This window comes from Mycobacterium sp. 4858, assembly GCF_900240975.1.
Taxonomy (GTDB): Bacteria; Actinomycetota; Actinomycetes; order Mycobacteriales; family Mycobacteriaceae; genus Mycobacterium.
Genome location: NZ_LT968775.1, coordinates 1,264,151 through 1,321,821, shown reverse-complemented (window position 1 = coordinate 1,321,821; position 57,671 = coordinate 1,264,151). Strand labels below are relative to the sequence as shown.

Annotated in this window: 50 protein-coding genes, 1 pseudogene and 2 riboswitches (2 of these 53 running past the window's edge); of the genes and pseudogenes, 39 read left to right on the top strand and 12 right to left on the bottom strand. The window is 68.4% G+C overall.

The features are described from left to right. The 19 genes and pseudogenes from C1737_RS06210 to C1737_RS06120 form a co-directional block, all read left to right on the top strand. Positions 1 to 1,180, top strand: partial view of a PPE family protein gene (locus C1737_RS06210; RefSeq protein ID WP_068094554.1) — the 3' portion only. 41 nt of this gene lie to the left of the window's left edge; only the last 1,180 of its 1,221 coding nucleotides appear in the window; its start codon lies off the left edge, out of view; it ends in the stop codon at positions 1,178 to 1,180. A gap of 461 nt (positions 1,181 to 1,641) precedes the next feature. After that, positions 1,642 to 2,883, top strand: coding sequence for a PPE family protein (locus tag C1737_RS06205; RefSeq protein WP_068094550.1), 1,242 nt, complete (start codon positions 1,642 to 1,644; stop codon positions 2,881 to 2,883). A gap of 108 nt (positions 2,884 to 2,991) precedes the next feature. Beyond that, the gene (locus C1737_RS06200) at positions 2,992 to 4,224 is read left to right on the top strand and encodes a PPE family protein (RefSeq protein ID WP_068094548.1); all 1,233 of its coding nucleotides are present in this window, start codon (positions 2,992 to 2,994) and stop codon (positions 4,222 to 4,224) included. A 420-nt stretch (positions 4,225 to 4,644) separates the two neighbouring features. After that, positions 4,645 to 4,944: a PE family protein gene (locus C1737_RS06195; protein ID WP_007172607.1), complete on the top strand. Its 300-nt coding sequence runs from the start codon at positions 4,645 to 4,647 to the stop codon at positions 4,942 to 4,944. 292 nt (positions 4,945 to 5,236) lie between these two features. Then, positions 5,237 to 5,533, top strand: coding sequence for a WXG100 family type VII secretion target (locus C1737_RS06190; protein ID WP_007168951.1), 297 nt, complete (start codon positions 5,237 to 5,239; stop codon positions 5,531 to 5,533). 47 nt (positions 5,534 to 5,580) lie between these two features. Continuing rightward, entirely contained in the window at positions 5,581 to 5,865 is a 285-nt protein-coding gene (locus tag C1737_RS06185; protein WP_046182844.1) for a WXG100 family type VII secretion target, read from the top strand. 87 nt (positions 5,866 to 5,952) lie between these two features. Next, a complete protein-coding gene (locus C1737_RS06180; RefSeq protein WP_068051748.1) occupies positions 5,953 to 6,855 on the top strand; it encodes an ESX secretion-associated protein EspG in 903 nt (300 codons plus the stop codon). Between the two features lie 266 nt (positions 6,856 to 7,121). Then, a complete protein-coding gene (gene eccD / locus C1737_RS06175; RefSeq protein WP_068098560.1) occupies positions 7,122 to 8,633 on the top strand; it encodes a type VII secretion integral membrane protein EccD in 1,512 nt (503 codons plus the stop codon). Beyond that, positions 8,611 to 10,527, top strand: a complete 1,917-nt coding sequence (locus C1737_RS06170) for a S8 family serine peptidase (protein ID WP_068098561.1) — start codon at positions 8,611 to 8,613, stop codon at positions 10,525 to 10,527. Before eccD ends, C1737_RS06170 begins: the two co-directional genes overlap by 23 nt. 19 nt (positions 10,528 to 10,546) lie before the next feature. Continuing rightward, positions 10,547 to 11,746, top strand: a complete 1,200-nt coding sequence (gene eccE / locus C1737_RS06165) for a type VII secretion protein EccE (protein WP_068098562.1) — start codon at positions 10,547 to 10,549, stop codon at positions 11,744 to 11,746. After that, complete coding sequence (gene eccA / locus C1737_RS06160; protein WP_102417515.1) at positions 11,743 to 13,575, top strand: type VII secretion AAA-ATPase EccA; 1,833 nt, start codon at positions 11,743 to 11,745, stop codon at positions 13,573 to 13,575. Before eccE ends, eccA begins: the two co-directional genes overlap by 4 nt. 310 nt (positions 13,576 to 13,885) lie before the next feature. After that, positions 13,886 to 14,158: pseudogene (locus C1737_RS27075) on the top strand (type VII secretion protein EsxI). A 639-nt stretch (positions 14,159 to 14,797) separates the two neighbouring features. After that, positions 14,798 to 16,054, top strand: coding sequence for a PPE family protein (locus C1737_RS06150; protein ID WP_102417514.1), 1,257 nt, complete (start codon positions 14,798 to 14,800; stop codon positions 16,052 to 16,054). Positions 16,055 to 16,121: 67 nt separating this feature from the next. Then, a complete protein-coding gene (locus tag C1737_RS06145) occupies positions 16,122 to 17,534 on the top strand; it encodes a PPE family protein (RefSeq protein ID WP_102417513.1) in 1,413 nt (470 codons plus the stop codon). A 79-nt stretch (positions 17,535 to 17,613) separates the two neighbouring features. After that, entirely contained in the window at positions 17,614 to 17,937 is a 324-nt protein-coding gene (locus C1737_RS06140; protein ID WP_068098566.1) for a DUF732 domain-containing protein, read from the top strand. 100 nt (positions 17,938 to 18,037) lie between these two features. Beyond that, complete coding sequence (locus C1737_RS06135) at positions 18,038 to 18,358, top strand: DUF732 domain-containing protein (RefSeq protein WP_067918767.1); 321 nt, start codon at positions 18,038 to 18,040, stop codon at positions 18,356 to 18,358. Between the two features lie 159 nt (positions 18,359 to 18,517). Next, on the top strand, positions 18,518 to 19,234 hold the full coding sequence (locus C1737_RS06130) for an MgtC/SapB family protein (protein WP_067918765.1): 717 nt from the start codon (positions 18,518 to 18,520) through the stop codon (positions 19,232 to 19,234). Positions 19,235 to 19,334: 100 nt separating this feature from the next. After that, positions 19,335 to 20,267: a sterol desaturase family protein gene (locus tag C1737_RS06125; protein WP_068098567.1), complete on the top strand. Its 933-nt coding sequence runs from the start codon at positions 19,335 to 19,337 to the stop codon at positions 20,265 to 20,267. Between the two features lie 94 nt (positions 20,268 to 20,361). Next, positions 20,362 to 21,045, top strand: coding sequence for a hypothetical protein (locus C1737_RS06120; protein WP_068098568.1), 684 nt, complete (start codon positions 20,362 to 20,364; stop codon positions 21,043 to 21,045). A gap of 5 nt (positions 21,046 to 21,050) precedes the next feature. Here C1737_RS06120 and C1737_RS06115 read toward each other — a convergent pair whose 3' ends face one another. Then, a complete protein-coding gene (locus tag C1737_RS06115) occupies positions 21,051 to 21,506 on the bottom strand; it encodes a nitroreductase/quinone reductase family protein (RefSeq protein ID WP_102417512.1) in 456 nt (151 codons plus the stop codon). A 112-nt stretch (positions 21,507 to 21,618) separates the two neighbouring features. On the opposite strand from C1737_RS06115, the gene C1737_RS06110 reads away from it, so the two are divergent. The 3 genes from C1737_RS06110 (at position 21,619) to C1737_RS06100 (ending at position 24,439) form a co-directional block, all read left to right on the top strand. Further along, a complete protein-coding gene (locus C1737_RS06110) occupies positions 21,619 to 22,302 on the top strand; it encodes a TetR/AcrR family transcriptional regulator (RefSeq protein WP_197509067.1) in 684 nt (227 codons plus the stop codon). A gap of 123 nt (positions 22,303 to 22,425) precedes the next feature. Beyond that, on the top strand, positions 22,426 to 22,926 hold the full coding sequence (locus tag C1737_RS06105) for a VOC family protein (protein WP_102417511.1): 501 nt from the start codon (positions 22,426 to 22,428) through the stop codon (positions 22,924 to 22,926). A 49-nt stretch (positions 22,927 to 22,975) separates the two neighbouring features. Next, positions 22,976 to 24,439, top strand: a complete 1,464-nt coding sequence (locus tag C1737_RS06100; protein ID WP_102417510.1) for an FAD-binding protein — start codon at positions 22,976 to 22,978, stop codon at positions 24,437 to 24,439. 99 nt (positions 24,440 to 24,538) lie between these two features. Here C1737_RS06100 and C1737_RS06095 read toward each other — a convergent pair whose 3' ends face one another. Then, the gene (locus C1737_RS06095) at positions 24,539 to 26,464 is read right to left on the bottom strand and encodes an ABC transporter ATP-binding protein/permease (protein WP_068098573.1); all 1,926 of its coding nucleotides are present in this window, start codon (positions 26,462 to 26,464) and stop codon (positions 24,539 to 24,541) included. Between the two features lie 93 nt (positions 26,465 to 26,557). Here C1737_RS06095 and C1737_RS06090 point away from each other — a divergent pair, with 93 nt between their 5' ends. The 12 genes from C1737_RS06090 (at position 26,558) to gcvP (ending at position 40,115) form a co-directional block, all read left to right on the top strand. Further along, positions 26,558 to 28,201, top strand: coding sequence for an acetolactate synthase (locus C1737_RS06090; RefSeq protein ID WP_068098574.1), 1,644 nt, complete (start codon positions 26,558 to 26,560; stop codon positions 28,199 to 28,201). 52 nt (positions 28,202 to 28,253) lie between these two features. Next, a complete protein-coding gene (gene secA2 / locus C1737_RS06085; protein WP_102417509.1) occupies positions 28,254 to 30,578 on the top strand; it encodes an accessory Sec system translocase SecA2 in 2,325 nt (774 codons plus the stop codon). Positions 30,579 to 30,648: 70 nt separating this feature from the next. Next, positions 30,649 to 31,278 carry a CDP-alcohol phosphatidyltransferase family protein gene (locus C1737_RS06080; RefSeq protein WP_102417508.1) on the top strand — a complete coding sequence of 210 codons (630 nt, stop codon included), beginning with the start codon at positions 30,649 to 30,651 and terminating at the stop codon, positions 31,276 to 31,278. Further along, positions 31,271 to 32,197, top strand: coding sequence for a DUF881 domain-containing protein (locus tag C1737_RS06075; RefSeq protein ID WP_102417507.1), 927 nt, complete (start codon positions 31,271 to 31,273; stop codon positions 32,195 to 32,197). Before C1737_RS06080 ends, C1737_RS06075 begins: the two co-directional genes overlap by 8 nt. Before the next feature lie 55 nt (positions 32,198 to 32,252). Beyond that, positions 32,253 to 32,585, top strand: coding sequence for a small basic family protein (locus C1737_RS06070; RefSeq protein WP_007170008.1), 333 nt, complete (start codon positions 32,253 to 32,255; stop codon positions 32,583 to 32,585). Between the two features lie 112 nt (positions 32,586 to 32,697). Then, entirely contained in the window at positions 32,698 to 33,537 is an 840-nt protein-coding gene (locus C1737_RS06065) for a DUF881 domain-containing protein (RefSeq protein ID WP_067921504.1), read from the top strand. Between the two features lie 28 nt (positions 33,538 to 33,565). Next, entirely contained in the window at positions 33,566 to 33,964 is a 399-nt protein-coding gene (gene gcvH, locus C1737_RS06060) for a glycine cleavage system protein GcvH (RefSeq protein WP_067921506.1), read from the top strand. Positions 33,965 to 34,226: 262 nt separating this feature from the next. Beyond that, positions 34,227 to 34,688 (top strand): glycogen accumulation regulator GarA, encoded by a 462-nt coding sequence (gene garA / locus C1737_RS06055; protein WP_276038948.1) that lies wholly within the window; start codon positions 34,227 to 34,229, stop codon positions 34,686 to 34,688. Next, positions 34,688 to 35,449, top strand: coding sequence for a MerR family transcriptional regulator (locus tag C1737_RS06050; RefSeq protein WP_102417506.1), 762 nt, complete (start codon positions 34,688 to 34,690; stop codon positions 35,447 to 35,449). Before garA ends, C1737_RS06050 begins: the two co-directional genes overlap by 1 nt. A 105-nt stretch (positions 35,450 to 35,554) precedes the next feature. Further along, positions 35,555 to 36,049 (top strand): bifunctional nuclease family protein, encoded by a 495-nt coding sequence (locus tag C1737_RS06045; protein ID WP_046184273.1) that lies wholly within the window; start codon positions 35,555 to 35,557, stop codon positions 36,047 to 36,049. Positions 36,050 to 36,364: 315 nt separating this feature from the next. Continuing rightward, positions 36,365 to 36,970, top strand: a complete 606-nt coding sequence (locus C1737_RS06040; RefSeq protein WP_067921510.1) for a MerR family transcriptional regulator — start codon at positions 36,365 to 36,367, stop codon at positions 36,968 to 36,970. A gap of 41 nt (positions 36,971 to 37,011) precedes the next feature. Then, a riboswitch (glycine riboswitch) is annotated at positions 37,012 to 37,109 on the top strand. Positions 37,110 to 37,111: 2 nt separating this feature from the next. Further along, positions 37,112 to 37,238: riboswitch (glycine riboswitch) on the top strand. A 42-nt stretch (positions 37,239 to 37,280) separates the two neighbouring features. Continuing rightward, positions 37,281 to 40,115, top strand: a complete 2,835-nt coding sequence (gene gcvP, locus C1737_RS06035) for an aminomethyl-transferring glycine dehydrogenase (RefSeq protein ID WP_067921512.1) — start codon at positions 37,281 to 37,283, stop codon at positions 40,113 to 40,115. 16 nt (positions 40,116 to 40,131) lie between these two features. Here the strand turns inward: gcvP and C1737_RS06030 are convergent, their stop codons facing one another. The 6 genes from C1737_RS06030 to C1737_RS06005 all read right to left on the bottom strand — a co-directional run bounded on the left by C1737_RS06030 (position 40,132) and on the right by C1737_RS06005 (position 49,582). Beyond that, positions 40,132 to 40,992: a haloalkane dehalogenase gene (locus C1737_RS06030; protein ID WP_102417504.1), complete on the bottom strand. Its 861-nt coding sequence runs from the start codon at positions 40,990 to 40,992 to the stop codon at positions 40,132 to 40,134. 65 nt (positions 40,993 to 41,057) lie between these two features. Next, a complete protein-coding gene (gene kasB / locus C1737_RS06025; RefSeq protein WP_102417503.1) occupies positions 41,058 to 42,311 on the bottom strand; it encodes a 3-oxoacyl-ACP synthase KasB in 1,254 nt (417 codons plus the stop codon). 238 nt (positions 42,312 to 42,549) lie between these two features. Beyond that, positions 42,550 to 44,592, bottom strand: coding sequence for a substrate-binding domain-containing protein (locus tag C1737_RS06020; RefSeq protein ID WP_102417502.1), 2,043 nt, complete (start codon positions 44,590 to 44,592; stop codon positions 42,550 to 42,552). Positions 44,593 to 44,700: 108 nt separating this feature from the next. After that, positions 44,701 to 46,896, bottom strand: coding sequence for a malate synthase G (locus C1737_RS06015; protein WP_102417501.1), 2,196 nt, complete (start codon positions 46,894 to 46,896; stop codon positions 44,701 to 44,703). Between the two features lie 281 nt (positions 46,897 to 47,177). Continuing rightward, the gene (locus C1737_RS06010; RefSeq protein WP_102417500.1) at positions 47,178 to 48,218 is read right to left on the bottom strand and encodes a hemolysin family protein; all 1,041 of its coding nucleotides are present in this window, start codon (positions 48,216 to 48,218) and stop codon (positions 47,178 to 47,180) included. Beyond that, entirely contained in the window at positions 48,215 to 49,582 is a 1,368-nt protein-coding gene (locus tag C1737_RS06005) for a hemolysin family protein (protein WP_102417499.1), read from the bottom strand. The genes C1737_RS06010 and C1737_RS06005 overlap by 4 nt, the downstream gene beginning before the upstream one ends. Before the next feature lie 289 nt (positions 49,583 to 49,871). Between C1737_RS06005 and C1737_RS06000 the strand changes: the two genes are divergently transcribed. After that, positions 49,872 to 50,498, top strand: a complete 627-nt coding sequence (locus C1737_RS06000) for a GNAT family N-acetyltransferase (RefSeq protein WP_067921549.1) — start codon at positions 49,872 to 49,874, stop codon at positions 50,496 to 50,498. Positions 50,499 to 50,520: 22 nt separating this feature from the next. Here the strand turns inward: C1737_RS06000 and C1737_RS05995 are convergent, their stop codons facing one another. From C1737_RS05995 to C1737_RS05980, 4 genes are all read right to left on the bottom strand, one after another. After that, complete coding sequence (locus C1737_RS05995; RefSeq protein WP_102417498.1) at positions 50,521 to 51,957, bottom strand: GuaB1 family IMP dehydrogenase-related protein; 1,437 nt, start codon at positions 51,955 to 51,957, stop codon at positions 50,521 to 50,523. Positions 51,958 to 51,981: 24 nt separating this feature from the next. Continuing rightward, positions 51,982 to 53,442, bottom strand: coding sequence for an NADP-dependent phosphogluconate dehydrogenase (gndA, locus tag C1737_RS05990; RefSeq protein WP_102417497.1), 1,461 nt, complete (start codon positions 53,440 to 53,442; stop codon positions 51,982 to 51,984). Between the two features lie 100 nt (positions 53,443 to 53,542). Next, positions 53,543 to 54,493, bottom strand: coding sequence for a M56 family metallopeptidase (locus C1737_RS05985; RefSeq protein WP_102417496.1), 951 nt, complete (start codon positions 54,491 to 54,493; stop codon positions 53,543 to 53,545). 14 nt (positions 54,494 to 54,507) lie between these two features. Beyond that, positions 54,508 to 54,927, bottom strand: coding sequence for a BlaI/MecI/CopY family transcriptional regulator (locus C1737_RS05980; protein WP_067921560.1), 420 nt, complete (start codon positions 54,925 to 54,927; stop codon positions 54,508 to 54,510). Positions 54,928 to 55,185: 258 nt separating this feature from the next. Between C1737_RS05980 and C1737_RS05975 the strand changes: the two genes are divergently transcribed. The 4 genes from C1737_RS05975 to C1737_RS05960 form a co-directional block, all read left to right on the top strand. Continuing rightward, the gene (locus C1737_RS05975; protein WP_067921562.1) at positions 55,186 to 55,599 is read left to right on the top strand and encodes a PaaI family thioesterase; all 414 of its coding nucleotides are present in this window, start codon (positions 55,186 to 55,188) and stop codon (positions 55,597 to 55,599) included. A gap of 64 nt (positions 55,600 to 55,663) precedes the next feature. Beyond that, positions 55,664 to 55,966 carry an urease subunit gamma gene (locus tag C1737_RS05970; RefSeq protein ID WP_067921573.1) on the top strand — a complete coding sequence of 101 codons (303 nt, stop codon included), beginning with the start codon at positions 55,664 to 55,666 and terminating at the stop codon, positions 55,964 to 55,966. Beyond that, positions 55,963 to 56,274 carry an urease subunit beta gene (locus C1737_RS05965; RefSeq protein ID WP_102417495.1) on the top strand — a complete coding sequence of 104 codons (312 nt, stop codon included), beginning with the start codon at positions 55,963 to 55,965 and terminating at the stop codon, positions 56,272 to 56,274. Before C1737_RS05970 ends, C1737_RS05965 begins: the two co-directional genes overlap by 4 nt. Continuing rightward, a protein-coding gene (locus C1737_RS05960) for an urease subunit alpha (protein WP_102417494.1) crosses the window boundary here: on the top strand, positions 56,274 to 57,671 show its 5' portion. It continues 324 nt past the right edge of the window; the window shows 1,398 of its 1,722 coding nt (coding positions 1-1,398); its start codon is at positions 56,274 to 56,276; its stop codon lies beyond the right edge, outside the window. The genes C1737_RS05965 and C1737_RS05960 overlap by 1 nt, the downstream gene beginning before the upstream one ends.

Sequence of the window (57,671 nt, the reverse complement as noted above, 5' to 3'; positions counted from 1 at the left end):
GGCGCGGATTTATGCCGGTCCGGGGTCGGGGTCGTTGATGACCGCGGCGTCGGCGTGGAATGCGCTGGCGGCGGAGCTCAATGCGGCGGCGTTGAGCTACGACAAGATCATCACGGCGCTCAGCAGCGAGGAGTGGATGGGCCCGGCGTCGGCGACGATGGCCGCCGCGGTCCAGCCGTATGTGACGTGGATGACCACCACCGCGGCCCAGGCCGAGCAGGCGGCCACCCAAGCGCAGGCCGCCGCGGCTGCTTATGAGGCGGCGCTGGCCGCCACGGTGCCCCCGCCGCTGGTCGCGGCCAACCGAGCGCAAACCATGCAGTTGATCCAGACCAACGTGCTGGGCCAAAACACCCCGGCCATCACGCAGCTGGAAGCCCTGTACGGCCAGATGTGGGCCCAAGACGCCAGCGCGATGTACAGCTACGCGGGGCAGTCGGCGACGGCGACCAAGGTGACACCGTTCAGCGCGTCACCTCAGATCGCCAGCCCGTCGGCCCAGGCCACCCAGGGCGCGGCCGTCACCAGCGCGACGACCAACAGCACGGCCAGCAACACGGCCTCGGCGCTGTCCAAGGTGGTCACGTCGACGCCTACCACGTTGCAGGCCGCGGCGGCGCCGGCTGCTTCCGGGCCGCCCACGCCAACGTACAGCGAAATCTGGTATCTGCTGACGGGGCAGACCGCCTTCCCGACCAGCCTGGGGGCGCTCACGAACGGCTACAGCCCGTTCGCCAGCTTGTTCTACAACACCGAGGGTCTGCCGTACTTCAGTGTCGGTATGGGTAACTTCGGTGTGCAGATGGCCAAGACCCTGGGCATGATCGGCGGCGCGGCCCCGGCGGCGGCCAAGGCCCTGCCCGGCCTGGGCGGGCTGGGTGGTCTGCTCGGCGGTGGCGCCGGCGCGGTGCACCCGGCGGCGGCCATCGGCGGTGCGGCCTCCATCGGCGGCAAGCTGTCGGTGCCGGTGGCCTGGACGGGCGGCCCGGCGATCCCCGCGATGACCCACTCGGCCATCCCGGTCAGCGCCATCAGCGCCGCCCCCGAGGGCGCCGGGGGACCGGGCAACCTGCTCGGTGGCATGCCCCTGGCCGGCATCGGCAGTGGCACCCACGCCGGGGCCGGACCCCGATACGGGTTCCGCCCCACCGTCATGGCCCGACCCCCCTTCGCCGGATAACCGTCCGCAGCACGCGAAAGACGCTTTAGCGCGCGAAAAGTGCAGCGCTAAAGCGTCTTTCGGCGTTCGGCCGCCGACGGCAACGGCCGTGGCTGGCCTTGCCGTCCCGCACCGGGCGGCCCCCTTTCGTCGCAAGGTTTTCTGCGGCCGGATTTTTAACAGATACTCCGCGTTAGTCCCGGCCGGCTTGCCCAGGCCCAACCCCTATAGGGCGATCGAACCAATGCGGCGTTCATGCAGGTAGTGCCCGTGAACCCATGACATGAGCGCGAACCGCCGGGGCCCGTGCGGCTGGCCAGAAACTGCGGTCGACGAGTTGGCTTTCCTCCGGCCGACCGAGGTCGCCGCGAGCGACGAGGCCTCGCGGCGATCTAGCCTTCGCAACCAAGCAAATTGCTTGAAGCCATCCACGAAGGCCAATTGCGGGGGAATAGATGTCGTTCGAGTCGGGCGGTCCGTAAGTGTTCGACTTCGGGGCGCTACCGCCGGAGGTCAACTCCGGTCGCATTTATGCGGGTCCGGGCTCGGGGCCGATGATGGCTGCGGCGGCGGCGTGGGACGAGGTCGCCGCGGAGGTCGCGACCGCCGCCAGCGGCTACGGCTCGGTGATTTCGGAACTGACCGACGGCCCGTGGGCGGGGCCGGCGTCCTCGTCGATGTTGTCGGCGGTGCTGCCGTACGCGAGTTGGTTGAGTGCGGTAGCAGCGCTGGCGGAGGACACGGCTGGTCAGGGCCGGGCCGCGGCGGCCGCTTTCGAGGCAGCGTTTGCGATGACGGTGCCGCCTCCGGTGATCACGGCGAATCGAACTCTGTTGGCGACGTTGATCGCGACGAACTTCTTCGGGCAGAACAGCGCGGCGATCGCGGCCACGGAGGCTGAATACGCGGAGATGTGGGCTCAGGACGCGGCGGCGATGTATGGCTATGCGGCGGCCTCGGTGACGGTCACGACGCTGGCTCCCTTTGACCCCCCGCCGAGTACCACCAACCCGGATGGACTGGCCAACCAGGGATCAGCGGTGGCCCAGGCCGTCGAGCAGCCGGCGGGCGACGCCGCTCAGACCGCCGCCAACGCGTCGTCGCAGCTTTCCATCCCGCAGGTGCTGTCGGCCACCACCACCTCGCAAGCGACGCAGCAAGTCACGGCCGCCGCTACCGCACCGACCACAACCGGCGCCAGTCTGCAAGACGTCCTTCCGAGTCCGACGAACTGGTGGTCGCTCACGCCCGCTAACTACACCACGGTTCTGAAACAGACCTCGTCCCTCTTGTATCAGTCGAACGGTCTGGCCAACTTCGGCTGGTCGATGGGCCAGCAACTGACGTTCGGTCCCGGCGGTGCGACGGCGGGTGCCGGTGGTGCGTGGTTCCCGACGCCGCAGTTCGCCCAACTGGGGCTGGGCAACCTGGGCAGCATCGGCGGCGGAGCGGTATCGGCAGGGGCCGGAACGGCCTCTCACGTCGGGGCGCTGTCCGTGCCCCAGCAGTGGGCCACGCTGACCTCCGCGGTCGGCCCGGCCGATGCCGCCGGCGCCGAGGCCATCCCGGCGCAGGCGGCCGTTTCGGCGACCACCCCACCCGGCAACGCCCTGCTGCGCGGTGTGCCGACCGGCGCCATCGGCCGGCGCACCGCCGCCGCGGGCTACTCGCACAAGTACGGCTTCCGCTACAGCGTGCTCACACGCCCACCATCGGCCGGGTAGGGGGCCGGGAATGAACGCAGCTGGGATTGGGTGCCGGGCGGCTCGCCGCAACCGCATTTTCGTCAAATCAAGACCCGAGCCACGCCGCACAACCAGTTAAAGGAGTCAATGATGTTGGATTTCGGGGCGTTACCGCCGGAGGTCAATTCGGCGCGGATCTATGCCGGTCCGGGGTCGGGGTCGTTGATGACCGCGGCGTCGGCGTGGAATGCGCTGGCGGCGGAGCTGAACTCGGCGGCATTGGGCTATGAGAAGCTGATCACCGCGCTCAACAGTGAGGACTGGCTGGGGCCGGCGTCGGCGTCGATGGCCGCCGCGGTCCAGCCGTATGTGACGTGGATGACGACGACGGCCGCGCAGGCCGAGGAGGCGGCCACCCAGGCTCAGGCGGCGGCGGCGGCTTACGAGACCGCGCTGGCTGCGTCGGTGCCACCGCCGCTGATCGCGGCCAACCGCGCCGAGACGATGCAGCTGATCTCGACCAATGTGTTGGGGCAGAACACCCCCGCGATCACCCAGCTGGAAGCCCAGTACGGCCAGATGTGGGCGCAGGATGCCAGCGCGATGTACAGCTATGCGGGTCAGTCGGCGACGGCGACCAAGGTGACGCAGTTCAGCGCCCCCCCGAAGATCTCCAACGACACCGCCCCGGCCACTCAGAGCGCCGCGGTCACCAGCGCGACGACCAACTCGACGGCGACCAACACGTCGAAGGTCTTGCAGTCGTTGGCTCAGCCCACTACGCAGGCGACGACCAACGCGACGACCAATGCGACGACCACCGCCGCCACGCAGGCGACCCAGGATCCGTTCAGCTACATCTGGTACCTGTTGACCGGCCAGACCAGTTTGCCCACCAGCCTGGGCAGCGCGATCAATGGCTACAGCCCGTTCGCCAGCTTGTTCTATAACACCGAGGGTCTGCCGTATTTCAGTGTCGGTATGGGTAACTTCGGTGTGCAGATGGCCAAGACTCTGGGCGTGATCGGCGGCGCGGCCCCGGCGGCGGCCAAGGCCCTGCCCGGCCTGGGCGGGCTGGGTGGTCTGCTCGGCGGTGGCGCCGGCGCGGTGCACCCGGCGGCGGCCATCGGCGGTGCGGCCTCCATCGGCGGCAAGCTGTCGGTGCCGGTGGCCTGGACGGGCGGCCCGGCGATCCCCGCGATGACCCACTCGGCCATCCCGGTCAGCGCCATCAGCGCCGCCCCCGAGGGGGCTGCGGGACCGGGCAACCTGCTCGGTGGCATGCCCCTGGCCGGCATCGGCAGCGGCACCCACGCCGGGGCCGGACCCCGATACGGGTTCCGCCCCACCGTCATGGCCCGACCCCCCTTCGCCGGATAACCAGTGCCGGTCGCTCGCCAACATGACCTACGGGTTAACAGAGGGGGTCGGCTACGGGTGGAGACTCCGCGGCCGCAGGCCGGTTGCGGTGTACCCGGGACCACCGCAGGCGGGCGGTCCACCGGTTGCTAGCGGATCGTAGGGAAATAATGACAATCGGATTTTTAAGGGGCCTGCCCTGCGGCAGCACCCCGGCAGACGTCGACCAGGGTCTTTCTCCAACGACTCCGTCACAGTTTGCTGTGACGAAGCTGAAAGGGAGGCGAGCCGGGCCGGACGCTGTTACTGTGGCGTTACCAAAAATGAATTCGTCGTACCGTCACGTGAACAGTTGCAAACAGGCGGCTTCCGAAAGAGCTTGAAGGGCCGCCGTCATCTACTCTCTGCAGAGTCGGGGATTGAACTTAGGAGGGATCAAGCATGTCTTTCGTGACCACACAGCCTGAGGCTTTGGCTGCGGCGGCCGGAAACCTGCAGGCCATCGGCTCAACGCTGAGCGCTCAGAACGCGGCTGCAGCCGCCCCCACGACCGGAGTGGTTCCGGCGGCGGCGGACGAGGTGTCGGCGCTGACGGCGGCGCAGTTCGCAGCGCACGCGCAGATGTACCAGGCGGTCAGCGCTCAGGCGGCCGCCATTCACGAGGCGTTCGTGAACACTCTGTCGATGAGCTCGGGCTCTTACGCTGCAACCGAGGCGGCCAACGCAGCTGCTGCGGGCTGATCGGACCGGCGGTTGGATGGTTGGGACCGGACGTCATCGACGTGGTCTTCCGCCGCCTGACCGCCCAGCTACCGATGATCTCGGGGGCTGACGGCCGGACAACTCAAACGCCGGAGTTCGGGTTTGACGTCCGTCTCACCGTGTTACAGCGACCGGTGGCCGCCGGCTGACGGGAAGGGGGGATCATCCTTTTGTATTCGGCTCGGCGGTTCGCCAGCGCGTAACCGGTCCGGCCATCGTCGTAATCACCGCAAGTATCTGAGTACTCACGCAATAAAAGGAGACAGCCAACATGGCAACACGTTTCATGACCGACCCGCACGAAATGCGGGCGATGGCGGGCCGCTTCGAGGTCCACGCCCAGACCGTCGAGGACGAGGCCCGCAAGATGTGGGCGTCGTCGATGAACATCGCCGGCTCGGGCTGGAGCGGTCAGGCGCAGGCCACCTCGTACGACACCATGGGTCAGGTCAACCAGGCCTTCCGCAACATCGTCAACATGCTCCACGGGGTGCGCGACGGGCTGATCCGCGACGCGAACAACTACGAGCAGCAAGAGCAGGCTTCGCAGCAAATCCTCAGCAGCTAGCGCTAAAAACCGCGGCTGCGTACCATTCCAGACATTAGGAGACCGTTATGACAATCAATTACCAGTTCGGCGATGTCGACGCCCACGGTGCCTTGATCCGGGCCCAGGCCGCGTCTCTGGAGGCTGAGCACCAGGCCATCGTTCGCGATGTGCTTGCTGCGGGTGACTTCTGGGGCGGTGCCGGTTCGGTGGCCTGCCAGGAGTTCATCACCCAGTTGGGTCGCAACTTCCAGGTGATCTACGAGCAGGCCAACGCCCACGGCCAGAAGGTGCAGAGCGCCGGCAGCAACATGGCCAGCACCGACAGCGCCGTTGGGTCCAGCTGGGCCTAACCCCAACTTCAGGCGCGGCAGCACACCACACGTCGGTGTGCTGCCGCGTCCTGCGGTTATCGTGCACTTTGAACCCTCGAGGTATTGATGGACCAACAGACCGCCCGCACTGACATCACCGTTAACGTCGACGGTTTCTGGATGCTCCAGGCCCTTCTGGACATTCGGCACGTCGCCCCGGAGCTGCGGTGCCGGCCATATGTTTCGACCGATTCGAGCGACTGGCTCAACGAGCATCCCGGCATGGCGGTGATGCGCGAGCAGGGCATCGTCGAGAACGATCAGGTGAACGAGCAGGTGGCCGCCCGGATGAGGGTGCTCGCCGCGCCGGACCTCGAGGTCATCGCCCTGCTGTCCCGGGGCAAGCTGCTCTACGGCGTGGTGGACGACGAGAACCAGCCGCCCGGGTCACGTGACATCCCCGACAATGAGTTCCGGGTGGTGCTGGCGCGTCGCGGCCAGCACTGGGTGTCCGCGGTACGGGTGGGCAGCGACATCACCGTCGACGACGTCGCCATCGCCGACAGCTCCTCGATCGCGTCACTGGTCCTGGACGCGCTGGAGTCGATACACCACGCAGAACCGGCGGCGATCAACGCGGTGAACGTGCCGCTGGAAGAGATGCTGGAAGCGACGAAGTCGTGGCAGGAGTCGGGCTTCAACGTGTTCTCCGGCGGTGACCTGCGGCGGATGGGCATCAGCGCCGCCACTGTGGCCGCGCTGGGCCAGGCGCTCTCCGACCCGGCGGCCGAGGTCGCGGTGTATGCGCGTCAATACCGGGACGACGCGAAGGGCCCCAGCGCCTCGGTGCTGTCGCTCAAAGACGGTTCCGGTGGCCGCATCGCGCTCTACCAGCAGGCGCGGACGGCCGGGTCGGGGGAGGCCTGGCTGGCCATCTGCCCGGCGACCCCGCAATTGGTACAGGTGGGCGTCAAGACCGTGCTCGACACACTTCCCTACGGCGAGTGGAAAACCCACAGCAGGGTCTGACATTCGACGAAACACAAAGTTCACCAATGTCTTTGCACTCAACATGCGGTTGAGATGCCAACACGGCATACTTCTCTAAGAGATTTCAGCAAATCTCAAACCGGCGTCACCAAAGCTATTAATCGCAAGGCGGGGTAGATGGAATTCGGAATAGTCGAGCTGCACTTTCCTGGGGGCCGCAGCGCCCCGGAAAGCGGGCCGGCGCAGACCCCCGCCCGGCTGGCGGCGCGGGGCAACACGTTCACGACGGTAAGGGGTTCAGGGCGATGACTGCGGTAGTTGAAGCGCTACAGCCTGACGTTGAGGGAGTTTCGCAGCCTCGGGCGGTCGTGGTCGGCGTTATGGCCGGCGCGGGCGTACAGATCGGCGTCCTGCTGGACGCCAACGCCCCGGTGTCGGTGATGACCGAGCCGCTGCTGAAGGTGGTCAACAGCCGGCTCAGGGAGCTCGGCGAGGCGCCGTTGGAGGCCATGGGTCGCGGCAGGTGGGCGCTCTGCCTGGTCGACGGCACGCCCCTGCGGGCCACCCAGTCCCTGACCGAACAGGACGTCTACGACGGTGACCGGCTGTGGATCCGGTTCATCCAGGACACCGAGCATCGCTCGCAGGTCATCGAGCACATCTCCACCGCGGTGGCGGCGGACCTGAGCAAACGGTTCGCCGCGATCGACCCGGTCGTTGCGGTCCAGGTCGGCGCGTCGATGGTGGCGGCCGGCGTCACCGCCGCCTCGGGCTTGCTGCTCTGGTACCGGTGGCACCACAACTCCTGGCTTCCGACGGCGTACTCCGCGGTGATCGCCGCGGTGGTGCTCGGCGTCGCGTTGATGCTGCTGATGCGGGCGCGCACCGACCAGGATCGCCGCGTCGGCGACATCCTGTTGCTGAGCGGCCTGGCGCCCCTCACGGTCGCCGCGGCGGCGGCTCCCCCCGGCGGGGTGGGTTCCCCGCACGCGGTGTTGGGCTTCGGCGTGCTGACCATCGCCGCGATGCTGGCCGTGCGTTTCACCGGGCGCCGGCTGGCGCTGTACACCGCGCTCATCACCATCAGCCTGGTCACGGCGATCGCGGCCCTGGCGCGAATGGTCGCCATGACCAGCGCGGTGACACTGCTGACGAGCGTCGTCCTCGTGTGCGTGCTGGTTTACCACACCGCGCCGGCGCTCTCGCGCCGGTTGGCCGGCATCCGGCTGCCGGTGTTCCCCTCCGCGACCAGCCGGTGGGTGTTCGAGGCCCGGCCGGACCTGCCCACCACTGTGGTTCGCTCCGACGGTGGCCCCCCGGTTCTCGAGGGACCCGCGTCCGTCCGTGACGTCCTGGTGCAGGCCGAACGCGCCCGCTCCTTCCTGTCGGGTCTGCTGATCGGTCTGGGCGTGCTGATGGTCGTCTCGCTGGCGGCGTTGTCGGACCCGCACACCGGTCAACGCTGGTTGCCGCTGCTGCTGGCCGGCTTCAGCGCCGGGTTCCTGATGCTGCGCGGACGCTCCTACGTCGACCGCTGGCAGGCGATCACCCTGGCCGTCACCGCCGTCCTCATCGTCGGTGCGGTCGTGGCGCGGTACGCGCTCGTGTTGCAGTCGCCCCTGGCCGTGTCGATCAGCGCGGCGATTCTGGTGCTGCTGCCGGCGGCGGGGCTTACCTCCGCGGCCGTGGTGCCCAACACCATCTACAGCCCGCTGTTCCGCAAGTTCGTGGAATGGATCGAATACCTCTGCCTGATGCCGATCTTCCCGCTGGCATTGTGGTTGATGAATGTCTATGCAGCAATCCGCTACCGGTAGTAGCAAGGTGTGGCGAGGGCGCGCATCCGCTGCCGCCCTCGCCGCAATCTTGCTCGCCTCAGGAGCATTGGCCGGCTTGCCGCCCGCTTATGCGATTTCGCCGCCGACGATCGATCCGGGGGCGGTGCCGCCCGACGGTCCGCCCGGGCCGCCGGCGCCGATGAAGCAGAACTCCTACTGCACCGAGGTCGGGGTGCTGCCCGGCACGGACTTCCGGCTGCAGCCCAAGTACATGGACATGCTGAACCTGCAGGAGGCATGGCAGTTCGGCCGCGGTGCCGGCGTGAAGGTGGCCGTCATCGACACCGGCGTGAGCCCGCACCCGCGGTTTCCGCATCTGATCCCCGGCGGTGACTACGTCATGGGCGGTGACGGGTTGTCGGACTGCGACGCGCACGGCACCATCGTGGCCTCGATGATCGGCGCCGCCCCGGCCAACGGCGCGGGGGTGCCGCCGGCTGCGCCGCGCCGGCCGGTCACCATCCCCACCACCGAACCGCCGCCGAAAGCGCCGCCGCCCCAGACGGTGACGTTGTCGCCGCTGCCGCAGACCGTGACGATGGTTCCCCCCACTCCTCAGGAGGAGCCGCCCGCTCCCGGACCGTTCGGGGCGCCTCCACCGCAGCCGCCCGCGCCGGCCGGTCCGCCGCCAGGACCGCCGCAGGGTGGGCAGGCACCGCAAGGCGGGCAGGCACCGCAAGGCGGGCAGGCACCGCAGGGTGGGCAGGCACCGCAGGGCGGCGCTCAACCGGCGCAACCCGGCGGGCAGGCTCCCGCGGGCAACCGCACGGACGGCACGGTGACGATCCCGAGCTACTCCCATGGCGGGCACGTGGTCCGCGTTGACAACCCACGCCCGCTCGACCCACCGCCACCGCCGCCACCTCCACCGCCTGCGCCGTCGGCCGGTCCCGACGCGTTCAGCGGTGTCGCCCCGGATGTGGACATCATCGCGATCCGCCAGTCCAGCCAGGCGTTCGGTCTCAAGGACGCCTACACCGGCGACGAGGACCCGCAGACCCGGGCGAAGATCGATGACGTGCAGACGATGGCACGGGCGATCGTGCACGCCGCCAACATGGGCGCGCAGGTGATCAACATCTCGGACGTGACCTGCATGAGCGCCCGCAACATCATCGACCAGCGCGCGCTGGGCGCCGCGGTGCGCTACGCGGCGGTCGACAAGAACGCCGTCATCGTGGCGGCGGCAGGCGACACCAGCAAGAAGGACTGCAAGCAGAACCCGCCGCATGATCCCTTGCAGCCCAACGATCCTCGCAACTGGAACGCCGTCACCACGGTCGTGACACCGTCCTGGTTCAGCGACTACGTGCTGACGGCCGGGGCGGTCGACGAAGACGGCCGCCCGTTGACCCAGGGCGGTCAGGGGCAGGGATCGACGAGCGTGGCAGGTCCATGGGTGGGTATCGCCGCACCCGGCACCGACGTTGTCGGCCTATCGCCCCGGGACGACGGCGTCATCAACGCGATCGACGGACCCGACAACACGCTGCTGGTTCCGTCCGGCACCAGTTTCTCGGCCGCGATCGTGTCCGGCGTCGCCGCGCTCGTTCGCGCCAAGTTCCCCCAGCTGTCGGCTTACCAGGTCATCAACCGGTTGACCCGCACCGCCCGCGCACCGGCACGCGGCGTGGACAACCAGATCGGCCACGGCATCGTCGACCCGGTGGCGGCGCTGACGTGGGACGTGCCCGAGGGGCCGTTGAAGCCGCCGCAGCAACTTTCGGCGCCTCTGAACATCCCCAAGCCCACCCCGGCCCGCGATATGGTGCCGGTGTGGGTGGCCGCCGGAGGCCTGCTCGGGGCGTTACTGATCGGCGGGGGCGTGTTTGGTACGGCGATGCTGATGAAGCGATCGCGGAAGCAGCAATGAGGGCGGAGCAGTAACAGTCATGAAAGCTCAGCGCAGGTTCGGGTTGTCTTTGTCGTGGCCACGGGTCACGGCGGTGTTCCTGGTGGACATCGCCATCCTGGTGGTGGCGAGCCATTGCCCAGAGTCCTGGCAGGGCACCTACCGCATCGCGTTCTGGGTGGGTGTCGGCCTCGCTGCGTTGATCGCGCTGTTGTCGTTGGTGACCTATCACGGCATCACGGTGACATCGGGATTGGCGACCTGGCTGTGGGATTGGTCCGCCGATCCGGGCACCGCGTTGGGTGCGGGCTGCACTCCGCCGCACGACTTCCAGCGCCGGTTCGGGCGCGACAAGGTCGGCGTGCGCGAGTACGAGGGCCAGCTGGTGACGGTGATCGCGCTCAACGGGGGTGACGGCGACCCGTCGTCGCGACACCGGCACCGGACGTCGCCGCCCACCCTGTTAGTGCAGGCCGTCGCTGATGGCTTGCGCCAGTTCGATATTCACCTCGACGACATCGACATCGTGTCGGTGAAGGTGCGCCGCGGTGGTAACGCCGCGGAGTTGTCGAAGCTCGACGACTGGGGCCCCGAGGAGTGGGAGGTGGCCAACGGCGAGCCCAGCTCGTATGTCCGCCGGACCTGGCTGGTGCTGCGGATGAACCCACAGCGCAACATCGCCGCGGTGGCGGTCCGTGATTCGCTGGCTTCGACGTTCGTGGCGGCCACCGAGCGGCTTGCGCAGGATCTCGACGGGCTCACCTGCGCCGCAAGGCCGTTGACCGCCGAGGAGATCACCGAGGTGGACCGTGCGGTGCTGGCCGACCTGGAGCCGACCTGGAGCCGGCCCGGCTGGCGCCACCTCAAGCACTTCAACGGCTTCACCACCAGCTTCTGGGTGACGCCCGCCGACCTGTCCACCGACACGCTCGACGAGCTGTGGCAGGCGGACACCGTGGCCACCGTGCTGACCGTCCGGCTCACCGCTCGAGCGGGCCGGCCGCAGATTTCGGCGTGGGTCCGCTACCACAGCGAGAAGCGGCTGCCCCGAGACGTGTCCGCCGGCCTCAACCGCCTCACCGGACGTCAGCTGGCGGCCGTCCGCGCCAGCCTGCCCGCACCGGCCACCCGCGACCTGCTTGTCGTGCCGAGCCGCGGCCTGCGTGACGACGACGATGACCTAGTGCTGTCGGTCGACCAGCTGCGAGGGAGCCCGGCGGGCGTGCCTGTAGCCCAATGACGCGGCCGCAATCGACGGCTGAAGGCGCCCGCAACGCGATGGTCGCCGGCCTGTTGGCATCCGGGATATCGGTCAACGGGCTACAACCGAGTCACAACCCCCAGGTGGCATCGCAGATGTTCACCACGGCAAGCAATTTGGACCCCGGGATGTGCGACGCCTGGCTGGCGCGGCTACTGGCGGGGGAGCGCAGCATCGAGGTGCTCGCCGGCGCGTGGGCGTCGATCCGGACGTTCGGGTGGGAGACCCGCCGGCTCGGGGTCACCGATCTGCACTTCCGTCCGCAGGTTTCGGACGGCTTGTTCCTGCAGCTGGCCGTCACCAGCGTCGAGTCGCTTGCGTGCGCCTACGCGGCCGTTCTCGCCGAGGCCAAGCGCTACGAGGAGGCCGCGGAGCTGCTCGACGGGATCGAGCCCCGCCAGCCGTTCGAGCAGGAGCTGGTCGACTACGTGCGAGGTGTGCTGTATTTCCGGACCGGCCGCTGGCCGGACGTGCTCAATCAGTTCCCGGAGGGCAAGGTCTGGCGTCAGCCCGAGCTGAAGGCCGCCGGCGCGGCGATGGCCACCACGGCGCTGGCGTCGCTCGGTGTCTTCGAGGAGGCGCTGCGGCGTGGCCAGGACGCCGTCGAGGGTGACCGGGTACCGGGCGCGGCCAACATTGCCCTGTACACCCAGGGCATGTGCTTGCGACACCTGGGACGCGAGGAAGAGGCCGTCGAGCTGCTGCGCCGGGTCTATTCGCGGGATCCGAAGTTCAGCCCGGCCCGAGAAGCGCTGGACAACCCGAACTATCGACTGGTCCTGACCGACCCGGAAACCATCGAGGCGCGCACCGATCCGTGGGATGCGGACAGCGCGCCGACCCGGGCGGAGGTGGAGGCCGCGCGCCACGCCGAGGAGGCCGCGCGCTATCTCGCCGAGGGTGACGCGGAGCTCAACGCGATGCTGGGCATGGAGCGCGCCAAGCGGGAGATCAAGCTCATCAAGGCGACGACGAAGGTGAACCTGGCGCGCGCCAAGATGGGCCTGCCCGTGCCGGTGACGTCGCGGCACACCCTGCTGCTGGGGCCGCCCGGGACCGGTAAGACGTCGGTGGCGCGAGCATTCGCCAAGCAGCTGTGCGGCTTGACGGTGCTACGCAAGCCGGTGGTGGTCGAGACCAGCCGGACCAAGCTGTTGGGCCGATACATGGCCGACGCGGAGAAGAACACCGAGGAGATGCTCGAGGAAGCCTTGGGCGGGGCGGTGTTCTTCGACGAGATGCACACCTTGCACGAGAAGGGCTACCAGCAGGGTGACCCGTACGGTAACGCGATCATCAACACGTTGCTGTTGTACATGGAGAACCATCGCGACGAACTCGTGGTCTTCGGTGCGGGCTACGCCAAGGCCATGGAAAAGATGCTCGACGTGAACCAGGGTCTGCGGCGGCGGTTTTCGACGGTGATCGAGTTCTTCAGCTATACCCCGGAGGAGCTGGTCGCGCTGACCCGGTTGATGGGCCAGGAGAACGAGGACGTCATCACCGAGGAAGCGGCCCAATCCCTGTTGCCGTCGTACACCAGGTTTTATCTCGACGAGAGCTACTCCGAAGACGGCGACTTGATCCGCGGAATCGATACGCTCGGCAATGCCGGTTTCGTACGCAACGTGGTGGAGAAGGCACGCGATCACCGCAGCTTCCGCCTGGACGACGAGGACCTGGACGCGGTGCTGTCCAGTGACGTCACCGAATTCAGCGAGCGGCAGCTGCTGCGGTTCAGGGAGCTGACTCAGGAGGACCTCGCCGAGGGCCTCAGCGCGGCAGTCGCGGAGAACAAGACCACGTAAGCCCGCTCCGGTTCCCGCAGGGCGGTCGATGCACCCGGGTCCGATATCACCACGGCCGACGGACCTGCGAGCCGGTATCGACAACTCTGTGGCTTGGGCCGCGGCCCACGGTCGCGACGGTCTTTACACATCGTTTGAGCAAAGTCGGACGGTTGGCAACGTTCTGACCACCGCCACAGGCCCCCGGTGACACTCGAGAAACCACGCATGACCAGGGAAAACCGGCTCCCAGGAAACTGTCAGCAGCTAATCAGCGGCGGCGAGGAGTAGCCCGTTTACCCTTCGTGTTGATGAACGGTAGGGGAATGGCGTGACAACCAACCATCAATCCGGCGGCGCAGACGCCCATGCCGCCACCATTGGCGCCCGAGCGGCCTCGCCGGAAGCCGACGTCAGGCCGTCTTTCGCGATGTGCTTGCCGCCGGCGACTCCCGGGGCGGCGCCGGTTCGGTGGCCGGCCACCAGTCGGGCGACAAGACCCCCAGGCGGTCTACAAGCAGGTCAACGCCCACGGGCAGAAGGCACAGACCGCCGGAGCAACGTGTCCGGCACCGACGGCGCAGTCGGTTCCAATTGGGCGTAATCGAATGTGAGATCGAGGACGTAATTATTTCGGATTGACATGTGCGCCATGAGCTTGCGGGTCTGAACCGATCGACGTTTTGCGGCATTACCGCATGCGGCTTTTTTGTGCTTTTTTTCGCATGGAAATAGGAGGCTAGTACGGGCCGTTTCGACTCCGCGTAAACCTCGGTCAGAATTGATGTAGCGAATCGTCGCGATAGTGCCGATCCGTGGAATTCGTCATTCTAATTTGCGATTGTGAATCACCTCACAATCCGTTGCTAAGTTGTGCTTCAAATCGCTCTTAAGTCGCTCTTCCCGAATCGAAAGGAGTAGCTACAGACGCAGAGTTCTCACACCGAGGTACGCCGCGCTGACATTCATTATTTACATGTCGTTACCTTCCGGGAACGCCGACCGAATACAGTGCGGTGACAATTTCACTTACATTCGTGAAGCGGTGCGACGCTGGGCTGCGCACCAATCTTGGTGGGGCCTCAGATAAAGGAGAAAATGGTCAGTTGTCCGACACGTGTGAAATGAGCTCATGGTCTCGGTGGTGGATTTGATGCGTTTCATTAGAACCGAGGTTCGAATGCGGCCAGGGCAGCTAAGCCACGCCTACCATGGCGGCCACTTAGGGGACCGGAGGTAGTAGATGCTGGATTTCGGGGCGCTTCCGCCGGAGATCAACTCGGGGCGGATGTATGTCGGTGCGGGGTCGGGTCCGCTGCTCGCCGCCGCGGCGGCCTGGGACGAGTTGGCCGCGGAGTTGCAGGCCACCGGCGCGTCGTACAACTCGGCGGTCGAAGCGCTGGCGACGGGACCGTGGACGGGGCCGTCGTCGATAGCGATGGCCGCCGCCGCGGCGCCGTATGTGGCGTGGATTCACGCGACCGGGGCTCAGGCCGAAGCGACCGGCGCCCAGGCCAAGCTGGCCGCGGGCGCCTACGAGGCGGCTTTTGCGGCCACCGTGCCGCCGCCGGTGATCGCCGCCAACCGCGCGCTGCTGGCGACCTTGATTGCCACGAACATCCTCGGCCAGAACACTCCGGCGATGGCCGCCACCGAGGCCCAATACATGGAGATGTGGGCGCAGGACGCCGCCGCGATGTACGGCTACGCGGCCTCGTCGGCGACCGCGTCGCAGCTGACCCCGTTCGCCGAGCCACCCCAGACCACCAACCAGTCGGCCGCGCCGATGCAGGCGGCCGCGGTCACCCAGTCCAGTGCGCAGTCCAGCTCGAACACCGCCGCGCAGCTGTCCCAGCTGACCAGCTCGACGTCGACTGCGGTTCAGAACGCAACGACCGCCACCACGACGTCCACCTCGTCGTCAGGGCTGACGGTGCCAAGTGCCATCACGAACTGGAACGAGTTCTGGTCGGTTTTCACCGGGGTCTACTCGCCGCAGTCCTGGAGCACCATCCCCGGTGGACCGTTCCTGTCGTTCGGACAGGCCTACGCCTGGGGCCAGAATGGTCAGAGTGCCGCGGCCTACCTGTCGGGGCCGAAGGCGATATCCGGCGCGCTCGCCCCGCTGACCAACGGTGCCAGCGCCGTGCGGCCCATGCTCAGCTCCGCCGTGGGGCCGGTGTCGGGATCCATAGGTAAGGCGGCCCTGGTCGGCGGCATGTCGGTGCCCCAGGGCTGGACCGAAGCCGCCCCGACGATCCGGACGCTCGCCCAGGTGCTGCCCACCAACATGGCGGCCGTCCCGGCCGCCACGCTGTCCGGCGAAGAGGGCATGTTCAGCCAGATGGGTCTGTCCAGCCTGTTGGGCCGCGCCGTCGCCAGCAGCGCGACCCACTCGGTGGGCGGCGGTGCCGCAGCCGGCGGCGCACTGGGCGGCGCGGTCGCCGAGGCAGACCCCGCCGCGGCCACCATCATCGTGATCCCTTACATCGAGGAGTGACGGCCATGACCACGACGCACATCAGTCCAGCACCGTCCGCCCAAGCGCCCGAGTAGGGGAGACAACGATGTTTTACGGAGCCTTTCCGCCGGAGTTCAACTCGGGCCGGATGTACAGCGGGCCGGGAGCGGAGTCGCTGGTCGCCGCGGCGACTGCCTGGGAAAACCTGGCCACCGAATTGCAGTCCACCGCAACGTCCTACTCGTGGGTCATCTCGACACTGGCCGCCGGGCCGTGGGTAGGCCCGGCGTCGATCGCGATGACATCCGCCGCCGCGCCCTACGCGGCTTGGTTGCAGCAAACCGCGGCCCAAGCCGCGCAGACCGCGACCCAGGCCAACCAGGCGGCGACCGCCTACGAGACCGCGTTCGCCGCGCACGTGCCGCCGTCTGTGATCGCGGAGAATCGCGCTCTGCTGGCGCAGCTGGTGGCGACGAACGTCGTCGGCCAAAACACTGCCGCCATCGCGGCAAACGAGGCCGAATACAGCGAGATGTGGGCCCAAGACGCTACGGCTATGGACACCTACTTCGCGTCCTCAGCGACGACCACCAACAACTTGGCGCAGTTCACCGAGCCCCCTCAGACCACCAACGCCGCAAGCGCGACGACGCAAGCGGCCGCGGTGAGCCAGGCCACCAGCAGCTCGGCCGGCAAAGTCGCGTCCACGGTGAGCACCGCGGCCAGCACGAGCAGCACGGCCAGCACTTACACCGGTCCGCTGGCCTGGTTGGCACAGCTCGCGTCCGACTACAACTCGTTCTGGACGAACCTGTTGAACACCGTCCCGGGCGGGGCGAGCTTCTATACGGCCATGTACAACGCCGTCAAGGTGCCGTTGGGGCTGACCACGCAGTTCAACGACATCGGGCTGCTGATCAACTTCCCCCTGTCGCAGTGGCTGAAATTCGCCCCGCCCATCGCCTACGGTGCCCTGCCGAAGGACGCACTCGGGGCCGGGCTCGGGGCGTTGGGCTTCGGCCGCGGCACGCTGTACAGCGCGATCAGCCCGATAGCGAGCATGGGCAACGCCGGCACCCTGGTGGGCAAGCTGTCGGTTCCGCCCAGCTGGGCCACCTCCACGCCGGCCATCCGCACGGTGGCCGCCGCGCTGTCGGCCGCCGGGCCGGAGGCGGTGCCCGCGGCCGCACTGGGCGAGGGCGGCCTGTTCAGTTCCATGGGGATGGCGGGGATGCTGGGAAGCGCGCTCGGCGCCGGGGGACCCACCCTGGTCGGTGCCGGTGTGCGCAACCGGATGAAGCCGATCAAGGACCTCAAGGACCCACAGTCGCCCGAACAGCTCAAGCGTCTGGTCGCGCAGATCTCAGAGAAACCGGAAACGGTGCAGCACCACAACGTCGACCAGGAAGGTCTCGACACCCTGCTCGAGCAGCTGGCGAAGAAACCCGGCATCCACGCGGTGCATCTGAAGAAGGGCGACAAGGCCAAAGTCGTGCCCGACGCCGCGCAATTGGGTTAGGCGGCAACGTTGTTCATCGGTCGACTGGGCGAGTCCCGCCGTCAACGCGTCTTCCCGTCGGCATGAGAGAAGGTAGGAAATGAAACGGCTTCTAGCGCTTCTGGGCGTCCCCCTCGTGATCGGCCTGGCCGCACCGGCATACGCGGGCCCTCCGCCGGAACCCGACGGTGATGACGGCGCGTTCCTCGCCGCCCTGCATCAGGCCGGCTTCACCTTCGCCAGCCCGGATGCGGCCGTCGGCGCCGGCCGGGCGGTGTGTTCGTGCCTCAACAACGGTGAATCGGGCCTGGAGTTGGTGCACGACGTGAAGACGCACAATCCCGGGATGGACATGGAGATGGCATCCAACTTCGCGATGATCTCGGCGAAGTACTACTGCCCACACCAACTCAGCAAGGCCTGACGTGCGGCGGTGATCGTCGAATTAGCTTGAGAGGTAACGGGCTTCAGCGATCTCAATGCCGCGCTGCGCACAACACTTCGACATGGGACAATGCCCAGCTATGAGGCTGCTGGTGGCGCTGATCGTTGGTTGCGCCGTGATCATGCTCGCCGCGCCCGCGTACGGCGACCCCGATACCGGTGGCGTCGACGAGTCGAGCTTTCTCGCGTCGCTGAGCAGCGCGGGTATCACCTACAAGACGTCCGACGCGGCCGTCCAGTTCGCCAAAGCGGTGTGCGAGTCGATGGGCAACGGCGAGTACGGCCCCCAGATGGTCAACGAACTCAAAGCCCAAAACCCCGGACTCACCACCGATCACGCAACGTCGTTTCTGGCGATCGCCGCGAAGTACTACTGCCCCCAGCAACTCAACAAGAGCTAGCTGGGCGCGACCACAACAGTCGGCCGGTTGCTCGCAGGTTTCGCGCGCGTGGACGCCGTGCGTCTGATTGGGTTGTGGTCCACCCGCCGTTCACCTGGGCCTGGTTAGCTGCGGCTACAGCGGCCGTGCGAGGCCGGGAACGAGGGGGAGGGAGTGCCGGTGGAGACGCTGAGCGTCGCCGATTTCGCGCTCCGGCTTGCCGTCGGGGTGGGCTGCGGCGCCCTCATCGGTCTGGAGCGGCAATGGCGGGCGCGGCGAGCCGGCCTGCGCACGAACGCGCTGGTCGCCGGCGGCGCGACGTTGTTCGTTCTGTACGCCGCCGCCACCACGGACACCAGCCCCACCAGGGTCGCCTCCTACGTGGTGTCCGGTATCGGATTCCTCGGCGGTGGGGTAATCCTGCGTGAAGGGGTCAACGTCCGGGGCCTCAACACCGCCGCCACCCTGTGGTGTTCGGCCGCGATCGGCGTCCTGGCGGCGTCCGGCCACCTGGTCTTCGCGTTGATCGGCACCGGGACGGTGATCGGCATCCACGTGCTCGGACGCCCGCTGGGCCGACTGATCGACCGCGACAACACCGGCGACGAGGACGAAAGCCTGCGGCCCTACCTGGTGCAGGTGATCTCTCGCCCGAAACACGAGAAGTACGCACGCGCCCAGATCGTGCAGCACGCGAGCAGCAACGACATCACGCTGCGCGGAATCCACACCGGTCAGGCAGGCGAAGACGAGATCACGTTGACTGCGCACCTACTCATGGACGGGGACGCCCCATCCCGGCTGGAGCGGCTGGTGGCGGAGCTGTCCCTGCAGCCCGGAGTACGGGCGGTGCAGTGGTACGCAGGCGACGAAGCACGATCGGACGGGCGCGGCTAGCGCCGTTTGCTGCAGTTTTGGTCGATGTCGGTCTCAGCATGGGCCGCATACCGGACCAAGGGAACCCGGCCGTCCCGCCGCTCGTCGTAGTCTTATCCCTGTGAGTACGGTCTCAGGCTTTGTGTCGGCGCTGCCCCCGCAGATGCGGGATCCGGTGCTGCTCGCCATTCCTTTCTTCTTGTTGCTGTTGACGCTGGAATGGACGGCGGCGCGGAAGCTGAAAAGCATCGCCGAGGACGGGCGGCCCGTCGCGGGCGCGTACCTCACCCGCGACTCACTGGCCAGCATCTCGATGGGACTGGTTTCGGTGGGCACCACCGCGGCGTGGAAGACCCTGGCCCTGTTCGGCTACGCGGCGATCTACGCCTATCTGGCGCCCTGGCAACTCTCGGCGGGCCGGTGGTACACGTGGGTCATCGCACTCCTCGGTGTCGACCTGCTGTACTACGCCTACCACCGGATCGCGCACCGGGTGCGGTTGATCTGGGCGACGCACCAGGCTCATCACTCGAGCGAATACTTCAACTTCGCCACCGCGCTGCGCCAGAAGTGGAACAACAGCGGCGAGATCCTGATGTGGGTTCCCTTGCCGCTGTTGGGAATTCCGCCCTGGATGGTGTTCTTCAGTTTCTCCATCAGCCTGATCTACCAGTTCTGGGTGCACACCGAACGGATCGACAAGCTGCCACGGCCCTTCGAATTCCTGTTCAACACCCCGTCCCACCATCGGGTGCACCACGGGATGGACCAGATCTATCTCGACAAGAACTACGGCGGCATCCTCATCATCTGGGACCGGCTCTTCGGCAGCTTCCAGGCCGAGCTGTTCCGCCCGCATTACGGGCTGACCAAGCAGGTCGACACGTTCAACATCTGGAAGCTGCAGACCCGCGAGTACGTCGCGATCGCCCGGGACTGGCGATCGGCGACCCGCCTGCGCGATCGGTTGGGCTACGTGTTCGGCCCACCGGGCTGGGTCCCGCGCACCGCGGGCCACCCGGAGGCGGCCCTTCCCCTCGCGGCGACGCCGTAACGCGGGCGGCCGACGGCGCGAAGACTTCTGCGTAACCGAAAGTCACGCCGTAATCTCAAATCGGTCGAGATTTGGCCCCGACGGATCGGAGTTCATGGTGCGTCGCCTGGCAATGCGCGCATTCACCGCGTCGGTCACCGTCGCCGCGCTCGCGCAATCCGTGCCGCCTGCGCCGGCTCAAGCTGACCCCGTCGCGGTCTATCCGGGCATGGAGATCCATCAGGGCAACCGCGTCTGCACGCTGGGCTACGTCGACCCCGGCCTGAAGATCGCGTTCACCGCGGGGCACTGCCGGGGTGGCGAGGGGGTCGTCACCGACCGAGGCGGCGCGGTCATCGGCCGCCTGGCGGCCTTCCGGGACAACACGCCCAGCGGTACGACGGTGGCCACCGACCAGTTGATCACCGACTACGAGGCGATCGTGCTGGACAACGGCGTGATGGCGAACAACGTCCTGCCGGGCGGGCGTCCACTGATCTCGAATCCGGCGGCCGCGCTCGCGCCGGGACAGGCGATCTGCCATTTCGGCGTGAGCACCGGCGAGACCTGCGGGACCGTGGAAAGCGTGAACAACGGCTGGTTCACCATGTCGCACGGCGTCCAGAGCCACAACGGCGACTCCGGCGGCCCGGTGTACCTGCCCTCGAGCGCCGGTCCCGGGCTGTTGGTGGGGATCTTCAACAGTGTCTGGGGTGACTTCCCGGCGGCGGTGTCGTGGCGGGCCACCTCCGAAGAGGTCCGCGAGGATCTCGGGGTGGCGCGCGGGGGCGCCCGCTAGGCCATTCAGCGAGTCGCGTCGGCCTCCGCGAGGGCGAACACCGGGATCGTCGGCGCGGCGGCCCGGAACTGCTCCTCGGTGCTGTCCGGCGTCAGCCCCGCGGCGTAGCCCTTGACTTGCCAATACCAGCGGTCCAGATAGCGCCGCAGCAGCTCCGGCTTTGCCGAGTCGGCAACCTCGCTGGCCCGGGCGCGGCGCCTCCGCCAGCGGGGGCCCGTCTCGACCACGCCCGCGGCTCTGACGTTGCGTGCCCACTGGGTGTCGCCCCGGGGTGAGACCAGATAACCCACGCCGTCGACGGTGAGCAGGTTGATGACCACCGACCGCGGCTTGCCGCTCTTTCGCCCGCGGACCCGCAGCGCGCGCGTCCCGGCGATGCTGACGCCCAGCTCGGCAAGCCAGCGGATCACCGCGTTGGCGGCCCGCGCGAGACCGTTCGGCTCTTCGTATCGCGTCGACATGTCGTGTCCTCTCTGCGAATAAAAAGAGAGCAGTGCTCTCTAGAACGCGCACGATGCCACAATCCTGCGCAGAAAGCAAGAGCAGTGATCTCGGTTGTGCCAGACTGGCCGTGTGGGCAAACGCCAGGAAACGCGGGAGCAAATCGAGGCCCGCATCATCCAGCTGGGCCGCCAGCAGTTGGTCGACCGCGGCGCGGCCGGGTTGTCCGTGCGCGCGATCGCCCGGGACCTCGGCATGGTGTCGTCGGCCGTGTACCGGTACGTGTCCAGCCGGGACGAACTGCTGACCCTGCTGCTGGTCGACGCCTATACGGACCTTGCCGACTCCGTCGACCGTGCCCGCGAGGCTGTCGGGGATCTCTGGAGTGACGATGTCGTGGCTATTTCCCGGGCGGCGCGGCGATGGGCCGTCGCGCACCCGGCCCGCTGGGCTCTGCTGTACGGCAGCCCCGTGCCCGGGTATCACGCTCCGCCCGAGCGCACCGTCGCCGTGGGGACCAGAGTGGTGGCCGCCTTCTTCGACGCCGTGGCGTCGGGGATTGCCACCGGCGACATCCGGCTCACCGATGCCGTTGCGCCCCAACCCATGTCGTCGGACTTCGACCGGATCCGCCAGGAATTCGGGTTTCCCGGCGATGACGAGGTCGTCGCTAAGTGCTTCCTGCTCTGGGCGGGCGTGTTGGGTGCGATCAGCCTCGAGGTGTTCGGCCAATACGGCGCCGACACCGTGACCGACCCGGAGGCGGTTTTCGACGCCCAGCTTCGGCTGCTGGTCGACATGTTGGCCCGACATTGACGGTTGCGCGGGGCGCGAAATAGAACATGTTCACCCGGCTCCGGTGTGACCGCGGCGGCTCGTCACGGCAAAGTTGCCGCGGGCCTTCCTGGGGGCCGAGCCACTGGACTATCCTGCGAGACGATGACCCTTCCCGTTCAATCGCCGACGCAGATCGCGTGGGTCACCACCGACCTTGCCGCCACGGAAACCGCGCTCACCGGCATGTTAGGCGTGCGCAAGTGGGTCCGGATCCCCGACGTACACTTTGCTCCGGACTCCTGCAGCTACCGAGGCAAGCCGGCCGATTTCGTCGCCAGCATCTCACTGAGCTACCTCGGCGACATGCAGCTGGAGCTGATCCAACCGGTCCGTGGCGAGAACATCTATAGTGACTTTCTGCGCGAATCCGGGCCCGGCCTGCACCACATCTGCATGGAGGTGGAAAGCCCCGAGCAGTTCGAGGCCGCGTTGGCAGAGTCGGCGCGATTCGGGGCGAAAGTGGTGCAGCAAGGTGTGATGCCCGGCGGGATCCAGTTCGGTTACGTATCGGCGCCGCAGGCGGCGGTGCCGTTCGTGGAGATCGCCTACATTGCGCCCGAGATGAGGGCGTTCTACGACTACATCAAACAGGAGCAGCGGTGAGCCGCGCCGGCGACGATGCAGAACGCAGTGATGAAGAGGAGTGGCGCAAATGAGCACCGAGATACCGACAACGGTCAGCGCGGACGACGTCACGTCGTGGTCCGATGACGTCGACGTGGTCGTGGTCGGCTTCGGCATCGCGGGCGGATGCGCCGCCGTCAGTGCTGCGGCGGCCGGGGCGCGGGTGCTGGTGCTGGAGCGCGCCGCGGCGGCGGGCGGCACCACGTCGCTTGCCGGGGGCCACTTCTACCTCGGTGGCGGAACGGCGGTTCAGGAGGCGACCGGTCACCCCGACTCGCCCGAGGAGATGTACAACTACCTGGTCGCCGTGTCCCGCCAGCCCGACCACGACAAGATCCGCGCCTACTGCGAGGGCAGCGTCGAGCATTTCAACTGGCTGGAAGAGTTGGGTTTTCAATTCGAGCGCAGTTACTTCCCGGGCAAGGCGGTCATTCAGCCCAACACCGAGGGCCTGATGTTCACCGGCAACGAGAAGGTGTGGCCGTTCCTGGAGAAGGCGGTGCCGGCGCCGCGCGGCCACAAGGTGCCGGTGCCCGGCGACACCGGCGGCGCCAGCATGGTGATCGACCTGCTGCTCAAGCGCGCCGCGAGCCTGGGCGTGCAGATCCGGTACGAGACGGGCGCCACCGAGCTCATCGTCGACGGTTCCGGCGCGGTGAGCGGTGTCATGTGGAAGCAGTTCTCCGAAACCGGTGCGGTCAAGGCAAAGTCGGTGATCATCGCTGCGGGCGGGTTCGTGATGAACCCGGAGATGGTGGCCGAGTACACCCCGAAGCTGGCCGAGAAACCGTTCGTGCTGGGCAATACCTACGACGACGGCCTGGGCATCCGCATGGGCGTCTCGGCGGGCGGCGCCACCGAACACATGGACCAGATCTTCATCACGGCCCCGCCTTACCCGCCGTCGATCCTGTTGACGGGAATCATCGTCAACAAGCTCGGACGGCGCTTCGTCGCCGAGGATTCGTACCACTCGAGGACTTCCGGGTTCATCATGGACCAGCCGGACAGCGCGGCGTTCCTCATCGTCGACGAGGCGCACCTGGAGCACCCCAAGATGCCGCTGGTCCCGCTGATCGACGGATGGGAGACCGTCACGGAAATGGAAGCCGCGCTTGGCATTCCGGAGGGCAACCTGATAGCGACGCTGGACCGTTACAACGCCAACGCCGCCCGCGGCGAGGACCCCGACTTCCACAAACAGCCCGAATTCCTTGCCGCGCAAGACCAGGGGCCCTGGGGCGCGTTCGACATGTCACTGGGGAAGGCGATGTACGCCGGTTTCACCATTGGTGGGCTCGCCACGTCCGTGGATGGCGAGGTGTTGCGTCAGGACGGTGCTGTGGTGCCGGGCTTGTATGCGGCCGGGGCCTGCGCGTCGAACATCGCCCAGGACGGCAAGGGCTACGCCAGCGGGACGCAGCTGGGGGAGGGATCGTTCTTCGGCCGCCGCGCCGGAGCGCACGCGGCCGGCAGGGCCGGGGGCGCGTAGGCGCGTGACGACCCGGCGCCGGAGCGCACGCGGCCGGCAGGGCCGGGGGCGCGTAGGCGCGTGACGACCCGGCGCCGGAGCGCACGCGGCCGGCAGCTGTTAGACCGGGGCGGGTTCCTTCTTTTCCTCCACGGGGCCAAGCCGCCACGGGCCGCCGCCGAGCAACTGCAGCTCTTGTTCGTGGTGCTGTTCGACCGTGGGCCGATGACTGACGCTGACCACCACGCAGTCCGGCAATTCGGTCCGCAGGAGTTGGTACAGCGCGAATTCCAGCCCCTCGTCGAGCGCCGAGGTGGCCTCGTCGAGGAATACCGCCTTGGGTTTGGTCAGCAGGATGCGCGCGAAGGCGACACGTTGCTGCTCGCCGGGTGAAAGCACCTTGGCCCAGTCCCGCTCTTCGTCGAGCCGGTCGAGCAGTGGCGCCAGGGCGACTTTGGTGAGTACCTCCCGCAGTTCGTCATCGGAGATGCCGTCCGGGGAATTCGGGTAGCAGACCACGGTGCGCAGGCTGCCCAGCGGCACGTAGGGCAACTGCGACAGGAACATCGTCGCGTTGTCGCCGTCCGGGCGGCACAGGGTGCCGGAGGCGTACGGCCACAACTCAGCCAGACTGCGCAGCAGCGTGGTCTTGCCGGCGCCGGAGCGACCGGTGATCACCAGCGAATCCCCTTCGGCGAGTTGCACATCCAGCGGGTCGATCAGCCGGTCACCGGCCGGGGTGCGCACCTCGAGGTCGCGAAGCTCGACGGCGGTCTCTTCGCTCGGCTTGACCAGTATGGTCGGCAGCGCGCGCCCCTTCTCGTTGGCATCGACGAGGCCGTGCAACCGGATGATCGACGCCCGGAAGGCGGCGAAGGCGTCGTAGTTGTTGCGGAAGAACGACAGCGAATCCTGAATATTGCCAAAGGCGGTCGCGCTTTGACCCACGTCGCCGAAATCGATCCGGCCGGCGAACAGCCGCGGCGCCTGAATCACCCACGGCAACGGCACGATCGCCTGCGAGACCGACCAGTTCCATCCGTTGAAGATGATGGTTCGGCGGACGAACTTGCGGTAGTTGTCGATGATCGGGGTGAAGCGCCGCCACAGCTGCGTCCGCTCCACGCGCTCGCCGCGGTAGAAACCCACGGCCTCCGCAGCGTCACGCAATCGCACCAGGGCGTACCGGAACGCGGCGTTGAGCCTCTCGTTGTCGAAGCTGAGCCGAATCAGGGGATGGCCCAACCAGATCGCCACCACCGTGGCGACCAGCACGTAAACCAGCACCGTCCAGAACATCGCGCGTGGCAGGTCAACGCCGAGCACGGTGAGATTTCCGGACAGGTTCCACAGAATCGCGGCGAAGGAAATCACCGAGGCCACGGCGTTGACGGCCCCGAACAGCAAGGTGCTGCCGGTGCCGTTGGACGGGATGTTCGGGGTGCCGCCCGCATTGGCGGTGAAGATGTCGATGTCCTGCTGGATGCGCTGGTCGGGGTTGTCGATGGTGTGGTCGATGAACAGGTCGCGGTAGTAGGCCCGCCCGGCGAGCCAGTCGTCGGTGAGATTCGCCGTCAGCCACATGCGCCAGGCGATGATGAACCGCTGCGTCAGGTAGATGTCGATCATGAACCGGACGACGTACAGGACCGCCAGCACGCTGAAGATCGCGATCGACATCCAGAAGCCGTGAATCCCGGACTGTTTGACCGCGTCGTCGTCGGCGGCGAGACCCTGCACCGCCTTCTGAACCGCGGTGTACAGGTCGTTGCCCTGGTAGCTGAGCAACACCATGAGCCGCACCGACAGGAGTACCGACAGCAACAGCACGCCCAGCATCAGCCACACGCGCACGCTGTGGGCCCCGACGAAGTACCCGCGGGTGATCCGCCAGAACTGCCGGCCCCACGGCGTGAGGTACCTGAAGGCGACCAGCACGATGAAGAGCACCACCGCGCTGACGAGCCATGCGATGGCCACCCACCGCAAGGAATCGATGGTGGCCGTCGACCAGTCGATCGAGGGCTTGAACGGCTTTGGGCCCATGGTCGCTGTCTCCTCACGGTCGCGCTGATGGACTCTGCTGGAACTTGAAATCCTCCGGCGAAGGTACCCGAAGGATCTGGATAGGCTGCGGTTATGAGCACCGACGCCATCCCCACTCAAACATTGCACGCCGGCCGGCTCATCGCGCGGCGCCTGCGGGCCAGCGGTGTCGACACCGTGTTCACGTTGTCCGGCGGCCACCTGTTCTCGCTCTACGACGGCTGCCGAGCGGAGGGCGTGCGGCTGATCGACACCCGGCATGAGCAGACCGCGGCCTTCGCCGCCGAGGGCTGGTCGAAAGTGACGCGGGTTCCCGGTGTCGCCGCGCTCACCGCCGGGCCGGGCGTCACCAACGGGATGAGCGCGATGGCGGCCGCGCAGCAGAACCAGTCGCCGCTCGTCGTGCTGGGCGGGCGAGCGCCCGCGGGGCGGTGGGGCATGGGCTCGCTGCAGGAGATCGACCACGTGCCGTTCGTGGCGCCGCTGGCCCGCTTCGCCGCCACGGCGCAGTCGGCCGAGGATGCGGGGCGGCTCGTCGACGAGGCGTTGCGGGCGGCGGTCGGCGCCCCGTCGGGCGTCGGCTTCGTCGACTTCCCCATGGACCACGTGTTTTCGATGTCCGAGGATCACGGCGGCCCCGGCGCCCTCGCCGACCTGCCGCCGGGGCCGCCCCCCGACGGCGACTCGCTCGGCCGCGCCGCCGGTCTGCTGTCCACGGCGAAGCGGCCGGTGATCATGGCCGGCACCAACGTCTGGTGGGGACGCGGGGAGGCGGCCCTGCTGCGTCTCGCCGAGGAACTGCAGATCCCGGTGTTGATGAACGGGATGGCCCGCGGCGCGGTGCCCGCCGATCATCCGCTGGCGTTCTCCCGGGTGCGCGGAAAAGCGTTGGGCGAGGCCGATGTTGCGCTGATCGTCGGGGTGCCCATGGACTTCCGGCTCGGCTTCGGCGCCGTGTTCGGGCCGCAAACCCGGCTCATCGTGGTGGACCGGGCCGAACCCGAGCGCAAACATCCCCGGCCGGTCGAAGCCGAGCTCTACGGGGACCTGTTGTCGACGCTGGCGGCACTGGCCGCCGGCGGCGGGACCGATCACCGGGGCTGGATCGACGAGCTACGGACGGCCGAGACCGCGGCGCGCGGCAAGGAGAAGACGGAGCTCGCCGACGATCGCATCCCGCTGCATCCCATGCGGGTGTACGCGGAGCTCGCCCCGATGCTGGACCGCGACGCCATCGTCGTCATCGACGGGGGCGATTTCGGCTCCTACGCCGGACGGGTGATCGACAGCTACCTACCCGGCTGCTGGCTGGACAGCGGCCCCTTCGGGTGCCTCGGCTCGGGCCCCGGCTACGCCCTGGCCGCCAAGCTGGCCCGGCCGGACCGTCAGGTCGTCCTGCTGCAGGGTGACGGCGCGTTCGGCTTCAGTGGCATGGAGTGGGACACCCTGGTACGGCACAACGTGCCCGTCGTCTCGGTGATCGGCAACAACGGAATCTGGGGGCTGGAGAAGCACCCGATGGAGGCGTTGTACGGCTATTCGGTGGTGGCCGAACTGCGCCCGGGAACCCGCTACGACGAGGTGGTGCGCGCCCTCGGCGGCCACGGCGAGCTGGTCTCCGCCCCGGCCGAGCTGCGGCCCGCGCTGGAACGCGCCTTCGGCAGCGGCCTGCCCGCCGTCGTCAACGTCCTCACCGACCCCAACGTGGCGTATCCCCGCCGCTCCAACCTGGCGTGAACCGCGTGTCGCGTACGGACACGCACGCTGGCGGGTCGCGTACCGTTGACCTGTGTCAAAGACCACCCGCCCACAACCCGGCCGCCTGAGCAGCCGTTTTTGGCGACTGCTCGGCGCCAGCACCGAGAAGAACCGCAGCCGATCCCTCGGCCAGGTCACCGACTCGTCCGAATACGACGAGGAAGCCGCAGGCCTCACCGACGAGCAGCTGCGCAAGGCCGCCGGGCTGCTCAACCTCGACGACCTCGCCGAGTCCGAGGACATCCCGCAGTTCCTCGCCATCGCCCGGGAGGCGGCCGAGCGATCGACGGCCCTACGTCCGTTTGACGTGCAGCTGCTCGGGGCGCTGCGCATGCTCGCGGGCGACGTCATCGAAATGGCCACCGGTGAGGGCAAGACGCTCTCCGGGGCGATCGCGGCGGCCGGCTACGCGCTGGCCGGGCGGCACGTCCACGTGGTGACCATCAACGACTACCTGGCCCGCCGCGACGCGGAGTGGATGGGCCCGCTGATCGAGGCGATGGGGTTGACGGTCGGCTGGATCACCGCCGAATCGACCAGCGAGGAGCGCCGCGCCGCCTACGGCTGCGACGTCACCTACGCCTCGGTCAACGAGATCGGCTTCGACGTGCTGCGCGACCAACTCGTGGTCGACGTCGACGACCTGGTGTCGCCCAATCCCGACGTGGCGCTGATCGACGAGGCCGACTCGGTGCTGGTCGACGAGGCGTTGGTGCCGCTGGTGCTGGCGGGCACGACGCACCGGGAGACGCCACGGCTGGAGATCATCAAGCTGGTCGGCGAGTTGGAGGCCGGGACCGACTACGACACCGACTCCGACAGCCGCAACGTCCATTTGACCGACGTCGGCGCCCGCAAAGTGGAGAAGGCGCTCGGCGGCATCGACCTCTACTCCGAGGAGCACGTCGGCACGACCCTGACGGAGGTGAACGTCGCCCTGCACGCGCACGTGCTGTTGCAGCGCGACGTGCACTACATCGTCCGGGACGACGCGGTGCACCTGATCAACGCCGCCCGCGGCCGGATCGCCCAACTGCAGCGCTGGCCGGACGGCCTGCAGGCCGCCGTCGAGGCGAAGGAGGGGATCGAGACCACCGAAACCGGCGAAGTGCTCGACACGATCACGGTGCAGGCGCTGATCAACCGCTACGAAACCGTGTGCGGCATGACCGGCACCGCGCTGGCCGCCGGAGAACAGCTGCGCCAGTTCTACAAGCTCGGCGTGTCCCCAATCCCGCCGAATGAGCCCAACGTTCGCGAGGACGAGTCCGACCGCGTCTACATCACGGCCGCGGCCAAGAACGACGCGATCGTCGCGCACATCGCCGAGGTGCACGAGACCGGGCAGCCGGTGCTGGTCGGCACCCGCGACGTGGCCGAATCGGAGGAACTGCACGAGCGGCTGCTGCGCCGCGGCGTGCCCGCGGTGGTGCTCAACGCGAAGAACGACGCCGAGGAGGCCGAGGTCATCGCCGAGGCCGGCAAGTTCGGTGTGGTCACCGTGTCGACGCAGATGGCGGGGCGGGGCACCGACATTCGGCTCGGGGGCTCCGACGAGGCCGACCACGACAGGGTCGCCGAGCTCGGCGGGCTGCACGTGGTGGGTACCGGCCGGCACCACACCGAGCGACTGGACAACCAGTTGCGCGGGCGCGCCGGTCGCCAGGGCGACCCGGGGTCGTCGGTGTTCTTCTCGAGTTGGGAAGACGACGTCGTGGCGGCCAACCTCGACCACAACAAGCTGCCCATGGAGACCGACGAGGATGGCCGGATCGTCAGCCCCAAGGCGGCCGGGCTGCTCGACCACGCCCAGCGCGTCGCCGAGGGCCGGATGCTGGACGTGCACGCCAACACCTGGCGTTACAACCAGCTCATCGCCCAACAGCGCGCCATCATCGTCGATCGACGAAACACGTTGCTGCGCACCCCAACCGCGCGCGAGGAGCTCGCCGAACTGGCGCCCAAGCGGTACAAGGAGCTGGCTGGGGACATCCCCGAAGATCGGCTCGAGACCATCTGCAGGCAGATCATGCTGTATCACCTCGACCGCGGCTGGGCCGACCACCTGGCGTACCTGGCCGACATCCGGGAGAGCATCCACCTGCGGGCACTGGGGCGGCAGAACCCGCTGGACGAGTTCCACCGGTTGGCGGTCGACGCGTTCGCGTCGCTGGCCGCCGACGCGATCGAGGCCGCGCAGCAGACATTCGAGACCGCCAACGTCCTGGAAGAGGAACAGGGGCTGGATCTTTCCAAGCTGGCCCGGCCGACGTCGACGTGGACCTACATGGTCAACGACAACCCGCTGTCGGATGACACGCTGTCGACGCTGAGCCTGCCCGGCGTCTTCCGCTAGTCCGGAGGGTGGCTCGGGCGCCGAGTGTGCGTCCAGCCGCCCAGTCGGCATTCGACTAAGGTCACGGCTTATGGAGCCGGCGCTTCCGCCCAACCGGGTGCTGACGGTGCCCAACGCGCTGAGCGCCATTCGCCTGGTGCTCATCGGTGTCTTCGCCTACGCCCTGCTGGTCGCGCACGCCAACGGCTGGGCGGTTGGGATCCTGATGTTCAGCGGCGCGTCCGACTGGGCCGACGGCAAGATCGCCCGGCTGCTCGACCAGTCATCGCGGCTGGGTGTCCTGCTCGACCCGGCGGTCGACCGCCTGTACATGGTCGGCGTTCCCGTCGTGATGGCGTGGAGCGGGATCGTGCCGTGGTGGTTCGTCGCCATCCTGCTGGCGCGCGATGGGCTGCTGGCCGCGACGCTGCCGCTGCTGTGGAGCCGCGGCCTGTCCGCGCTGCCGGTGACCTACATCGGGAAGGCCGCCACGTTCGCGTTGATGTCCGGTTTTCCGCTGGTGCTGCTCGGGACGTGGGACGCGCTGTGGAGCCGGGTCGTCGGGGCCTGCGGCTGGGCGTTCCTGATCTGGGGCATGTACGCCTACCTCTGGTCGTTCGCGCTGTACGTGGTGCAGATGACGTTGGTGGTGCGCCGGATGCCCCGGCTCAGACACGGCCCCCGCGGGCCCGCCGCGCCCAGGGCGGTCGAAAGTGGCTGACGGTGACCGCCTGCTCGGCGGCTACGACCCGAACGCCGGCCGCAGCGCGCATGTGGCCTCGCGGCCGCAGCTGATCCCGGTGCCCTCCCTGTTGCGCGCCCTGCTGTCCGAACACCTGGATCCCGGTTACGCCGCGGCCGCCGCCAAGCGCAGCGCCGCCGACCACCAGGGCGGGGCGCGTCAGCGCGCCGCGAGCTGGCTGTGGCAGGCATTGGCGGCGCTGTTGATCGCCACCGTCTTCGCCGCGGCGGTCGTGCAGGCCCGCTCGGTCGCCCCCGGCGTGCGCTCCGCGCAACAGCTGCTGCTGGGCAATGTGCGTTCGGCGGAGAATTCGGCGGCAAAACTGGCCCAGCGGCGCAGCGAGCTGTCGTCGCGAGTGGACAACGTGCAGCGCCGGGCGCTGGCCGACGACGCCGAAGGGCAGCGGCTGCTGGCCCGCCTCGATGCGCTGGGGCTGGCTGCGGCCAGCACGGCGGTGATCGGCCCGGGCCTCAAGGTGACCGTGACCGATCCGGGCGCCGGCCCGAACCTTTCCGACGTGTCCAAGCAGCGAATCAGCGGCAGCAGGCAGATCATCCTGGATCGGGATCTGCAGCTGGTGGTCAACTCGTTGTGGGCCAGCGGCGCCGAGGCGATTTCGGTCGGGGGCGTGCGCATCGGGCCCGACGCGACCATCCGGCAGGCCGGCGGGGCAATCCTGGTCGACAACAACCCCACCAGCAGCCCATACACGATCCTGGCGGTGGGACCGCCACGGGCGATGCGGGACGTCTTCGACCAAAGCTCCGGCAGGCAGCGCCTCAAGCTGCTCGAGGCCTCCTACAGTGTCGTCGTCACGGTCGACACCGCCGACGGGATGACGCTTCCCGCCGGATCGATCCGGGATGTCAAGTTCGCCAAACAGATTGGGCCACAGTGAGAATAGTCCTCGGCAGCCAGCACCCCCTGTGCGAGTCGCGGATGGGACATCGAGCATGATCGGTATCGCGGCGCTGGCGATCGGCATCGTGCTCGGCCTGGTTTTCCACCCCGCCGTGCCCGAGGTCGTCCAGCCGTACCTGCCCATCGCGGTGGTCGCGGCGCTCGACGCGGTGTTCGGCGGGTTGCGCGCCTATCTGGAGCGGATCTTCGATCCCAAAGTCTTCGTGATCTCGTTCGTTTTCAACGTTTTCGTGGCAGCCCTGATCGTGTACGTCGGCGACCAACTCGGAGTCGGCACGCAGTTGTCCACGGCCATCATCGTGGTGTTGGGAATCCGCATCTTCGGCAACGCCGCGGCGCTGCGGCGCCGGCTGTTCGGGGCGTGACCGAGCCGACGACGATGCAGAGAGAAGCGACGTGGGGGTACGCCCCCAGAAGGAGGGACCCCCACCCGATCGCGGGGGAGAGGAGTGGCGCCATGACGGGGATGAGGCCGGCGTGAGCCAGGACCCGGCAGACGACGCCGCCGAAACACCTGAAGCAGCGGGCCGCACCCAGCACGGACGTCACGAACTGCCGACGAAGAGCCCCCGCCCGGAGATCGGGCCGGTGCGCCGCACCGGATTTTCAGGGCTTTTCCGCGGCGGCCGCTCGCGGATGGCGTTCGGAACGTTGGCGGTCATGTTGTGCCTGCTGTTGGGCATCGCCATCGTCACGCAGGTCCGCCAGAACGAGTCGGGCGATTCGCTGGACACGGCGCGCCCGGCGGACTTGCTGGTGTTGCTGGATTCGTTGCGGCAGCGGGAGGCCACCCTCAACGCCGAAGTCAGCGAATTGCAGAACACGCTGAATTCCCTGCAGGCGTCCGGCAACAACGACCAGGCCGCCATTGCGGCCGCGCAGGCCAGGCTGGCGGCGCTGTCCATCTTGGCCGGTGCCGTGGGGGCCACCGGGCCGGGCGTCACCATCACGATCGACGATCCCGGGCCCGGCGTCGCCCCGGAGGTCATGCTCGACGTCATCAACGAACTGCGTGCCGCCGGCGCGGAGGCCATCGAGGTCAACGACGCGCATCAGTCGGTGCGGGTAGGTGTCGATACCTGGGTAGTGGGTATGCCTGGCTCGCTGACCGTCGACAACAAGACGCTGTCGCCGCCGTATTCAATTCTGGCGATTGGGGATCCACCCACCCTGGCCGCGGCGATGAACATACCGGGCGGCGCCGAGGACAGCATCAAGCGTGTCGGCGCGCGGATGTCGGTCCGGCAGGCCGACCGGGTGGACGTGACCACCTTGCGACAACCAAAACCGCACCAATACGCTCAGCCCGTCAAGTGAGCAATTCGCCAACAGAACAGGACTACTCGTGAGCGACATCCCACCCGACCTGCACTACACCGCCGAACACGAGTGGGTTCGCCGAAGCGGTCAGGACACGGCGCGGGTCGGGATCACCGACTTCGCCCAGTCGGCGCTGGGCGATGTGGTCTTCGTTCAGCTGCCCGAGGTCGGCACCGAACTGACCGCGGGTGAGTCGTTCGGTGAGGTCGAGTCGACGAAATCGGTGTCGGATCTGTACGCCCCGGTATCGGGCACGGTGTCCGCGGTGAACGCCGACCTGGAGGGCAGTCCGCAGCTGGTTAACTCCGACCCGTACGGGGCCGGGTGGCTGGTGGACGTCCAGGTGGCCGACACCGCCGCATTGGAGTCGGCCATTTCGTCGCTGCTGGACGCCGAGGCCTACCGCGGAACGTTGACCGAATGACGGTTGCTAAGGTGCCTGCCAGCCCCGCGCGGCGACGCGAGCGGCGCGGCGGGCCGGCGGGGGAAAGGCGGGAAATCGGTCTTCCGATCGTCGGGTGGGGGGCACATTGCAGACCTATGCGCGGTACCGTCGACACATCGACACTTGAAGGCCCCGGTCTCGGTAATCGGCAGTACCGGGCGAACAAACCTAGTGAGCAGCCGGCCGAGCGGCCCGGTCAGACAACGCCACAGCGGCCAGTGAGGAGCAGCGCGTGACGGACATGGACAACGACCAGACCTCTGACGAAGTCACGGTGGAAACGACCTCGGTCTTCCGCGCCGACTTCCTCAACGAACTGGACGCACCCGCGCAGGCGGGCACCGAGAGTGCGGTATCCGGGGTGGAAGGCCTCCCGGCGGGCTCGGCACTGCTGGTCGTCAAGCGGGGACCGAACGCCGGGTCGCGCTTCTTGCTCGACCAGCCCATCACGTCGGCCGGTCGGCACCCCGACAGCGACATCTTCCTCGACGACGTCACCGTCAGCCGACGCCACGCCGAATTCAGGTTGGAAAACAACGAATTCAACGTGGTCGATGTCGGTAGCCTTAACGGCACGTACGTCAACCGGGAGCCCGTGGACTCGGCGGTGCTCGCCAACGGCGACGAGGTGCAGATCGGCAAGTTCCGCTTGGTGTTTTTGACCGGGCCCAAGCAGGGTGAGGACGGAGGATCCGGAGGCTAGTGAGCGCGCCCGATAGCCCGGCGCTGGCCGGGATGTCGATCGGGACGGTCCTGGAATTGTTGAGACCGGACTTTCCCGATGTCACGATCTCCAAGATTCGGTTCTTGGAGGCCGAGGGACTGGTGACGCCGCAGCGCGCCGCGTCTGGCTATCGGAGATTCACCGCATACGACTGCGCCCGGTTGCGTTTCATCCTGACCGCGCAGCGCGATCACTACCTACCGCTCAAGGTCATCCGGGCGCAATTGGACGCCCAGCCCGACGGCGAGCTGCCGCCCTTCGGATCCGCGTACGCCGCGCCGCGCCTGGTGTCCGTGGCGGGAGTCGGGGAGGCCGATGCCGAGGCGGGCGACCGGCCCGGGTCCGACACGGCCGCGGTGGCGCCTTCGAGCATTCGGCTGAGCCGTGAAGACCTGCTCGAGCGCTCCGGGGTGGGCGACGACCTGTTGACGGCGCTGCTGAAGGCGGGGGTGATCACCACCGGCCCGGGCGGCTTCTTCGACGAACACGCCGTCGTCATCCTGCAATGCGCGCGGGCGCTGTCCGAGTACGGCGTGGAGCCGCGGCATCTGCGCGCTTTCCGCTCGGCAGCCGACCGGCAATCGGACCTGATCGCCCAAATCGCCGGGCCGGTAGTCAAAGCCGACAAGGCCGGCGCCCGTGACCGCGCCGACGATCTGGCTCGGGAGGTCGCGGCGTTGGCCATCACCTTGCACACGTCGCTGATCAAATCCGCCGTTCGCGACGTTCTTCATCGCTGAGGACTAGACTTCGTCGATAGTTTGGTTTTCGGCGGCATAGCGAGAATTCGGCGTCGTCGTTGCGCCAAGAACCGACACGGCAGCATATGCGGAGGGCAGACACAAATGGGCGAAGTTCGTGTTGTCGGCATTCGCGTGGAGCAGCCGCAGAACCAGCCGGTCCTGTTACTGCGCGAGACCGACGGCGACCGTTACCTGCCGATCTGGATCGGCCAATCGGAGGCTGCCGCGATCGCGCTCGAACAGCAGGGGGTCGAGCCGCCGCGCCCGCTGACACACGATCTGATCAGGGATGTTATTGCGGCGCTTGGCCATTCGCTGAAAGAGGTGCGGATCGTCGACCTCCAGGAGGGCACGTTCTACGCCGACCTGGTCTTCGATCGCAACATCACCGTGTCGGCGCGACCCTCGGATTCGGTGGCGATCGCGTTGCGTGTCGGCGTTCCGATCTACGTCGAGGAGGCCGTGCTGGCCCAGGCCGGCCTGCTCATCCCCGACGAGACCGACGAAGAGGGCGGCACCGCCGTCCGCGAGGACGAGGTGGAGAAGTTCAAGGAGTTTCTCGACAGCGTGTCTCCCGACGATTTCAAGGCCACGTAGGCGATTCGGGGCGATTCGCGGCGATTCCGGGGCGATTCGAGGCCGATTTGCGCGCGGTTTGGGTGGCCGCGTTGCGCGTACTACCCTGGACATCGACATCACGGATCTGTCTCAACTAGCGCCGGGATGTCGACACGCCTGGCGGATAGCGCCCTCACTTGGCCCGGCGGCGGCCATACTTTGATCACGACTTAAAAGGGCGCGGTAGCTATCGAAGCGCGTAAGCTCTCTAGCACTCGGGCCTGAGCAAACGTGGCTGCGACGCAGCCAGTGACGCAGCTGGAAACGAAAGCGCGATCGGCGAGAGGAAGCACCGTGAGCGAGCAGCCACGCCAAGAACAGCTGGACCTAGCTGACCACCCGACCGCCGTGCCGGAAGCGCCCGTTCAGCCCGGGCTGTTTCCCGACGACTCGGTGCCCGACGAGCTGGTCGGATACCGCGGGCCCAGCGCCTGCCAGATCGCCGGAATCACCTACCGCCAGCTGGACTATTGGGCGCGCACCTCGCTGGTGGTGCCGTCCATCCGCAGCGCGGCGGGCTCGGGCAGCCAGCGGCTGTACTCGTTCAAGGACATCCTGGTCCTCAAGATCGTCAAGCGGCTGCTCGACACCGGGATCTCGCTGCACAACATCAGGGTTGCGGTCGATCATCTGCGCCAGCGCGGCGTGCAGGACCTGGCCAACATCACGTTGTTCTCCGACGGCACCACGGTTTACGAATGCACGTCGGCCGAAGAGGTCGTCGACCTGCTGCAGGGCGGGCAGGGCGTGTTCGGCATCGCCGTATCCGGCGCCATGCGCGAGCTGACCGGCGTGATCGCCGACTTCCCCGGCGAGCGGGCCGATGGCGGCGAGTCGATCGCCGCGCCCGAGGACGAGCTGGCCTCCCGGCGCAAGCACCGCGACCGCAAGATCGGCTGAACGCGTCCGCGTGACCCGGACAGGTAAACTGGGTCCCGCATCGCACTCGTGCGGGAGAGTTCCGTGGCGGCCAGTCACGGACGCCGAAGGAGCAACACCTCTCCGCTAACCTCTCAGGCACCCGGACCGCGCGGGTAAACGATGCCTCTGGAAAGCGGTGCCGACCCCCCGGGGGTCCGGCACCCGCCGATGGGGAAAGGCGCTCAGACACCAACGGGCGCCGAATCTCTCAGGCGCCCGGCGAACGGGTGAAGACAGAGGGAGAGGGCCGCTAGTCCTCTGCCTCTGCCGCCACTTCAGGAGACCGCCCGTGCCGGACCACACCACCTTCGCAGCCCGCCACATAGGCCCGGACGCCCAGGCCGTCGCGGCCATGCTGCGCGTCATCGGAGTCGATTCGCTCGACCAACTTGCCGCCAAGGCCGTCCCCGCGGGCATCCTCGACAGGCTGACCGACAGCGGCGTGGCGCCGGGCCTGGACGAGTTGCCGCCGGCCGTCACCGAAACCGAGGCGCTGGCGGAGTTGCGGGCGCTGGCCGAGGCCAACACGGTGGCCGTGTCGATGATCGGGCAGGGCTACTACGACACGCTCACCCCGCCGGTGCTGGTGCGCAACATCCTGGAGAACCCGGCGTGGTACACCGCCTACACGCCGTATCAGCCCGAGATCAGCCAGGGCCGGCTGGAGGCGCTGCTGAATTTCCAGACCATGGTGGCCGACCTGACCGGGCTGGAGGTCGCCAACGCGTCGATGCTCGATGAGGGCACCGCGGCCGCCGAGGCCATGACGCTGATGCACCGCGCGACCCGTGGCACCTCGAACCGGCTCGCCGTCGACGCCGACCTGTTCGCCCAGACGGCTGCCGTGCTGGCCACGCGGGCCCGGCCGCTGGGCATCGAGATCGTCACCGCCGACCTGCGGGACGGCCTGCCCGACGGCGAATTCTTCGGCGTCATCACCCAGCTGCCCGGCGCCAGCGGCCGGATCACCGACTGGTCGGCGTTGGTTGCGGCGGCGCACGAGCGGGGCGCGCTGATCGCCATCGGCGCCGATCTGCTGGCGCTGACACTGATCACACCGCCGGGGGAGATCGGCGCCGACGTCGCGTTCGGAACCACCCAACGGTTCGGTGTGCCAATGGGATTCGGCGGCCCGCACGCCGGATACCTGTCGGTGCACTCCAAGCACGCCCGCCAGCTGCCGGGCCGGCTGGTCGGCGTGTCCGTAGATAGTGACGGCATGCCGGCCTACCGATTGGCGCTGCAGACCCGCGAGCAGCACATCCGCCGGGACAAGGCGACCAGCAACATCTGCACCGCGCAGGTGCTGCTGGCGGTGATGGCCGCCATGTACGCCAGCTACCACGGCGCCGACGGACTGACCGGGATCGCCCGCCGGATGCACGGCCACGCCGAGACCATCGCGGCGGCGCTGGGGGACTCGATGGTGCACGAGGAGTTCTTCGACACCGTTCTGGCGCGGGTGCCGGGGCGCGCCGACGAGGTGGTGGCCGCCGCCAAGGCGCGCGGCATCAACCTGTGGCGCGTCGACGCCGACCACGTCTCGGTGGCGTGCGACGAGGCCACCACCGACGCCCACGTGGCAGCGGTGCTGGAGGCCTTCGGCGTCAGTGCCGGTGAGCCGGCCGGTGTGGACATCGCCACCCGCACCTCGGATTTCTTGACCCATCCCGCGTTCACGCAATACCGCACCGAGACGGCGATGATGCGCTACCTGCGCACCCTGGCGGACAAAGACATCGCCTTGGACCGCAGCATGATTCCGCTCGGCTCGTGCACGATGAAGCTCAACGCCGCCGCCGAGATGGAACCCATCACCTGGCCGGAGTTCGCCCGCCAGCATCCGTTCGCCCCGGCGTCGGACACCCCGGGGCTGCGCCGGCTCATCAGCGACCTGGAGACCTGGCTGGTGCAGATCACCGGCTACGACGCCGTCTCGCTGCAGCCCAACGCCGGCTCGCAGGGCGAATACGCCGGCCTGCTGGCCATTCACGACTACCATGCCAGCCGGGGTGAGCCGCACCGCAACATCTGCCTGATCCCGTCCAGCGCGCACGGCACCAACGCGGCGTCGGCGGCGCTGGCCGGCATGCGGGTGGTGGTGGTCGCCTGCCACGACAACGGCGATGTCGACCTGGATGATTTGCGCGCCAAGGTCACCCAGCACGGGGACGAGTTGTCGACGCTGATGATCACCTATCCGTCCACCCACGGCGTCTACGAGCACGACATCACCGAGATCTGCGCGGCCGTCCACGACGCCGGGGGCCAGGTCTATGTCGACGGCGCCAACCTCAACGCGCTGGTCGGGCTGGCCCGGCCGGGCAAGTTCGGCGGCGACGTCAGCCACCTGAACCTGCACAAGACGTTCTGCATCCCGCACGGCGGCGGCGGGCCGGGGGTGGGTCCCGTGGCGGTGCGTGCGCACCTGGCGCCTTTCCTGCCCGGCCACCCGCACGCCCCCGAGTTGCCGCAGGGGCATCCGGTGTCCTCGGCGCCCTACGGGTCCGCCTCGATCCTGCCGATCAGCTGGGCCTACATCAGGATGATGGGCGGCGGAGCTGCTAGCGGCCTGCGCGCCGCATCGCTGACCGCGATCGCGTCGGCCAACTACATCGCCCGCCGGCTCGACGAGTACTTCCCGGTGCTCTACACCGGGGAGAACGGCATGGTCGCCCACGAATGCATCCTGGATCTGCGGCCGATCACCAAGTCCACCGGAGTGACCGTCGACGATGTCGCAAAGCGCTTGGCGGACTATGGTTTTCACGCCCCCACGATGAGTTTCCCGGTGGCCGGCACGCTGATGGTGGAGCCCACCGAGAGCGAGACCCTGACCGAGGTCGACGCCTTCTGCGCGGCCATGATCGCCATCCGCGGCGAGATCGACCGGGTCGGCGCGGGGGAGTGGCCCGTGGAGGACAATCCGTTGCGGGGAGCGCCGCACACCGCCGAGTGCCTGCTGGTCGGCGACTGGCAGCACGCGTACACGCGCGAAGAGGCCGCCTACCCGCTCGGCAAGAACTTCCGGCCCAAGGTGTGGCCGCCGGTGCGACGCATCGACGGCGCCTACGGCGACCGCAATCTGGTCTGCTCGTGCCCGCCGGTGGAGGCCTTCGCCTGAATCCCGCGCGGGCGGGTCAGCCGAAGCGGTCGATGATCGCCGCGGCGATCTGCTCCGGCGCATCCTCCTGGATGAAGTGCTTGGCGTTGGGCAGCTCGACCAGCACATGGTCCGGGAAGGTCGCCCGCATGCGCGGCAGGGTCGGGCCGGGACGGAACGCGAAGTCCTTCATCCCCCAGACGAACAAGGCGGGCTTGGCGCCGAGCCTGGCCGGCACTTCCCGGGCGAGCCGCGCCAGCAGGGGACCGGCGGCCAGGATCTGCTTGGGCATCTCCGCGACCCCCCGGCGGGCGTCGGGGCCGGGCTGCACCGCCCGGTAATGTTGCATCACCGCATCGCTGGGGCGGTGTTGGGCGCCGGCCGGGATCAGGCGCTCGACGAAGAAGTTGTGCCGCAGGATCGCGTATTGCATTGGGGGACTGGACATTACCCGGCTGAACATCTTGGTCGTGAATTCGTCCGTGGGCCAGAACCAGGTGTTGCCCAGGACGACGCCGCGGACGCGGTCGGCGCGCTCCACCGCGACCGCCATGCTGATGGGACCGCCCCAGTCCTGGCCCATGGTCACGAAGTCGTCCAGGCTTAGCTGATCGACGAACTCGCCCACCACCCGGGCGTGCTCGTCGATCTTGTAGCCGAACCCCGAGGGCCGATCGGAGAGCCCGAAGCCGAGGTAATCCGGTGCGATGCAACGGAAGCGGTCACGCAGCGCGATGACGATGTTGCGATACAGGAAGCTCCACGTCGGGTTGCCGTGGCACAGCAGGATGGGCGGGCCGTCACCTTCGTCGATGTAGTGCATGCGTCCCCGCGAGCTGTCGAACCAGCGCGACCGGAACGGATAGAGCTTGGGATCGGGGGTGAAATCGATGCTCATGGCGCTCCTTCGGTAGCGCTCATGATGCTAGGCCCGACGGGTGACAACACCGAGCCGGTGACGTTTCAGTACCTGCCGAAGGCCAGGGCGACGTTGTGCCCGCCGAACCCGAACGAATTGTTGATGGCGTACTGATAGCTGCCCCGCCGCGGATTACCCGACACCACGTCCAGATCGATCTCCGGGTCCAGGTTTTCCAGGTTCAGCGTCGGCGGGACGATCTGGTCGCGCAGCGCCAGCACGGTCAGTATCGACTCCACCGCGCCGACAGCGCCGACGGAGTGCCCGAGGGCGGATTTGGGGGCGTACACCGGCGGCTTGTTGCTGCCCAGCGCGTTGTTGATCGCCTTGCCCTCGGCGAGGTCGCCGATCTGCGTACCGGTGGCGTGCGCGTTGACGTGGTCGATGTCGCCGGGTGTGAGACCGGCGAGCTGGATGGCGCGGGTCATCGCCTGTCCGGCGCGGTTCCCGCTCGGGTCCGGCGCGACCATGTGGTAACCGTCGGACGTCACGCCGGCGCCCATCAACCGGGCCAGGATGCGCGCCCCGCGGGCCTTGGCGTGCTCCTCGGTCTCGAGCACCATCAGAGCGCCGGCTTCGCCGAAGACGAAACCGTCGCGGTCTTTGTCGAAGGGGCGGCATGCGCCGGCCGGATTCGCGTTGTTCGTCGACATCACGATCCGCATGTTGGCGAAGGCGGCGATGGGCACCGCCTCGATCCGGGTCTCGACGCCACCGCAGATTGCGACGTCGGCCTCGCCGAACACCATCGCCTGCCAGGCCCGCGCGATCGCCTCCGAACCGGACGCGCACGCCGACACCGGTGTCATCACGCCGGCCCTGGCGTGCCGCTCCAGCCCCACCGCCTGGGCGGCGGCGTCGGGCATGTACTTACTGACGGCCAGCGGCGACACCGCTTTGACGCCCCGGGCGCGCAGGGTGTCGCGGGTGAACACCAGCTCCTCGCCGGAACCGAATCCGGTGCCTACCGACACCAGCAGGCGGTTGGGGTCGACCTCCGGGGAGCCGGCGCTGTCCCACGCCCGCCGGTTGACGACGGCGGACATTCTGGACAGGTATCCCGTGCGGCGCAGCTCGGCCGGGTTGAGCTCGCTATCGAACTCCTCCAGCAGGTGCCCGCCGATGCGAACCGGCAGATCGAACTCCTCCACGAACGGGTCATCGAGCTCGCGGATCCCGCTTTGGCAGTCGAGCAGCAACTTCCAGGTGGTCTCGGCGTCGGTGGCGAGTGCGGTGGTCATGGCGATCCCGGTGACGACCACGTCCGGAAGCCCCTGGCCAGTAGTCAGATTCGTCATTGCGGTCGTGGATCATCCTTTCGCAGCGCCACCCCTGCAGTCTTCACGGATCTGCGCGTCATCAGGGCGCCCCCAGGATGGACCGGAGGGCGCTCAGCTCCGGAACCTTCGCACTGCTCCCCATCGCGTCGGCCGTGGAATCAACCTCGATCGAGCCTAGCGCCAAGTTGCCGTCGCGCCCGTGAAGACCCCGCCGCGAAGTTCGCCTACGGTCCCTCCCGCGCGGGTAACCCGCGCCTCAGCTCAGGAACGCGTTGAGGGCCGCGGCGAGGTCGGGGGACGCGGACGTGGCGAGGTTCTGGTACCCGCCACCGCTGAGCTGGGCGACGGCCTCCCAGGTGGCGCGGTCCGGATCGCCGCCGAAGTCGATGACGTTCACCGCGATCGGTTTGGCCGGGTCCGCGCTCTTGCGGATGAAGTCCTGCAACCCGGGGCCGTCCAAAGTCTGGTCGGTGTGTGGGCCCGCCGTGATGACCAGGATCGAGTTGGTCTGGCCGGCGCGGTAATTGGCCTGCAGATCCTGGTAGATCATTCGCAGCGTGGTAAACGACACCGCCCCGCCGGGCGACGAGTACTGCTTGTCCAACGCAGCCACCAGCGCCGCCGAGCGCGGCTGGCCATTGACGGGGTCGCCGAGCGGCCCGCCGGGCACCTCGGACCGCCCCTCGTGGCCATCGAATGTCCACAACCCCACCATGGCGGTGGGCGGCAGCGCCTTGATCTTGTCCTGAAGCGCCGCAATCACGTTGGCCAGCCGGGTCTTCCCGCCCTCCTGGCCGGGCATCGACTGGTCGAGCATGATGGTCGCGGCGAGCCCGCTCGACGGGGCGGCCATCGCCTCGGCCAGCGTCGCGCGCATCGCGTCGTCGCCCACCGACAGCGTCCCCGGCAGTGCGGGGAACGTGGTGACCGGGCTGCTCGGCGGTGTGACGCCGTTGACCCGGAACCCGGCCTTTGCCAGCTTGGCGAGCTGGTCGGGCTTGCGCATGAAGCGGTCGAACTCGCTGGCCGCCGACGTCTGCTCGTGGGTGAGCCAGGAGCCGCTGAGCAGCACGCTGGGGTAGTCGGCGACCGGCGCCGGCCCGGGCGGTAGCCAGGAAGCCAACGCGCCCTTGGCGTCGGGCAGCGACTGGCCGCGCTGGAACAGCTGCTGCTCGGTGGTGATCACCGCGTGTACCGGCGCGGTCGCCGCGTCAGGGGGTCCGAGCAGCGCATCCATCGCCTCGGTCAGCGAGTTGTTTGCCAGCTTCGGTTGCGCGCTCAGCAGGGCGCGCACCGCGCCGGTGCCCTGGGTCGCCGGGGCGCCGGGTGGGGCCGCCGCGGCAGCCACCGCCTCGCCGGCCAAGAACGCCGCGTCGCCGTTGCCGTTCATCGGCACGGCCAGCCGCAGCGACCCCCAGGCCGGCAGGTTCACGCCGGCCAACCCGGCCGGATTGGTCTGCAGCCCGGGCAGCGCCGCCCACGTCTGGCTGCCGAGCGCCCGCTGGAGCTCCGGCCGGACGGCCAACACCACCGGCGACGTCACCAGCGAGCGGCTGTCGGTGATGGTCTTCTGCGCCGAGGCCCCGGCGAGCCGCGCCGCCGACACCGAACTGCCCGGAATCCACAACGCCGGCTGCCCACCCAACTCGGCGGGCCACTTGCCGATGAACCCGTTCAGCACCGCGTCGGACCCCGCCGGTTTGACGCTGACCTCCATGCAGTGGTCCCCGACGGGACCGGCCGACGAGTTGTAGCTGTCCGCGAACTGCCGCACGGAATCGGCGATGGACGGGTCGGCGATGACGGCGACTGTCTCCTTGCCGCCCACGCAGCGTCCGGCCGCCTTGTGCGACCGATTGGACAGGGCATCACCGATGAAGGTCCACAGGATCACGGTGCCCACCACCACGACCACGGCGACGAGGGCCACGATCACGCCGATGCTCACCCCGCGGCGCCCGCCCTCGCTGCGATGGCCGCCGCGCCAATCACCGAGCCCCCGGTGGCCGCGCCCGAACAGCGAGGACGAGGAGGCGGGCGGCTCAGAGGCCGCCGGGCCCGGCTGCCGCGGCGGAAACTCCGGGTAGTCGTCGGCGGTCCCATCCTCGAAGGCGTCCTCGGCGTAGGGCTCGTCGCCGGCCGAGTAGTCGTCCGCGTCGAACGGCAACTCCTCGTCGCGCGGGTAGTGGCCCTCGTCCGAGTAGTCGTCGGTGCCGGCGTACGGGTGGTCGTCAGTCTCGCCGCTGTCGTACGGCTGGTCGGCGGAGTCCCCAGGGTCGGGCAAACTGTGCCTACCCATAGTGGTGCCCGTCGCCTTTCCGTTGATCCGTCCGACTTGTTGTCAACCCGCCGCTGATCTTAGTCACCAGCGGCATCGATCCGTGGTGAGCCCGATTAAGGCGGGAGCTCAATTTGATTGCGCCGCGCGGGCCTTGGCTTCGCGTCGGCGGCGGTGCAGGATCGGCTCGGTGTAGCCGTTGGGCTGTTGCGTCCCGGTCAGGATCAGGTCCTGCGCGGCCCGGAACGCCAGGCTGTCGTCGAAGTTGGGCGCCATCGGCAGGTACGCCGCATCCTTGGCGTTCTGCGCGTCCACCAGCGGCGCCATCCGCTCCAGGCTGGCCCGCACGTCCTCTTCGGTGATCACCCCGTGGCGCAGCCAGTTGGCCAGCAGCTGGCTCGAGATCCGCAGCGTGGCACGGTCTTCCATGAGCGCCACGTCGTGGATGTCGGGCACCTTCGAGCAGCCGACGCCCTGGGCGACCCAGCGCACCACATAGCCGAGGATCGACTGGCAGTTGTTGTCGACCTCTTCGCGGATCTCCTCGGGGGCCCAGGCCAGCTCCTTGGCCAGCGGAATGGTCAGCAGCTCGTCGATCGTCGTGCGCTTCTTGCCGGCCAGCTCCTCCTGCACGGCTCCGACGTCGACGTAGTGGTAGTGCATGGCGTGCAGGGTGGCGGCCGTCGGCGAGGGCACCCACGCGGTGGTCGCGCCCGCCTTCGGCTGGCCGATCTTCTGCTCGACCATGTCGGCCATCAGCTCGGTCATCGCCCACATGCCCTTGCCGATCTGCGCCTTGCCCTTGAACCCTGCGGCCAGACCGATGTCGACGTTGGCGTCCTCGTAGGCCTTGATCCACGTGGTGTTCTTCATCGCACCCTTGCGGATCATCGGACCGGCCTCCATCGAGGTGTGGATCTCGTCGCCGGTCCGGTCCAGGAAGCCGGTGTTGATGAACACGACCCGGTCGGCGGCGGCTTTGATGCAGGCCTTGAGGTTGACGGTGGTGCGCCGCTCCTCGTCCATGATGCCGACCTTGAGGGTGGCCTGCGGCAGGCCCAGGACGTCTTCGACGCGGCTGAACAGCTCGCAGGTGTACGCGACCTCGTCGGGTCCGTGCATCTTGGGCTTGACGATGTAGATGGACCCGGTGCGGCTGTTGGTCAGCGGGCCGTTGGCGTCACCGGTCTTGAGGCCGTGGATCGCGGTCAGCCCGGTGAACAGCGCGTCCATGATGCCCTCGAACACCTCGTTACCGTCGGCATCGACGATCGCGTCGTTGGTCATCAGGTGACCGACGTTGCGGACGAATAGCAGGCTGCGGCCCGGCAGCGTCAGCTGGCCCTCGCCGTCGGGCGTGGTGTAGGTGCGGTCCTGGTTCAGCACGCGGGTGAAGGACTTGCCGTCCTTGTCGACCTCCTCGGACAGGTCACCCTTGTTCAGCCCGAGCCAGTTGCGGTAGCCCAGTACCTTGTCGTCGGCGTCGACGGCGGCCACCGAGTCCTCGAAGTCCATGATCGTCGTGATAGCCGATTCCAGGACCACGTCCTTGATGCCGGCGCGGTCGGTCTTGCCGACCGGCGATTCGGGGTCGACGAGGACCTCGATGTGCAGGCCGTGATTGACCAGCAGCACCGACCAGTCGGGGGAGCCGAGCTCGCCGGTGTAGCCGGCGAACTTCTCCGGGCTGGCCAGGCCGACGGGCCCGTCGGCCGTCGCAATCGTCAGCTGGCCGTCCTCGACGGACAGCCCCGTCGCGTCGGCCCAGGATCCGGATTCCAGCGGCACCGCCTGGTCGAGGAAGTTGCGTGCATAGGCGATGACCTTGTCGCCGCGGACCTTGTTGTAGCTGGTGCCCTTCTCCGCGCCGTCGCTCTCGGGGATGACGTCGGTGCCGTACAGGGCGTCGTACAGCGAGCCCCAGCGCGCGTTGGCGGCGTTCAGCGCGAACCGGGCGTTGAGCACGGGCACAACCAGCTGCGGGCCCGCGGTCGTGGTGATCTCGTCGTCGACACCCGAGGTCGTGATCGTGAAGTCCTCGGGTTCGGGCAGCAGGTAACCGATGTCGGTGATGAACTGCCGGTACGCGTCGACATCGAAGGGCTCGATCACGCGCTGCCGGTGCCACTTGTCGATCTGGGCCTGCAGCTCGTCGCGGCGGTTCAGCAGCTCCTGGTTCTTCGGCGTGAGGTCGGTGACGACTTTGTCGACTCCGGCCCAGAAGCTGTCCGGGTCGATATCGGTGCCGGGCAGGGCCTCGTTGTTCACGAAGTCGTAGAGCACTCGGGCGACGCGCAGGTTCCCCGCCGACACGCGATCAGTCATGTTTCTCCTCCATAACGAAGCCTCTTCGAGCCGCCATCGACCCGGAGCGGCAATGCCTTCAGCGTACCGAGCAGCAGCCTGGTGAGCGTATCCGCCCAACCCACCGCACCAGGTCAGGCCGCGCTGCTAGCTGAAAACCATGCCGCCGCGGCGAGCCAGGGGATCGAATTCCAGCAACGCATCAACGCGCCGGGAATCCCGCGCCCTCCAGCACTTTCTTGACTGGCAGCCTCTGAAAATCATACGGGCTGGGCATTGCCCAACCGGGAGACCGGTGACCCTTACGCGTCGCGCATCGTGCCGACGAGGTCCTCGACCAGGTCTTCCATCGCCACCATCGCGACCACGTCGCCGCCGGCGTCGGTCACCAGCGCCAGATGGCTGTTGCTGCGGCGCATCCGCGACAACGCGTCGGCCAGCGGCAGCGACTTGGGCAGCCGGGGAAGGGGGCGCACCATCGCCAGGTCGATCACCGTGAGCGGGTCGTCGCCGAGGGTCAGCATGTCCTTGATGTGCAGGTAGCCGATGAAGTCGCCGTTGACGTTCGCGACGGGGAACCGCGAGTAGCCGGTCTGGGCCAGGGCCTGCTCGACGGCGCCGACGGTCGGGCCGCTGCCCGCCCTGGCCACCGGCACCGCGTGGACGTCCTCGAGCGGGACCGCCACATCGCCGACCACCCGGGTGCGGATCTGCAGCGCCCGGGTCAGCCGGGTGTGCTCCTCGGGGTCCAGCAGGCCCTGGGACTCCGATTCGGCGATCATCTCGCTCAGCTCGACGGGGGAGACGGTGATCTCGAGCTCTTCCTTGGGTTCCACGCCCAGCGCGCGCACCACGACGCTGGCGCACTTGTTGTAGAACACGATGAACGGCCGGGCGGCCCGCACGTAGGCGAGGTAGGGCGGCACCAGCAGCATCGCCGTTCGCTCGGGGCCGGCCAGCGCGATGTTCTTGGGCACCATCTCGCCGAGCAGCACGTGCAGCGTGACCACGATCGCCAACGCGATCGCGAACGACAACGTGTGCAGCAGGGCCGGCGGAATACCGGTCAGCCCCAACGCGGAGCGCAGCAGGTTGGAGACCGCCGACTCACCGATGCGCCCGAGCAGCAGCGAGGCGGCCGTGACTCCCAGCTGGGCGCCGGCCAGCATCGCAGGCAGCTGCTCGCCGGCACGCATGACGGTGACCGCCCGCGCCTTGCCCTGCTCGGCCAGCGCCTCGAGGCGGTCGCGCCGGGCCGAGATCAACGAGAATTCCGCCCCGACGAAGAAGGCGTTGACGCCGATCAGCAGGATCGCCAGGAAGACGCCCATGGGATCGCTCATGGCGTGCCCCCTGCCGGGCCCTCGCCGTGGCCGCGCAGCTCGTTCAGCTCCAACAGGTCGATCCGGCGACCGTCCATCCGGATCACCGTCGCTTGCCAGCGCAGCGAGGTGTCCAGCAGCCCGTCGGCGTCCAGCGCGGGCAGCTTCACCGTCTCGCCGGCCACCGGGATGTGGCCGAATTCGCGCAGTGCCAGCCCGCCGATGGTCTCGTAGGGTCCCTCCGGGGCCCGGAAGCCGGTGGCCGTGGCGACCTCGTCGATGCGCAGCAGACCGGAGACGCGCCAGCCGGTGCCGGCCGCCACCACGTCGGGGGTGGCGTCGTCGTGTTCGTCCCGGACGTCGCCGACGATCTCTTCGATCAGGTCCTCGACGGTCACCATGCCCGCGGTGCCGCCGTATTCGTCCACGACCATCGCGGTCTGCAGGCTGTTGCCGCGGATCTCGGCCATGACCGCGTCGCCGTCCAGCGTCGAGGGCACCACGGGCACGGGCTGCGCCACCGTGGTCAGCGGCGTGCGCGCCCGGTCGGCCGCCGGAATCGCGAGCACCTGCTTGACGTGCACGATGCCGACGGTTTCGTCGAGGTCGCCGTCGACGATCGGGAAGCGGGAGTACCCCGACTCCGCGGCCGCGGCCACCAGGTCGGCGACGGTGTCGTCGGTCTGCAGCGCCACGATCTTCGACCGGGGGGTCATCAGTTCCTCGGCGGTCAGGGCGCCGAACTGCAGCGAGCGCCGTACCAGCGACGCGGTGGCCGCATCCAGGGAGCCGCTGCGCGCCGACGAGCGCACCAACGAGATCAGTTCCTGCGGCGACCGAGCCGAGCGCAGCTCCTCGGCGGGCTCGATGCCCAGCTGGCGGACGATCCAGTTCGCCACGCCGTTCGTCAGCCGGATCGCCGGGGTGAACAGCGTCGAGAACAGCAGCTGAACGCCGACCACGGCCCGCGCGGTGGACAGCGGCCGGGCGAGGGCCAGGTATTTGGGGACCAGCTCGCCGAACACCATCGACACCGAGGTGACGACGACCAGAGCCAGCAACGCCATGATGGCGTCGGCCACCCGGTCGGAAATCCCGATCGCGTCGAACCACGGGTGCGGCAGGTTGGCCAGCATCGGATCGGTCAGGTAACCGGCCGCCAAAGTGGTGGCGGAGATGCCGAGTTGGGCGCCGGACAGCTGAAACGACAACTTGTGGTGCGCGCGCCGGATCGCGCGGTCACGACGGCCGCCGCCGCGGGCGTTGGCCTCGACTGCGCTGCGGTCCAGCGTCGTCAGCGAGAACTCGGCGGCGACGAAGACGGCGTTGCCGAAGATGAGCAGGGCGATGGCCACAACGCTGATCACGGTGACGGTGGCGTTCATGAATCACCGCCGCCCGCCGGCCGACGGGCCGTTCGGGAAGGCTCCGCATCGGGGGATTCGTCCGACGACCGCCGCGCCCGAAAGCCCATGGCCTGCATGGGTGCCTGCGGCACGTCGATCCCTTCACTGCCTGGAGCCGGTGCGGACGCGGTCGCCTCCGTCGTTGCTGATTTATGGTAGCCGGGTGGCTCCCGCCCGCGGCCGACCACCGCTTCGGGGTGCGTCCTGCCACACGGCGGCCGACCCGACTATGGGTTGCCTAACCTTACCCCGCTAGGCTGGGCGCACTATGGCGTCCGAAGCCCCACCCGAAGCCCGATCGGCCCAGATCCTGCCCCGCGAGCGCCTCGACCTCGCCGAGGAGATCGCAAGCATCGCCCGGCCCCCGCTTCCCGGGCTGGATCCGCCTTTCGCGTTGCGCGTCGCGGAGCGCGCGGACGCGGCCATGGTGTCGGAATGGATGAACCGTCCGCACCTGGCGGCGGCCTGGGAATACGACTGGCCGACGCCCCGCTGGGAGCGGCATCTCGGCGCACAACTCGACGGGACGTACTCGCTGCCGCTGCTCGGGAGCATCGGCGGCGCCGATTGCGCATACCTCGAAATATATTGGGGCGCAAAGGATCTCATTTCGCAGTATTACGACGCCGGACCCTACGACGTGGGGGTGCACGCCGCCATCGCCGACCCGGCCCTGGTGAACCGGGGGCTGGGCCTGGCGCTCCTGCCGCGGATCATCGCCAGCGTCTTCTCGGTGGAGCCGCGTTGCCGCCGGATCATGTTCGATCCCGATCACCGCAACACCGCGGCGCGCCGACTGTGCGAGGCCGTCGGATGCGCGTTCCTCGGCGAGCACGACACGACGAACCGGCGCATGTCGCTATACGCGCTGGAACGCCCGACCCCCGACGCATGAGCGGCGTGGGCGACGCGGCGGCTCACCAGCCGAGCGGCAGCGGATGGCCCTCGGCGAAGCCCGCGGCGGACTGCACGCCGACGACGGCCCGCTCGTAGAGTTCGGTCAGGTTCGCCGCGCCGACGTAGGTGCAGGTGCTGCGCACGCCCGAGGTGATGTGGTCGATCAGGTCCTCGACTCCGCCGCGGTCCGGGTCGAGCCCCATGCGCGACGTCGAAATGCCCTCCTCGAACAGCGCTTTGCGGGCGCGGTCGAACGCGGTGTCGGCGCCGCTGCGGGCCACCACCGCGCGCTTGGACGCCATGCCGTAGCTCTCCTTGTAGGGCTGGTCGTCGCGGTCGCGCATCAGGTCACCGGGCGATTCGTAGGTCCCGGCGAACCACGACCCGATCATCACGTTGGACGCCCCGGCGACCAGGGCCAAGGCGACGTCCCGCGGATGCCGGACGCCGCCGTCGGCCCAGACATGTCCGCCCAATTGCCTTGCCGCCGAGGCACATTCGACCACGGCCGAGAATTGCGGGCGCCCCACCGCGGTCATCATCCGGGTGGTGCACATCGCCCCGGGACCCACGCCGACCTTGACGATGTTCGCCCCGGCGCCCAGCAGATCGCGGGTGCCTTCGGCGGAGACGACGTTGCCCGCCACCAGCGGCACCCCGAGCTCGAGCGATGCGACCGTGCGGATCGCGTCGAGCGTCTTGACCTGGTGCCCGTGTGCGGTATCGATGACCAGCACGTCGACACCCGCCTCGGCCAGGGAACGCGCCTTGGCCCCCACGTCGCCGTTGATGCCGACGGCCGCGCCCCCCCGCAAACCCCCGCGGGCGTCGACCGCCGGGGTGTAGAGCCCGGTCCGCCCCGCCCCGGTGCGGGTCAGCACCCCCGCCAGCGTGCCGTCGGCGTTCGTCACCACCGCGACCCCGATCGGGGCGTGCTCGAGCAGGTCGAAGACCTTGCGCGGCTCGGTGCCGACCGGGGCCGTGACGAAATCGGTGCTGGCGACGTCGCGCACCCTGGTGAAGCGGTCCACACCGAGGCAGCTCGATTCGCTCACCAGCCCCATCGGCCGGCCCTCGAAGACGACGACGGCGACCCCGTGCGCGCGCTTGTGGATCAGCGCGGTGGCATCGGAGACCGAATCCTCCGGCGCCAGCACCACCGGGGTGTCGAGCACCAGATCGCGGCTCTTGACGAACTCCACCGTCTGCTGCACCGCGGTGATCGGGATGTCCTGCGGCAGGACGACCAGCCCGCCCCGCCGCGCCACCGTCTCGGCCATCCGGCGCCCGGCCACCGCGGTCATGTTCGCGACCACCACCGGGATGGTGGTGCCCGAGCCGTCGCTGGTGGACAGGTCGACATCGAAGCGTGACGCGACCTCCGACCGGTTCGGCATGACGAAGACGTCGTTGTAGGTCAGGTCGTACCCGGGTCCATGCCCGTCCAGGAATCTCATCGCAGTGCGTGTACCCCGTTATGCCTAAGCGGGCACTTCGCTGTGGTCGCCGCTCCACAGCGTGTGGAAACGCTTGTCCGGGTCGTCGTCGATGCGGCCATAGGTGTGCGCGCCGAAGAAGTCCCGCAGCCCCTGGGTCAGCGCCGCGGGGAGGCGCTCGGTGCGCAGGGCGTCGTAGTAGGACAGCGCGGAGGAGAAGCCAGGAACGGGGATGCCCAGCTGCGTGGCGGTCACGACGACGCGCCGCCAGCCGTCGATCGCGGCCTCGATCGCGCTGCGGAAGTAGGGGGCGACGATCAGCGTCGGCAGGTCGGGGTCCTCGTCGAACGCCTCTTTGATGCGGTTGAGGAACTTCGCCCGGATGATGCATCCGCCGCGCCAGATGGTGGCCAGATCGCCCGGGGTGATGCCCCAGTCGTATTCGGCGCTGCCGGCCTGGATCTGGTTGAAGCCCTGCGCATACGCGATGATCTTGGACGCGTACAGGGCCTGCCCGATGTCCTCGGTGAATTGCTGGTTGTCATCCGGCTTCCGGCCCAATTCTCCCGAGGCCAGCCCGGTCGTGGCCTTGCGCTGGGTCACCGAACCCGACAGCGCGCGGGCGAACACGGCCTCGGCGATGCCGGTGACCGGGACGCCGAGGTCGAGGGCGGACTTCACGGTCCAGCGGCCGGTGCCCTTCTGCTCGGCCTCGTCGAGGATGACGTCGACGAGAGGCTTGCCGGTTTTCGCGTCGGTCTGGCGCAACACCTGCGCGGTGATCTCGACCAGGAAGCTGTCCAGGTCGCCGGAGTTCCACTCGTCGAAGACGTCGGCGATCTGCCCGGCGGTCTTGCCGAGACCGTCGCGCAGCAGCTGGTAAGCCTCGCCGATGAGCTGCATGTCCGAGTACTCGATGCCGTTGTGCACCATCTTGACGAAGTGGCCCGCGCCGTCGGGGCCGATGTGCGTGCAGCACGGAACGCCGTCGACGTGGGCGGAGATCTCCTCGAGCAACGGGCCCAGCGACTTGTAGGACTCGGCGGGGCCGCCGGGCATGATCGACGGGCCGTTGAGCGCGCCCTCCTCGCCACCGGAGATTCCGGCGCCGACGAAGTGCAGCCCGCGCTCCCGCATCGCCTTCTCGCGGCGAATGGTGTCGGTGTAGAGAGCGTTGCCGCCGTCGATGATGATGTCGCCTTCCTCCATGGCGTCGGCGAGCTCGTTGATGACGGCGTCGGTGGGGTCGCCGGCCTTGACCATGATGAGCACGCGGCGCGGCTTCTCCAGGGCGGCCAGGAATTCCGCGATGGTCTCCGACCGCACGAATGTGCCCTCGTCACCGTGCTCTTTGAGCAACGCGTCGGTCTTGGCGACAGACCGGTTGTGCAGCGCCACGGTGTAGCCGTGCCGGGCGAAATTGCGCGCGATGTTCGACCCCATCACCGCCAGGCCGGTGACACCGATTTGCGCGGTAGCGGTTGGTGAATCGTCCGACGAACCCATGTCTTCGCCTCTCAAGTCTTCAGAACGTTGCCGAAAAGCTTTCCGTCACACTGTGGCACAGCGGACATGCGCCCGCCCGCGGTGATGGCTCCGCCTTGGTTCAGAGGTTGAACAGCCGCCGCAGCTCGGTGAGCCACGGAACGGCGAGCGCGACGGTGGGCACCACGAACACGGCGACCGCGGCCAGGTATGCGGCCGCCGACAGCGCCAGGCTGTTGCCACACCCGCACAACCGGCGCACGCGGACCACGGTGCTGGTACCGCCCGCGGCCAGCGCACCCGACGGCGCGTGCCCCGCCGCGCACGCGACCAGGGCCCGCGCCAACGGAGCGCGGCCTTCCGCGCGCACGGCGGCGTCGTCGGCGAGCAGTTCGACGAGCAGCTGCACCGCGCCGAGCGCGTTGGCGCTGCGCACCAGCCGCGGGAACGCGGCGTGCACCGCGGTGAAGGCCTCCAGAACGAGGTCGTGGCGGGCCCGCAGATGCGCGCGCTCGTGGGTGAGGATCGCCGCGACCTCGGCGTCGGCGAGGGTGTTGAGCGCGCCCTCACTGACCACCACCCGGCTGCGCACGCCGGGCAGGCAGTAGGCGAGCGGCTGCGGAACGTCCAACACGCGCAGGTCGCGCGTGCGGGCGCAGGGCTGGGGGAGCGTCGCCTCGTGGCCGACGCCGACCAGATCCACCACCATGCGGTGATGGGCCCGCCGCCGCCGATTCGCGATGGCCACCCGGACCACGGCGACCATCAATCGGGCTCCGACCAGCACGGTCAACGCGAATACGCCGATGTATGCCGCCCACAGCGGCCACCCCAGCCGACCCGCGTCGCCGAGGATGCTGGCGGTGGGCCGCCCGTCGGGACCGGGCATCAGCAGCCGCGTGGCGATCGCGATGCCGGCGCTGAAGGCGGAGAGGACCGCGGCCAGCGCGACGGCCTGCCACAACACCATCGCGGCGCGCGGCGCGCGCAGCGGCCAGCTCGCGCGTGCCAACAGGGCCGGCACCGGACCGACCAGCAGCACCGCGAGGATGGTGAAGGCCAGCGCGGACACGCTGTCAGTCTCCCTCAGTCCTCCGTCGACGCGCCAGCAGATGACACGTTATTGCGGTGATTGGTTTCCAGTTCGGCGAGCGCGCGCCGCAGCGCGTCCGCCTCGTCGGCGCCCACCCGCTCGACGAAATGGACCAGTGCGGCCTGCCTGCCGCCGGAATCCTCTGCCTGGGACAGCGCGTCGACCATCAGCCCGGCGACCAGTTCGTCGCGGCCGTGCACGGGTGCGTACCGGTGCGCGCGGTCGTCGCGGATCTGGGAAACCAGATTCTTTTTGGCCAGCCTTTGCAGCACGGTCATGATCGTCGTGTAGGCAAGGTCGCGTCGCGCCGACAGTGCGTCGTGTACCTGGCGGACCGTTTGAGGTTCCGGCGTGGACCACAGATGGTCCATCACGGCGCGCTCCAGATCCCCCAGCCGGGTCAGTTTCGCCATAGTGCGTTCTCTCCTGAGCGTCGACAACATCGTACTCCCGGTTTACTACCGACGGTCGTACCGGAGCTGCTCAACCCGCCACCAAACGAGAGCTTGCGAAATTAGGGCAGCCTTGCCTATGCTAACCGAGTCGAGCGAACAGCGACCGCGGCAGAGTCCTGAGGGCTGCAGTGACCCCCGGTCTACTCGATCGGCGAGCCCCGTGCCCAACGGCACGGGGCTCAGCCGTTTCAAGGGACGATGGTGTAGACACAGAACGTGCCACAGCCTCCGGAGACGACCATTTCGACGGATTTCACCGCGCCCTTCGACCAGGAGATCGGGCTGCGATTCACCGAACTCGGTCCCGACGGCGCCCGCGCCGAGCTCGAGGTCACCCCCAAGTTGTTGCAGCCGATGGGCCTGGTGCACGGCGGCGTCTACTGCTCGATCATCGAGAGCATGGCCAGCGTGGCCGCCTACACCTGGCTCGCCACCCGCGGCGGAGGCAACGTCGTGGGAGTCAACAACAACACCGACTTTCTCCGTTCCATCGGCTCGGGCATGGTGTACGGCAAAGCCGAACCGATCCACCGCGGCCGGCGCCAACAGCTGTGGCTGGTCACCATCACCGACGCCGACGACCGGGTGGTCGCCCGGGGCCAGGTGCGGCTGCAGAACCTCGAGGCGTAGGCGAACCGGCGTCGAGCGTGGCCGGGCGGTCACGCCCCCGGGCGCCGTGGCAGGATTCCAGAGCGTGCTCCTGACGCCGCACGAACAAGAGCGATTGCTGTTGTCCTACGCCGCCGAACTGGCACGTCGCCGTCGTGCCCGGGGCCTGCGGCTGAATCATCCGGAGGCGGTTGCCATCATCACCGACCACATTCTCGAAGGCGCGCGCGACGGCCGCACCGTCGCCGAGCTGATGGCCAGCGGCTGCGGGGTGCTCAGCCGCGACGACGTGATGGAGGGGGTGCCGGAGATGCTGTCCGACGTCCAGGTGGAAGCGACGTTCCCCGACGGCACCAAACTGGTCACCGTCCACCACCCGATCCCATGATTCCCGGCGAAATCCTCTACGGCAGCGGCGATATCGACATCAACGCGGGCGCGGAGCGGATCGAGCTGCGGATCGTCAACACCGGTGACCGGCCGGTACAGGTCGGCAGCCACGTGCACCTTCCGCAGGCCAATGCGGCGCTCTCGTTCGACCGCGCCGCCGCCCACGGCTACCGGCTGGACATTCCGGCGGCAACCGCCGTGCGATTCGAACCCGGTGTGGCCCAACAGGTCCGGCTGGTCCCACTGCGCGGCCGCCGCGAAGTGCATGGCCTGAGCCTGACCCCGCCCGGACGGCTCGACGCCTGATGTCGAGCGTGTCGCGAGAACGCTACGCCCAGCTTTTCGGCCCCACCGCCGGTGACCGGATCCGGCTGGCCGACACCGACCTTCTGGTGGAGATCACCGAAGACCGCAGCGGGGGACCGGGGCTGGCCGGTGACGAGGCGGTGTTCGGCGGCGGCAAGGTGCTGCGCGAGTCGATGGGCCAGGGACGCGCCACCCGGGCCGAGGGCGCACCCGACACGGTGATCACCGGTGCGGTCATCATCGACCACTGGGGAATCATCAAGGCCGACATTGGGATTCGTGACGGCCGCATCTCGGCGATCGGCAAGGCGGGCAACCCCGACACCATGACGGGGGTGCACCCGGACCTGGTCGTCGGGCCGTCGACCGAGGTCATCGCCGGCAATGGCCGGATCGTCACCGCGGGCGCCATCGACTGCCACGTGCACCTGATCTGCCCGCAGCTCATGGCCGAGGCGCTCGGCGCCGGGATCACCACGATCATCGGCGGCGGCACCGGGCCGGCCGAGGGCACCAAGGCCACCACCGTGACCCCGGGCGCATGGCACCTGGCCAGGATGCTGGAGGCGCTCGACGGCTGGCCGGTGAACTTCGCACTGCTGGGCAAGGGGAACACGGTCAGCGCCGAAGGGCTGTGGGAGCAATTGCGCGGCGGCGCTTCGGGTTTCAAGCTGCACGAGGACTGGGGGTCCACGCCGGCGGCGATCGACGCCTGCCTCACCGTTGCCGACGCCGCCGGCGTCCAGGTGGCGCTGCACACCGATACCCTCAACGAGATGGGGTTCGTCGAAGACACCCTGGCCGCGATCGCGGGGCGGTCGATCCACACCTATCACACCGAGGGCGCCGGTGGCGGCCACGCGCCCGACATCATCACCGTCGCGGGCAAGCGCAATGTGTTGCCCAGCTCGACCAATCCGACTCGGCCGCATACGCGTAACACCCTCGACGAGCACCTGGACATGCTGATGGTCTGCCATCACCTCAATCCCCAGGTGCCCGAGGACCTGGCCTTCGCCGAGAGCCGGATTCGGCCGTCGACCATGGCGGCGGAAGACCTGCTGCACGATATCGGCGCGATCTCGATGATCGGCAGCGACTCACAGGCGATGGGCCGCATCGGGGAGGTGGTGCTGCGCACCTGGCAGACCGCCCATGTGATGAAGCGCCGCCGCGGCGCGCTGCCCGGCGACGGTGCGGCCGACAATCTGCGGGCACGACGCTACGTCGCGAAATACACCATCTGCCCGGCGATCGCCCACGGCCTCGACCACGAGGTCGGCTCCGTGGAGGTGGGCAAGCTCGCGGATCTGGTGCTGTGGGAACCCCCGTTCTTCGGGGTCCGCCCGCACGCGGTGCTCAAGGGCGGCATGCTCGCGTGGGCGGCGATGGGGGAC

What these genes read in the sequence shown, in the direction of transcription:
- C1737_RS06070 (WP_007170008.1), top strand. Translation starts at nt 32,253, where the DNA reads ATGATCGGTATCGCGGCGCTGGCGATCGGCATCGTGCTCGGCCTGGTT.
- C1737_RS05965 (WP_102417495.1), top strand. Translation starts at nt 55,963, where the DNA reads ATGATTCCCGGCGAAATCCTCTACGGCAGCGGCGATATCGACATCAAC.
- C1737_RS05980 (WP_067921560.1), bottom strand. Translation starts at nt 54,927, where the DNA reads ATGGCGAAACTGACCCGGCTGGGGGATCTGGAGCGCGCCGTGATGGAC.
- C1737_RS05995 (WP_102417498.1), bottom strand. Translation starts at nt 51,957, where the DNA reads ATGAGATTCCTGGACGGGCATGGACCCGGGTACGACCTGACCTACAAC.
- C1737_RS06045 (WP_046184273.1), top strand. Translation starts at nt 35,555, where the DNA reads ATGGGCGAAGTTCGTGTTGTCGGCATTCGCGTGGAGCAGCCGCAGAAC.
- C1737_RS06015 (WP_102417501.1), bottom strand. Translation starts at nt 46,896, where the DNA reads ATGACTGATCGCGTGTCGGCGGGGAACCTGCGCGTCGCCCGAGTGCTC.
- C1737_RS06080 (WP_102417508.1), top strand. Translation starts at nt 30,649, where the DNA reads ATGGAGCCGGCGCTTCCGCCCAACCGGGTGCTGACGGTGCCCAACGCG.
- C1737_RS06005 (WP_102417499.1), bottom strand. Translation starts at nt 49,582, where the DNA reads ATGAACGCCACCGTCACCGTGATCAGCGTTGTGGCCATCGCCCTGCTC.
- C1737_RS06140 (WP_068098566.1), top strand. Translation starts at nt 17,614, where the DNA reads ATGAAACGGCTTCTAGCGCTTCTGGGCGTCCCCCTCGTGATCGGCCTG.
- eccA (WP_102417515.1), top strand. Translation starts at nt 11,743, where the DNA reads ATGACGCGGCCGCAATCGACGGCTGAAGGCGCCCGCAACGCGATGGTC.
- C1737_RS06100 (WP_102417510.1), top strand. Translation starts at nt 22,976, where the DNA reads ATGAGCACCGAGATACCGACAACGGTCAGCGCGGACGACGTCACGTCG.
- C1737_RS06020 (WP_102417502.1), bottom strand. Translation starts at nt 44,592, where the DNA reads ATGGGTAGGCACAGTTTGCCCGACCCTGGGGACTCCGCCGACCAGCCG.
- C1737_RS06150 (WP_102417514.1), top strand. Translation starts at nt 14,798, where the DNA reads ATGCTGGATTTCGGGGCGCTTCCGCCGGAGATCAACTCGGGGCGGATG.
- C1737_RS06095 (WP_068098573.1), bottom strand. Translation starts at nt 26,464, where the DNA reads ATGGGCCCAAAGCCGTTCAAGCCCTCGATCGACTGGTCGACGGCCACC.
- C1737_RS06200 (WP_068094548.1), top strand. Translation starts at nt 2,992, where the DNA reads ATGATGTTGGATTTCGGGGCGTTACCGCCGGAGGTCAATTCGGCGCGG.
- C1737_RS06185 (WP_046182844.1), top strand. Translation starts at nt 5,581, where the DNA reads ATGACAATCAATTACCAGTTCGGCGATGTCGACGCCCACGGTGCCTTG.
- garA (WP_276038948.1), top strand. Translation starts at nt 34,227, where the DNA reads ATGGACAACGACCAGACCTCTGACGAAGTCACGGTGGAAACGACCTCG.
- kasB (WP_102417503.1), bottom strand. Translation starts at nt 42,311, where the DNA reads ATGACGAATCTGACTACTGGCCAGGGGCTTCCGGACGTGGTCGTCACC.
- C1737_RS06105 (WP_102417511.1), top strand. Translation starts at nt 22,426, where the DNA reads ATGACCCTTCCCGTTCAATCGCCGACGCAGATCGCGTGGGTCACCACC.
- C1737_RS06010 (WP_102417500.1), bottom strand. Translation starts at nt 48,218, where the DNA reads ATGAGCGATCCCATGGGCGTCTTCCTGGCGATCCTGCTGATCGGCGTC.
- C1737_RS06120 (WP_068098568.1), top strand. Translation starts at nt 20,362, where the DNA reads ATGGTGCGTCGCCTGGCAATGCGCGCATTCACCGCGTCGGTCACCGTC.
- C1737_RS06170 (WP_068098561.1), top strand. Translation starts at nt 8,611, where the DNA reads ATGCAGCAATCCGCTACCGGTAGTAGCAAGGTGTGGCGAGGGCGCGCA.
- eccE (WP_068098562.1), top strand. Translation starts at nt 10,547, where the DNA reads ATGAAAGCTCAGCGCAGGTTCGGGTTGTCTTTGTCGTGGCCACGGGTC.
- C1737_RS06195 (WP_007172607.1), top strand. Translation starts at nt 4,645, where the DNA reads ATGTCTTTCGTGACCACACAGCCTGAGGCTTTGGCTGCGGCGGCCGGA.
- C1737_RS06000 (WP_067921549.1), top strand. Translation starts at nt 49,872, where the DNA reads ATGGCGTCCGAAGCCCCACCCGAAGCCCGATCGGCCCAGATCCTGCCC.
- C1737_RS06030 (WP_102417504.1), bottom strand. Translation starts at nt 40,992, where the DNA reads ATGAGCATCGATTTCACCCCCGATCCCAAGCTCTATCCGTTCCGGTCG.
- C1737_RS06145 (WP_102417513.1), top strand. Translation starts at nt 16,122, where the DNA reads ATGTTTTACGGAGCCTTTCCGCCGGAGTTCAACTCGGGCCGGATGTAC.
- C1737_RS06090 (WP_068098574.1), top strand. Translation starts at nt 26,558, where the DNA reads ATGAGCACCGACGCCATCCCCACTCAAACATTGCACGCCGGCCGGCTC.
- eccD (WP_068098560.1), top strand. Translation starts at nt 7,122, where the DNA reads ATGACTGCGGTAGTTGAAGCGCTACAGCCTGACGTTGAGGGAGTTTCG.
- C1737_RS06115 (WP_102417512.1), bottom strand. Translation starts at nt 21,506, where the DNA reads ATGTCGACGCGATACGAAGAGCCGAACGGTCTCGCGCGGGCCGCCAAC.
- gndA (WP_102417497.1), bottom strand. Translation starts at nt 53,442, where the DNA reads ATGGGTTCGTCGGACGATTCACCAACCGCTACCGCGCAAATCGGTGTC.
- C1737_RS06135 (WP_067918767.1), top strand. Translation starts at nt 18,038, where the DNA reads ATGAGGCTGCTGGTGGCGCTGATCGTTGGTTGCGCCGTGATCATGCTC.
- C1737_RS06180 (WP_068051748.1), top strand. Translation starts at nt 5,953, where the DNA reads ATGGACCAACAGACCGCCCGCACTGACATCACCGTTAACGTCGACGGT.
- C1737_RS06190 (WP_007168951.1), top strand. Translation starts at nt 5,237, where the DNA reads ATGGCAACACGTTTCATGACCGACCCGCACGAAATGCGGGCGATGGCG.